This is a genomic window from Ruminococcus sp., from assembly GCF_017549005.1.
Lineage (GTDB): Bacteria > Bacillota > Clostridia > Oscillospirales > Ruminococcaceae > Ruminococcus.
In genome coordinates this window covers 1-47,377 of record NZ_JAFYYT010000014.1, presented here as the reverse complement: position 1 = coordinate 47,377, position 47,377 = coordinate 1, and the positions used below count along the sequence as shown (strand labels likewise).

45 protein-coding genes and 1 pseudogene are annotated in these 47,377 nt (G+C 44.3%); 25 read left to right on the top strand and 21 right to left on the bottom strand.

The genetic code is table 11. From position 1 onward, the window contains the following. A pseudogene (locus IKW96_RS05195) lies at positions 1-1,332 on the bottom strand (hypothetical protein); the annotation flags it as partial. Between the two features lie 555 nt (positions 1,333-1,887). On the opposite strand from IKW96_RS05195, the gene IKW96_RS05190 reads away from it, so the two are divergent. The 19 genes from IKW96_RS05190 to IKW96_RS05100 all read left to right on the top strand — a co-directional run bounded on the left by IKW96_RS05190 (position 1,888) and on the right by IKW96_RS05100 (position 23,666). Further along, positions 1,888-3,117, top strand: coding sequence for a UDPGP type 1 family protein (locus IKW96_RS05190; protein ID WP_296571230.1), 1,230 nt, complete (start codon positions 1,888-1,890; stop codon positions 3,115-3,117). A 67-nt stretch (positions 3,118-3,184) separates the two neighbouring features. Next, a complete protein-coding gene (locus IKW96_RS05185; RefSeq protein ID WP_296571227.1) occupies positions 3,185-4,918 on the top strand; it encodes an ABC transporter ATP-binding protein in 1,734 nt (577 codons plus the stop codon). Next, positions 4,911-6,650: an ABC transporter ATP-binding protein gene (locus IKW96_RS05180; RefSeq protein ID WP_296571220.1), complete on the top strand. Its 1,740-nt coding sequence runs from the start codon at positions 4,911-4,913 to the stop codon at positions 6,648-6,650. The genes IKW96_RS05185 and IKW96_RS05180 overlap by 8 nt, the downstream gene beginning before the upstream one ends. Before the next feature lie 24 nt (positions 6,651-6,674). Further along, positions 6,675-7,331, top strand: a complete 657-nt coding sequence (locus IKW96_RS05175) for a phage head-tail adapter protein (RefSeq protein ID WP_296571216.1) — start codon at positions 6,675-6,677, stop codon at positions 7,329-7,331. A 154-nt stretch (positions 7,332-7,485) separates the two neighbouring features. Beyond that, positions 7,486-9,423: an aconitate hydratase gene (locus tag IKW96_RS05170; protein WP_296571213.1), complete on the top strand. Its 1,938-nt coding sequence runs from the start codon at positions 7,486-7,488 to the stop codon at positions 9,421-9,423. A 218-nt stretch (positions 9,424-9,641) separates the two neighbouring features. Further along, entirely contained in the window at positions 9,642-9,830 is a 189-nt protein-coding gene (locus IKW96_RS05165) for a hypothetical protein (RefSeq protein WP_296571210.1), read from the top strand. Between the two features lie 28 nt (positions 9,831-9,858). Further along, positions 9,859-11,070: an NADP-dependent isocitrate dehydrogenase gene (locus IKW96_RS05160; RefSeq protein WP_296571206.1), complete on the top strand. Its 1,212-nt coding sequence runs from the start codon at positions 9,859-9,861 to the stop codon at positions 11,068-11,070. A 21-nt stretch (positions 11,071-11,091) separates the two neighbouring features. Beyond that, complete coding sequence (locus IKW96_RS05155) at positions 11,092-11,733, top strand: redox-sensing transcriptional repressor Rex (RefSeq protein WP_296571203.1); 642 nt, start codon at positions 11,092-11,094, stop codon at positions 11,731-11,733. A gap of 522 nt (positions 11,734-12,255) precedes the next feature. After that, a complete protein-coding gene (fumC, locus tag IKW96_RS05150) occupies positions 12,256-13,632 on the top strand; it encodes a class II fumarate hydratase (protein WP_296571201.1) in 1,377 nt (458 codons plus the stop codon). Between the two features lie 24 nt (positions 13,633-13,656). Then, positions 13,657-14,454 (top strand): CoB--CoM heterodisulfide reductase iron-sulfur subunit B family protein, encoded by a 798-nt coding sequence (locus tag IKW96_RS05145; protein ID WP_296571199.1) that lies wholly within the window; start codon positions 13,657-13,659, stop codon positions 14,452-14,454. Then, positions 14,447-14,830, top strand: coding sequence for a 4Fe-4S dicluster domain-containing protein (locus IKW96_RS05140; protein WP_296571197.1), 384 nt, complete (start codon positions 14,447-14,449; stop codon positions 14,828-14,830). Before IKW96_RS05145 ends, IKW96_RS05140 begins: the two co-directional genes overlap by 8 nt. 13 nt (positions 14,831-14,843) lie before the next feature. After that, positions 14,844-16,835: a CoB--CoM heterodisulfide reductase iron-sulfur subunit A family protein gene (locus IKW96_RS05135; protein WP_296571195.1), complete on the top strand. Its 1,992-nt coding sequence runs from the start codon at positions 14,844-14,846 to the stop codon at positions 16,833-16,835. Then, positions 16,826-17,272 carry a hydrogenase iron-sulfur subunit gene (locus IKW96_RS05130; RefSeq protein WP_294750294.1) on the top strand — a complete coding sequence of 149 codons (447 nt, stop codon included), beginning with the start codon at positions 16,826-16,828 and terminating at the stop codon, positions 17,270-17,272. The genes IKW96_RS05135 and IKW96_RS05130 overlap by 10 nt, the downstream gene beginning before the upstream one ends. Further along, complete coding sequence (locus IKW96_RS05125) at positions 17,257-18,228, top strand: 4Fe-4S dicluster domain-containing protein (protein WP_296571191.1); 972 nt, start codon at positions 17,257-17,259, stop codon at positions 18,226-18,228. The genes IKW96_RS05130 and IKW96_RS05125 overlap by 16 nt, the downstream gene beginning before the upstream one ends. Beyond that, positions 18,228-19,247 carry a 4Fe-4S dicluster domain-containing protein gene (locus tag IKW96_RS05120; RefSeq protein ID WP_296571188.1) on the top strand — a complete coding sequence of 340 codons (1,020 nt, stop codon included), beginning with the start codon at positions 18,228-18,230 and terminating at the stop codon, positions 19,245-19,247. Before IKW96_RS05125 ends, IKW96_RS05120 begins: the two co-directional genes overlap by 1 nt. Then, positions 19,247-20,074 (top strand): FAD/NAD(P)-binding protein, encoded by an 828-nt coding sequence (locus IKW96_RS05115; protein WP_296571184.1) that lies wholly within the window; start codon positions 19,247-19,249, stop codon positions 20,072-20,074. Before IKW96_RS05120 ends, IKW96_RS05115 begins: the two co-directional genes overlap by 1 nt. Before the next feature lie 15 nt (positions 20,075-20,089). Next, positions 20,090-20,773 carry a 4Fe-4S dicluster domain-containing protein gene (locus IKW96_RS05110; RefSeq protein WP_296571181.1) on the top strand — a complete coding sequence of 228 codons (684 nt, stop codon included), beginning with the start codon at positions 20,090-20,092 and terminating at the stop codon, positions 20,771-20,773. Positions 20,774-20,785: 12 nt separating this feature from the next. Further along, positions 20,786-22,387 (top strand): FAD-dependent oxidoreductase, encoded by a 1,602-nt coding sequence (locus IKW96_RS05105; RefSeq protein WP_296571178.1) that lies wholly within the window; start codon positions 20,786-20,788, stop codon positions 22,385-22,387. A 67-nt stretch (positions 22,388-22,454) separates the two neighbouring features. After that, complete coding sequence (locus IKW96_RS05100) at positions 22,455-23,666, top strand: permease (RefSeq protein WP_296571175.1); 1,212 nt, start codon at positions 22,455-22,457, stop codon at positions 23,664-23,666. 79 nt (positions 23,667-23,745) lie between these two features. Here the strand turns inward: IKW96_RS05100 and pyrE are convergent, their stop codons facing one another. Together pyrE and IKW96_RS05090 are read right to left on the bottom strand one after the other, a co-directional pair. Further along, on the bottom strand, positions 23,746-24,399 hold the full coding sequence (gene pyrE, locus IKW96_RS05095; protein WP_296571172.1) for an orotate phosphoribosyltransferase: 654 nt from the start codon (positions 24,397-24,399) through the stop codon (positions 23,746-23,748). A gap of 48 nt (positions 24,400-24,447) precedes the next feature. Next, on the bottom strand, positions 24,448-24,798 hold the full coding sequence (locus IKW96_RS05090; RefSeq protein WP_296571169.1) for a zinc ribbon domain-containing protein: 351 nt from the start codon (positions 24,796-24,798) through the stop codon (positions 24,448-24,450). A 193-nt stretch (positions 24,799-24,991) separates the two neighbouring features. Here IKW96_RS05090 and IKW96_RS05085 point away from each other — a divergent pair, with 193 nt between their 5' ends. The 3 genes from IKW96_RS05085 to nrdG all read left to right on the top strand — a co-directional run bounded on the left by IKW96_RS05085 (position 24,992) and on the right by nrdG (position 28,916). After that, positions 24,992-25,840, top strand: coding sequence for a hypothetical protein (locus IKW96_RS05085; RefSeq protein WP_296571167.1), 849 nt, complete (start codon positions 24,992-24,994; stop codon positions 25,838-25,840). A 247-nt stretch (positions 25,841-26,087) separates the two neighbouring features. Then, positions 26,088-28,406: an anaerobic ribonucleoside triphosphate reductase gene (locus IKW96_RS05080; RefSeq protein WP_296571162.1), complete on the top strand. Its 2,319-nt coding sequence runs from the start codon at positions 26,088-26,090 to the stop codon at positions 28,404-28,406. Between the two features lie 9 nt (positions 28,407-28,415). Then, complete coding sequence (gene nrdG, locus IKW96_RS05075; protein WP_296571159.1) at positions 28,416-28,916, top strand: anaerobic ribonucleoside-triphosphate reductase activating protein; 501 nt, start codon at positions 28,416-28,418, stop codon at positions 28,914-28,916. Between the two features lie 81 nt (positions 28,917-28,997). Here nrdG and IKW96_RS05070 read toward each other — a convergent pair whose 3' ends face one another. Both IKW96_RS05070 and rpsO read right to left on the bottom strand, forming a co-directional pair. Continuing rightward, a complete protein-coding gene (locus tag IKW96_RS05070; RefSeq protein ID WP_296571154.1) occupies positions 28,998-31,121 on the bottom strand; it encodes a polyribonucleotide nucleotidyltransferase in 2,124 nt (707 codons plus the stop codon). A gap of 166 nt (positions 31,122-31,287) precedes the next feature. Then, on the bottom strand, positions 31,288-31,554 hold the full coding sequence (gene rpsO, locus IKW96_RS05065) for a 30S ribosomal protein S15 (protein ID WP_294750319.1): 267 nt from the start codon (positions 31,552-31,554) through the stop codon (positions 31,288-31,290). Positions 31,555-31,848: 294 nt separating this feature from the next. On the opposite strand from rpsO, the gene IKW96_RS05060 reads away from it, so the two are divergent. Together IKW96_RS05060 and IKW96_RS05055 are read left to right on the top strand one after the other, a co-directional pair. Beyond that, positions 31,849-32,271: a PH domain-containing protein gene (locus IKW96_RS05060; protein ID WP_296571150.1), complete on the top strand. Its 423-nt coding sequence runs from the start codon at positions 31,849-31,851 to the stop codon at positions 32,269-32,271. Positions 32,272-32,292: 21 nt separating this feature from the next. Further along, on the top strand, positions 32,293-33,357 hold the full coding sequence (locus IKW96_RS05055; protein ID WP_296571146.1) for an FkbM family methyltransferase: 1,065 nt from the start codon (positions 32,293-32,295) through the stop codon (positions 33,355-33,357). Between the two features lie 40 nt (positions 33,358-33,397). Here the strand turns inward: IKW96_RS05055 and IKW96_RS05050 are convergent, their stop codons facing one another. The 16 genes from IKW96_RS05050 to IKW96_RS04975 all read right to left on the bottom strand — a co-directional run bounded on the left by IKW96_RS05050 (position 33,398) and on the right by IKW96_RS04975 (position 46,312). Continuing rightward, the gene (locus IKW96_RS05050) at positions 33,398-34,033 is read right to left on the bottom strand and encodes an ABC-2 transporter permease (RefSeq protein WP_296571142.1); all 636 of its coding nucleotides are present in this window, start codon (positions 34,031-34,033) and stop codon (positions 33,398-33,400) included. Beyond that, a complete protein-coding gene (locus IKW96_RS05045) occupies positions 34,034-34,867 on the bottom strand; it encodes an ABC transporter ATP-binding protein (RefSeq protein ID WP_296571137.1) in 834 nt (277 codons plus the stop codon). 6 nt (positions 34,868-34,873) lie between these two features. After that, positions 34,874-35,248, bottom strand: a complete 375-nt coding sequence (locus tag IKW96_RS05040; protein WP_296571132.1) for a GntR family transcriptional regulator — start codon at positions 35,246-35,248, stop codon at positions 34,874-34,876. 120 nt (positions 35,249-35,368) lie between these two features. Further along, complete coding sequence (gene pyrB / locus IKW96_RS05035; protein ID WP_296571127.1) at positions 35,369-36,451, bottom strand: aspartate carbamoyltransferase; 1,083 nt, start codon at positions 36,449-36,451, stop codon at positions 35,369-35,371. A gap of 20 nt (positions 36,452-36,471) precedes the next feature. Next, complete coding sequence (locus tag IKW96_RS05030) at positions 36,472-37,140, bottom strand: HD domain-containing protein (RefSeq protein WP_296571124.1); 669 nt, start codon at positions 37,138-37,140, stop codon at positions 36,472-36,474. 15 nt (positions 37,141-37,155) lie between these two features. Beyond that, entirely contained in the window at positions 37,156-39,027 is a 1,872-nt protein-coding gene (asnB, locus tag IKW96_RS05025) for an asparagine synthase (glutamine-hydrolyzing) (protein ID WP_296571120.1), read from the bottom strand. A gap of 99 nt (positions 39,028-39,126) precedes the next feature. Then, complete coding sequence (locus IKW96_RS05020; RefSeq protein ID WP_296571116.1) at positions 39,127-40,116, bottom strand: tyrosine recombinase XerC; 990 nt, start codon at positions 40,114-40,116, stop codon at positions 39,127-39,129. Next, positions 40,113-40,628: an NUDIX domain-containing protein gene (locus tag IKW96_RS05015; protein WP_296571113.1), complete on the bottom strand. Its 516-nt coding sequence runs from the start codon at positions 40,626-40,628 to the stop codon at positions 40,113-40,115. The genes IKW96_RS05020 and IKW96_RS05015 overlap by 4 nt, the downstream gene beginning before the upstream one ends. A 203-nt stretch (positions 40,629-40,831) precedes the next feature. Beyond that, positions 40,832-41,197 (bottom strand): sporulation initiation factor Spo0A C-terminal domain-containing protein, encoded by a 366-nt coding sequence (locus IKW96_RS05010; RefSeq protein WP_296571111.1) that lies wholly within the window; start codon positions 41,195-41,197, stop codon positions 40,832-40,834. A gap of 174 nt (positions 41,198-41,371) precedes the next feature. After that, positions 41,372-43,006 (bottom strand): class I adenylate-forming enzyme family protein, encoded by a 1,635-nt coding sequence (locus IKW96_RS05005; protein ID WP_296571107.1) that lies wholly within the window; start codon positions 43,004-43,006, stop codon positions 41,372-41,374. Positions 43,007-43,214: 208 nt separating this feature from the next. Beyond that, on the bottom strand, positions 43,215-43,715 hold the full coding sequence (locus IKW96_RS05000) for a zinc ribbon domain-containing protein (RefSeq protein WP_296571102.1): 501 nt from the start codon (positions 43,713-43,715) through the stop codon (positions 43,215-43,217). A gap of 57 nt (positions 43,716-43,772) precedes the next feature. After that, on the bottom strand, positions 43,773-45,047 hold the full coding sequence (locus tag IKW96_RS04995) for a thymidine phosphorylase (RefSeq protein ID WP_296571099.1): 1,275 nt from the start codon (positions 45,045-45,047) through the stop codon (positions 43,773-43,775). Positions 45,048-45,123: 76 nt separating this feature from the next. Further along, on the bottom strand, positions 45,124-45,378 hold the full coding sequence (locus IKW96_RS04990; RefSeq protein ID WP_296571095.1) for a pro-sigmaK processing inhibitor BofA family protein: 255 nt from the start codon (positions 45,376-45,378) through the stop codon (positions 45,124-45,126). Positions 45,379-45,389: 11 nt separating this feature from the next. Further along, a complete protein-coding gene (locus IKW96_RS04985; protein ID WP_296571091.1) occupies positions 45,390-45,644 on the bottom strand; it encodes a hypothetical protein in 255 nt (84 codons plus the stop codon). Between the two features lie 62 nt (positions 45,645-45,706). Further along, a complete protein-coding gene (locus IKW96_RS04980; protein WP_296571087.1) occupies positions 45,707-46,036 on the bottom strand; it encodes a hypothetical protein in 330 nt (109 codons plus the stop codon). A gap of 24 nt (positions 46,037-46,060) precedes the next feature. Beyond that, positions 46,061-46,312: a hypothetical protein gene (locus IKW96_RS04975; RefSeq protein ID WP_296571082.1), complete on the bottom strand. Its 252-nt coding sequence runs from the start codon at positions 46,310-46,312 to the stop codon at positions 46,061-46,063. 116 nt (positions 46,313-46,428) lie between these two features. Between IKW96_RS04975 and IKW96_RS04970 the strand changes: the two genes are divergently transcribed. Further along, positions 46,429-46,911 (top strand): metallophosphoesterase, encoded by a 483-nt coding sequence (locus IKW96_RS04970; RefSeq protein WP_296571079.1) that lies wholly within the window; start codon positions 46,429-46,431, stop codon positions 46,909-46,911. The last annotated feature ends 466 nt before the right edge of the window (positions 46,912-47,377 follow it).

Genomic DNA, 47,377 nt, shown 5'->3' with positions numbered 1-47,377 from the left:
GTTATCTGTGAAGTACTTTTTATTAGCTTCATCATACCAATATTCGATTGAACCATCTACGGTGCAGGAAGGTGCAACTGCTTCATGATGAGTTAGAGGCAGCTTAGCAATAGAGATTTCCTTTGTGTCGGTGTATTCTACACCCTCAAAAGTTGCCTTAGCAGTGTAGATAGTCTTTCCGTCAGCAGTATAGGTTGGAGCTATGGTTTCAGAAGTTACTTCTGCTTCGATAGTCTGAACATCATCGTCCTTTTCGCAGGTGAAATTTGCACTTGCGATGTAGCTGTCATCGAACTCGCTCTCTTCCCATGTCCATTTCGGAGCTTTGTAGGTATGACCTGTTGCAGGAATTGTCACAGCCTCCTTTGGAGTCAAATTGAATTCTTTCCCCTCAATTAAATAGGCTTCACCGTTGCTTCCGCTGTAATATTCTGTATTTCCCTCAGCCATACAAGTAGGATCTTTAGCATTCACAGAAATTGCAAGTATTCCGTCCGAGTATTCACCAAATAAGCTGCCCCTGTTAGCAAATGTGATAACTTCCTTTCTTTCGTCTACAAAGCGATAGTTCTGCCCTTCTACCAAGTCATTCGGATTACACCCGTAAAATTCCTCAAAGGACTCAGGATCCTCCCTCAGCCACCAGAAGAAGTTATCAGGATCGTTATTGTATTGTTCCTGAATAGATTCATCGTCAAAATGCCAGTGACCGCTTTCGTATATATATGAACCTGATGGAATTGCTACAATAGAATCATCACGTAAATAAGCATCTGAAAATACACCCTCTGAAAAAGCAACAGGTTTTTTTACGTTAAAAATTAATTTTAATTTGGTATCCACATAAATCGGATTATAAAGTGGGTTTGATATCTCAGGGGCAGTAATTATTATATCAACAATTGGATCGTTATCATAATAACAAAAAATGAATTCCTCTGAAAGACTAATTGGAACTGTTGAATTAATTTCAAAATATGTCATCTGCGAACGTTCAACATAAGAAACAAAAGCCGAGTTTCCAATCGAAGAAATAGCACAATCCTCAGCAAAGACTACTCTCTTTACTTTACTTGCATTTCCCCAATCATTGCCACAAAATGCCCTGTCAGGAATTGAACCTGAACCAGTAATATAAAGCAGACCTTCGTTGTCAAGAGTCCATTTTACACCTCCGAAATTGCCGCTGTCAATTATTTCTGCCTCCGCATTAGCAACAATGCCCGTACTTCCTGTCAAAAAGCCTCCCACGTTTGCGGGCAAGCTACCCGCTACAAGAGTTAATGCCATAACAAAAGCAATCGTTTTCTTCCAGCCCTTATGTTTTTTCACAACTCATTCCTCCTTGATCATTTTTTCATAATTTATAAAGGGCACTCCGCAGGAACCATTTATCCCATAGAGTATGTTATATAGGCATTCACATAACACTCACCTCTCCCCCCTAAAAATAAAAAAATAATATATAATTATATAAACTCCATATGTAGTATTATAATATATTTTTCAAGCTAATTCATTGTTTTTTTGTAAACAAATTAAATTCTGTGTTGATAAAAATAGAGATTTTACCAAATGTAAACATCAGTTAGACATTGAAAACTCTTTTTTTAGATCAACATTTGAATTTCACTATCATGACATAACCCTCAGGTCCATATGTTCGCAAGGACATGCAGGTTCAAGTCCTGTTATCCGCACTTGTAAGTCTAACGCTTGAATAAAGGTCTATACCAATATTCAGGCGTTTTTCTTTTGGATTCAGATAATGATATGTTACTCGCTCATATGAAATATTCAGCGCTTTGTACATTGACTTATTTGCCTTATTATGTTATAATGTATAAACAAATAAACGGCAGCAATGCCGTTGATAAGGAGGAGTTTATGATAGATCGTGAAAAGGCATTGAGCATCGTTACCGAATATGGGCAGGAACACATTATGAAGTACTTTGACGAACTCAGCGAGGAAGAAAAGAACGAGCTGCTTGGACAGATAGAGATAACGGATTTTTCCGTCCTCTCAAATCTTGACGATAAGGCAAATAACAACAAGCGCGGCGTTTTTGAGCCTCTCGGCGCTGTCACTATAGACGATATCGCCGCAAACAGCAGTGAGTACAAAGAGATCGGTATCGAGGCCATAAGAGCAGGCAAGGCAGCCGCAGTGCTTCTTGCAGGCGGACAGGGAACAAGGCTCGGATTTGACAAGCCGAAGGGAATGTTCAGCATAGGCGTTGAACAGGAACTTTACATTTTCCAGTGTCTCATCAATAATCTTATGTACGTTGTTAAGCTTACCGGCGCATGGATCCCTCTCTATATCATGACAAGTGAGAAAAACAACAAGGATACTGTTGATTTCCTGAAAGAAAAGAACTATTTCGGATATGATCCGGAATATATCCGTTTCTTCATACAGGATATGGCTCCCTCGGTGGACTTTGACGGCAAGATACTAATGGAAAGCAGATCGAGGATATCCCTTTCGCCCAATGGCAACGGCGGCTGGTTCTCATCTCTCGTCAGGGCAGGACTTCTTGACGATATCAGAAACAGAGGTGTTGAATGGATAAATGTTTTCGCAGTTGACAACGTGCTCCAGCGTATCGCCGATCCAAGTTTCATCGGAGCTGTTATAAAGTCCGGGCTCCAGTCGGGCAGCAAGGTAGTAAGCAAGGCTGCTCCCGAAGAAAAAGTGGGCGTCCTCTGCCTTGAGGACGGAAAGCCTTCCATAGTTGAATACTACGAAATGACCAGGGAAATGATAACTCTCCTCAACGAAAAAGGCGAACTCGCCTACAAGTACGGAGTAATCCTCAATTATCTCTTCAATGTTGCAAAACTCGAAGAAATATGCGACAGAAAGCTTCCTGTGCATATCGTTGACAAGAAGATCCCCTACATGAATGAAAACGGCGATCTTGTTATTCCCACATCGCCCAACGGATACAAGTTCGAGACCCTTGTTCTTGATATGGTACATATGCAGGACAGCTGCCTTGCATATGAAGTAGTCCGTGAAAAGGAATTTGCTCCCGTAAAGAACGCAACAGGCGTGGATTCCGTAGAATCGGCAAGAGAACTTCTCAAAGCAAACGGCGTAAAAATATGATGTTAAGCGGCACTTCCCGAAAGGGCAGTGTCGCTAATATATTTAACAACAGGTGAGGTCACATTCAATGGCAAAACTTCTTAAATTTCTGAAAGGCTACAGAAGAGAACTGTTACTTGGTCCGTTTTTCAAGCTACTCGAAGCAATATTTGAGCTTATTGTTCCCATTGTAATGGCTAAGATAATCGACAAGGGCATTGCAAACAATGATACGGCCTATGTACTGAAAATGAGCGCTCTTATAGTGGTACTGGGTGTGTGCGGACTTTGCTTCGCGCTTTCCTGCCAGTTCCTTGCGGCAAAATGCGCCTACGGTTTCGGTACTGAGCTTAGAACGGCGCTTTACAGACATATCAACTCTCTTTCCTACAGCAGCATAGACAGGATAGGCACATCCTCTCTTGTGAACCGCCTTACAAACGACACGAATACTGTGCAGAACGGCGTGAATATGTTCATAAGGCTTGCTGTAAGAGCTCCGTTTCTTGTTATAGGAGCGGCAGTTATGGCAGTTTCAATAGATGTTAAGCTCTCGGCAGTTTTCTTTGTGGTAGCTCCGCTCATCTCACTGGTCATCTTCCTCATAATGCGGAAGACCATACCTATGTATAAAAAGACCCAGCAGAGCCTTGACCGCGCGTCCATGCTCACACGCGAAAGCCTCGAGGGCGCAAGGGTAATACGCGCTTTCTCACGTCAGAACGAGGAAATACAGGAATTCATGGAGGCAGTTGACGACATTTCAGCCCAGTCGATAGCAGTCGGCAAGATATCAGCTATACTCAATCCTATTGCGTTCATGGTGATGAACTTAGGCATCGTTGCAGTGATATGGTTCGGCGGCAAAAGAATAAACATCGGCAGACTTACTCAGGGCGAGCTTACAGCGTTCACCAACTACATGACGCAGATACTCCTTGCACTTGTTGTACTTGCCAACCTCATTGTCATATTCACAAAGGCTTTTGCCTCTGCAAACCGCATAAGCGAGGTTTTCGCACTTCTCCCCGAAGAGGACGGCAATATCTCGGATATAAATGAAGAAAGCAGCAATATCATAGAGTTCAGTGACGTTTCCTTTGCATACGAAGCCTCCGGAGATTCTTCCGTAAAAGATATCAGCTTCACAGTGGGCAGGGGAGAGATGCTTGGTATCATAGGCGGTACAGGCTGCGGAAAGACCACGCTGGCGAACCTTATTCCGTGCTTCTACAGAGCGACCGAGGGTACTGTCTCGGTTTTTGGCAGGGATGTAACAACGATATCACATGACGAGCTTCGCAGAAGGATAGGAATAGTTCCTCAAAAAGCCGTGCTTTTCACAGGAACTGTACGTGACAACATGAAATGGCGTAAGGCGGATGCCACCGACGAGGAGATAATTTCCGCATTGAAGACCGCACAGGCATGGGATTTCGTAAGCCAGTCTCCGGATGGTCTCGACACTGTCATATCCCAGGGAGGAAAGAACCTTTCCGGCGGTCAGAAGCAGCGAATCTCCATTGCAAGAGCACTTGTGGGCAAGCCAGATATCGTCATACTTGACGATTCCACCAGCGCACTTGATTACAAGACAGACCTTTCATTCAGAAAGGCTCTCCGTGAGGCGCTCCCGGACACTACCGTCATCATGGTGTCACAGAGGACGACCTCTCTCAAGGACGCTGACAAAATAATAGTAATGGACGACGGTGAAGCCGTAGGCATAGGAAAGCATGACGAGCTTATCGGAAGCTGTCAGGTCTACAGCGAGATCTACCGCTCGCAGATGTCTCAGAAGGAGGGAAAAGCCAATGCTTAAAGTTCTTAAAAGAGTAATAGCCTACGCCCGCCCCTATCTGAAATACTTTATTCTCACAATATTTTTTGCCCTTGCAGGCATATCTCTCTCCCTTGCAGTGCCCGTATTCATAGGTGAAGCCGTGGACTGCTGCGTGGGAAAGGGAAACGTTGACTTCACAAGACTCACGAGGATAATTGTTTTTCTTGCTTCAATTGTCATAGCCAGCACTCTTTTCCAGTGGCTCATGACCCTCTGTACAAACAAGCTTGCGTTCCTCACAGTCCGCGACCTGAGAGCCGACATATTCAACAAGCTTCAGAGAGTTCCCCTGAGATACATAGACGGACGCACAAAAGGCGAGCTCACCAGCCGCGTCATAAATGACATAGAGATCATCTCAGACGGACTTCTCCAGGGCTTTGCCCAGCTTTTCAGCGGAGTTATAACCATAATCGGAACACTTATATTCATGATGACGATAAACGTGAAAATAGCTGTGGTAGTCGTGCTCCTGACACCTCTTTCCTTTATAGCGGCTTCAAGGATAACAAAGGCTTCTCACGATTCATACATGAAACAGTCAAAGCTCCGCGGCGACATGGTGAGCCTTGCGGAGGAAATGGCAGGCAATCAGAAAATAGTCAAGGCTTTCGTCTACGGAGACAGGGCTGAGGAGAGATTCGGCAAAGTCAACCGAGAATACGGAAAGATAGGTGCAAAGGCTACGTTTTTCAGTTCCATGACCAATCCAACGACCCGTTTTGTAAATGGTGTCATTTACGCGGCTGTAGGTCTGCTGGGAGCTCTCGGCGTTATCAGGCGCTTTCCTTTTTTGGGTACTATGACAGTCGGAAAGCTTTCAAGCTTTCTCGCTTATTCAAATCAGTACACCAAACCCTTCAACGAAATATCGGGCGTCATTGCTGAGCTCCAGAACGCTGTTGCCTCTGCACAGCGAGTGTTCACTGTCCTTGACGAGGAGGAGATATCGGACGACTCCCATAAGGAGGCGCTTTCCGAATGCGACGGCAGTCTGAGATTCAAAAACGTGTTCTTCTCCTATAATCCTGAGGTAAAGCTAATCCAGGACTTCAACCTTGACGTCAGAACAGGTCAGCGCATAGCCATAGTAGGACCCACAGGCTGCGGAAAATCCACAATAATAAATCTTCTGCTGCGATTCTACGGCATAAACAGTGGAAGTATCGAATTATCAGGCAAAAATATCTATGACATCACCCGTGAGAGCCTGCGGAGCAAGTTTGGCATGGTATTGCAGGAAACATGGGTATTTACAGGAACTGTAGCCGAAAACATAGCTTACGGAGCTCCCGATGCAACAAGGGAGCAGATAATCGAAGCGGCAAAGGCGGTGTACGCCCACGGCTTTATAAAAAGGCTGCAAAATGGCTACGATACCGTCATAAGCGAGGACTGCGGACTTTCACAGGGACAGAAACAGCTCATATGTATCGCAAGGATAATGCTGATATCGCCACCAGTCCTCATACTTGACGAAGCCACCAGCTCTATCGACCTGAGAACCGAACAGCGCATACAGAAGGCCTTCATAAAACTTATGGAAGGCAGGACGAGCTTTATCATAGCACACAGACTCTCGACGATAAAGAATTCAGACGTAATACTCGTAATGAAACAGGGAAATATCATAGAACAGGGAAGTCACGAAGAGCTAATGGAAAAGGGCGGCTTCTACTCCGAGCTCTACAACAGCCAGTTTGCTTCGTGATTTCAAGGAAATAAAGGTGAAATCATGAACAAAGAATGGTCCGAACTTAACAAAGCTGTGCAGTCACAGCTGAAAAAAGCCGAAACATATAAAAAAGGTCTTGAATCTCTGTTCACGCTTAGAGGAATGCTCACAGAGGTACTGAACTCATTCAGAAATGAACTGAAACGTGAAGACTTCAATGCTATGCCCTGCATGAACGCCGACGGCTATCACTCAAAAAGCATAGCCTACTCGATATGGCATATCTTCCGCATAGAGGACATAGTCGCTCACACACTCATAAACGGCGATGAACAGGTATTCTTCGCAGGGAACTACAAGGAGCGCACAGGCTCTCCCATAATAACTACGGGAAATGAGCTTGTGAAAGGGGAGATAGCAGACTTTTCGGCAAAACTCGACATCGACGAACTTTACGCATATATCTCCGAGGTCAGGAGCAGCACCGAGGCTATACTGAGAGCTCTTCCTTTTGATATGCTGAAAAGCAGGGTGCAACCCGAACGAAGAGAGCAGCTCATTGCAATGAACGTGGTCAGCCGAGACGAAAGCGCAGCCTGGCTCGTGGATTACTGGTGCGGAAAGGATATCCGCGGACTTATACAAATGCCATTTTCACGCCACTGGATAATGCACACAGAAGCAAGCCTGCGTATCAGAGATAAACTATACAAATAAGCCTTAACTCCCGAAAGCATTTGCGGTTTCGGGAGTTTTCATTATAAAAGCATAAAATTTACATATAAAAAATACTTTGTTTAATTCTTGACAAACTGACAGAAATGTTGTAAAATTATAATGTATTTTTATATTTTGAAAGGAATGATCTTCAATGGGTTCAACTTTAACTGAAAAGATCCTTAAAGCACACCTTGTTGACGGCGAGTATGTCAAGGGTCAGGAGATCGGTATCCGTATCGACCAGACTCTCACTCAGGACGCAACAGGTACAATGGCATATCTTGAATTTGAGGCAATGGGCGTTCCCCGTGTAAAAACGGAGCGTTCCGTCGCTTACATAGATCATAACACTCTCCAGAGCGGCTTTGAGAACGCCGACGACCACAGATTCATCGGCAGTGTAGCCAAGAAGCACGGCATTTACTTCTCACGTCCCGGCAACGGTATCTGCCACCAGGTACATCTCGAGCGCTTCGGTATCCCGGGAAAGACACTCATCGGTTCTGACAGCCATACCCCCACAGGCGGCGGTATCGGTATGATTGCTATCGGCGCAGGCGGTCTCGACGTTGCAGTTGCAATGGGCGGCGGCGCTTATTACATCACCTGTCCTAAGGTAGTTAAGGTAGAGCTCACAGGAAAGCTACAGCCATGGGTAGCTGCAAAGGACGTTATCCTTGAAGTTCTCAGAAGACTCTCCGTAAAGGGCGGCGTAGGAAAGGTCATCGAATACTGCGGCGAGGGCGTAAAGACCCTTTCTGTTCCAGAAAGAGCAACTATCACAAACATGGGCGCAGAGCTTGGCGCTACTACATCTATTTTCCCGTCTGACGAGATCACAAAGCAGTTCCTCAAGGCACAGAAGCGTGAAGAAGTATGGACTCCTCTTGCTGCTGACCCCGACGCTGTATACGACGAAGAGCTCACTATCGACCTGAGCAAGCTCGTTCCGCTTGCTGCCTGTCCTCATTCTCCCGACAACGTAAAGAGCGTTGAGGAGATCGGCAGACTCAAGATTGACCAGGTATGTATCGGTTCATGCACAAACTCATCTCTCCTTGATATGCTCAAGGTAGCTCATATACTCAAAGGCAAGACTGTAAATCCCGACGTATCACTTGCTATTGCTCCCGGTTCAAAACAGGTTCTCAATATGCTTGCACAGAACGGCGCACTTTCAATACTCATCGACGCAGGTGCAAGAATACTCGAAAGCGCTTGCGGCCCCTGCATCGGTATGGGACAGTCTCCTAACTCAAAGGGAATCTCGCTCCGTACCTTCAACAGAAACTTTGAAGGCCGCTCCGGCACAAAGGACGGACAGATATACCTCGTATCGCCTGAAATGGCAGCAGTTTCCGCTCTTACAGGCTATCTCACCGACCCGAGAGAGCTGGGCGATATGCCTGAGTTCAAGCTCCCTGACGAGTTCGTTATCAACGACAATATGGTAGTACCGCCTGCACCCGTTGAGGAAATGGACAGCGTAGAGATACTCCGCGGACCAAATATCAAGCCCTATCCCGAGACAGCTCCGCTCCTCGAGACCATCGACGCTCCGGTTTCACTGAAGGTAGGCGACAATATCACTACAGACCACATCATGCCTGCAGGTGCCAAGATACTTCCTCTCCGTTCAAATATCCCGAAGATATCACAGCACTGCTTCGCTGTATGCGACGAAAGTTTCCCCGAGAGAGCAAAGGCCCTCGGCAAAAGTATAATCGTAGGCGGTTCAAACTACGGACAGGGCTCATCGCGTGAGCACGCAGCACTTGCACCTCTTTACCTCGGCGTAAAGGCTGTTCTTGTAAAGTCATTCGCACGTATCCACCGTGCAAACCTCATAAACGCAGGTATCCTTCCGCTCACATTCGTCAACGAAGCTGATTACGACAGTATCTCGCAGGGCGACCAGCTCGTACTTGCAGACGTAAGAAAAGCTGTTGAGGCAGGAAAAAGCGAACTTACAGTCATCAACAAGACAAACGGCAAGGAGATACCGGTTCTCTGTGAGCTTTCAGGACGTACAAAGGATATCATGCTCGCAGGCGGACTTCTTGACTTCACAAGAGAATCAATGAAATAATGACCGCATTTATTGCAAGGAACTATGGATATAAAAGAAATATTCAATGATATCGTAACAGACGTAAATGACAGCAATCGAAGGACAAAGGCAGACAGAAGGGAGAGGGGATTATCCCTCTCAATCCCCGTCAGCGCGCAGGGGAGTATCTCGGCGGCTGGCTTGTCGCTCTTCTTCCGCAGTTTATAGGCTTTATCGTAGGACTTGCTCTGACAAGAATGATAGGTCTTCACGGCGCGGCCTATTTAGTTATAGGCGGACTGTGCGCCCTTGCTGTGGGAACATATAAAAGCGTATCTTTCGACAAGATATCATTTGCGCCCGCTGTTGTCAGAAACGTCATACTCATGCTCCTTTTCTGCGGAGCACTGGCACTTATCGAATTACTCAGCCGCTCAGAGGCTTAATGAACTTTATTTACGGAGGTATGAACCAATGGCAAAAATCACCATGAAAACGCCGCTCGTTGAAATGGACGGCGACGAGATGACAAGGATCCTCTGGCAGTGGATAAAGGAAACTCTCCTTGAACCATATGTAGAGCTCAACACTGAATACTACGACCTCGGTCTCAAGCACAGAGAAGAGACCAAGGATCAGGTGACCATAGATTCAGCAGAAGCTACAAAGAAGTACGGCGTAGCTGTAAAGTGCGCTACGATCACTCCGAACGCTGCAAGAATGCCCGAGTACAACCTCACCCAGATGTGGAAGTCTCCAAACGGCACTATCCGTGCAGCCCTTGACGGAACCGTTTTCCGTACTCCTATCATAGTAAAGGGCATCGAGCCTTATATCCCCACATGGACAAAGCCGATAACCATTGCCCGTCATGCATACGGCGATGTTTACAAGAACACAGAAATGCGCGTAAGCAAGGGCAGCAAGGCTGAACTCGTTGTAACAGACGAAAACGGCAACGAAACACGCGAGCTTATCCACGATTTTACAAAATGTGACGGTATTATCCAGGGACTTCACAACCTTGACGCTTCTATTGCAGGCTTCGCAAGAGCTTGTCTCAACTACGGTCTCGACCTCAAACAGGACGTATGGTTTGCTTCAAAGGATACCATCTCAAAGAAGTACGACCACCGCTTCAAGGACATCTTCCAGGAGATATTCGATAAAGAATACAAGGAAAAGTACGAAGCCGCAGGCATAGAGTATTTCTACACTCTAATAGACGACGCAGTAGCAAGAGTTATCCGTTCAAACGGAGGCTACATATGGGCTTGCAAGAACTATGACGGTGATGTTATGTCAGACATGGTGTCAACCGCTTATGGAAGTCTCGCTATGATGACCTCTGTACTCGTGTCTCCCGACGGTATCTATGAGTATGAAGCAGCTCACGGAACAGTACAGCGCCACTACTACAAATACCTCAAGGGTGAGGAGACCTCAACAAACTCTGTTGCTACCATCTTCGCATGGAGCGGAGCCCTCCGCAAGAGGGGAGAGCTTGACGGCACACAGGAACTCTGCGACTTTGCCGACAAGCTTGAAAAGGCAACTATCCAGACTATTGAGGACGGTATCATGACAGGCGACCTCTACCTTATCTCCAAGCTCGATAATAAGCGCAAGGTAGATTCAAAAACATTCCTTGACGAAATAAAGATCAGACTCGACAAATTAATGTAATAAGAGAGAAGGCATATCGTAATGTCAAAGAGCTCAATATCCAATTCAGTAATAAGAAGGCTCCCGCGATATTATCGCTTTCTCGGCGAGCTTGAACACAATGGCTACATACGCATTTCGTCACGCGAACTTTCGGAAAAAATGGGGCTTACAGCTTCACAGATACGTCAGGATTTCAACTGCTTCGGTGAGTTCGGCCAGCAGGGCTACGGTTATAACGTAACCGACCTCCGCTTCGAGATAGGAAAGATACTCGGACTTGATACTCTTACTCCGATGATCCTTCTCGGTGCAGGAAATCTGGGAAAAGCTATAGCGACCCATATAGATTTCCACAACAAGGGATTCGACCTCATAGGTGCATTTGATGTAAATCCTGATATAATCGGCAAGGATCTCGGCGGACTGCAGGTCAGAAGCATTGAAGAGGTAGGAACATTCTGTGCAGAAAACAAGCCTGTCGCCGCTATACTCTGCGTTCCAATGTCATCTGCCGAAAAGCTTGTGGATACACTTATCGGGTGTGGCATCAAAGCTTTCTGGAACTTCACGCACTACGACCTCAAGGTCTTACACAAAGGCGTGGCTGTTGAGAACGTTCACCTCGGAGACAGCCTTACAACGCTATCCTACGGTCTGAACAATCTTGAAAACAATAAGTAACGATACAAAACGGAGTTTCTTGTGAAGCTCCGTTTTTTACTGCCGATAAATATACTTCAGTGTGAAAAAAATATCAAGCCCTCAGCATGATTATATATTATTTGGAATAGATGTATTCCTGTGCTCTCACAGCAATTATATGGCTTGCATAAAAATATTACCGTGATTTATTGCACATATCATAAAACTACTTGTTTGGTATGATTATATACTACTCGTGGCAAACATTCAGCGAAGCCTGTAACAGGAAGAATAATGCCAAAAATTATATTGATTTACCATTTATGCACTCATTTTCAAAAGCTGATATATAAAACAATATATCATATAAAAATATTATTAAGTTTTTAATTAAAAAAGAATTGTTAATTAGATATCAATATCTGAATAGCAATATTCTTAAACTGAATTTGAAATAATCGCAAGATACTGTTATACTTATAATGTATACGTTTGAAATAAGGGAGAAAGTGTCGATATGTACACTTGCTCCGACAAATCTGTCTGGGAGTGGATATTAAAATGGATTACCGTATCGAACATGATTCAATGGGAGAGGTAAGAGTGCCCAAAGACAAGTACTGGGGCGCACAAACCGAGAGAAGCCATGAAAATTTCCTTATAGGCGTTGGTATAGAAACAATGCCCCGCGAGATAACTCATGCTCTCGGTATTCTGAAAAAGGCTGCCGCTATGGCAAATCATGAGATCAAGCCGGAGAAAATGACCAAAGAAAAGTGCGATATCATCATGAAAGTCTGCGACGAGGTCATAAGCGGCTCTCTCAATGAGCATTTCCCGCTTGTTGTATGGCAGACGGGAAGCGGTACACAGTCGAATATGAATACCAACGAGGTCATCGCCAACCGTGGAAACGAAATCGCAGGAAAAGCTCTTCTCCACCCGAACGATGATATCAATATGAGCCAGTCCTCCAACGATACTTTTCCAACGGCAATGCATATATCAGCCGTTCTCGCTCTTGAGGACAGGGTCGTACCTGCCGTTAAGGATCTTATAAAAACCTTTATCCGTCTTGAATCTGAGAACGAGGGTATCGTAAAAAGCGGACGCACACATCTGCAGGACGCAACTCCAATAAAATTCTCACAGGAAATAAGCGGCTGGAGAGCTTCGCTCGAAAAAGACAAAAAGATGATTCTTGCAGCCTGTGAGGAGCTCAAGGAGCTCGCACTCGGCGGCACAGCTGTCGGCACAGGTCTGAACGCACCAAAGGGATTCGCTGAAAAAGCTGCCGAAAACGTAGGAAAGCTCACCGGTAAGGACTTCCGTTCATCGCCGAACAAATTCCACTCTCTCACTTCTAAGGACGAAATAGTTTTTGCTCACGGAGCATTAAAGGCGCTTGCTGCCGATATGATGAAGATCGCCAACGACGTAAGATGGCTTGCTTCGGGACCACGCGACGGTCTCGGGGAGATATTCATTCCCGAGAATGAACCCGGCTCTTCTATAATGCCCGGAAAAGTAAATCCAACACAGTGCGAACAGGTAACAATGGTGGCGGTACAGGTCATGGGCAATGACGTAACTGTAGGAATGGCTGCATCACAGGGAAATTTTGAGCTCAACGTATTCATGCCCGTATGCGCTTACAACTTCCTGCAGTCGGCAAGACTTCTCGCTGAGTCAATAACATCATTCAACAGGAACTGTGCAGTGGGAATAAGAGCAAACAAAGAGAAAATGCACAATAATCTTCATAATTCCCTCATGCTCGTAACCGCTCTCAACCCATATATCGGCTACGAAAATGCCGCAAAGACTGCCAAGAAAGCCTTTAAGGACAATATTTCCCTTAAAGAAGCCTGTGTGGAGCTCGGATTCCTCACAGCCGAAAAATTTGACGAAGTATTCCACCCGGAAGAAATGGTCTGATATAAAACGAAAGGAAAAGTGCGTATGGAAACTTTTACTTATTACCCGGGCTGTACGCTGAGAACTAAAGCAAAAACTCTCGACGTTTACGCCCGAGCTTCCGCAAAAGCTCTCGGTATCGGCCTTGAAGAGCCTGCCGACTGGCAGTGCTGCGGCGGAGCTTATACGACCGCAAAGGACGAGATTGCAACAAAGCTTTCGGCAGTAAGGACTTTAAACGCTGCCAAAACTGCGGGCAGACCGCTCATCACCGTCTGTTCCGCCTGTCATAACGTTATAAAGCAGACAAATTACGATATATCACACGATGATGAAATGGCTTCAAAGGTGAACAGCTACCTCGGACTTGACGAGCCCTACTGCGGCGAAGCCACGGTATACCATTACCTTGAAATGCTCAGAGATGTTATAGGTTTTGACGAGCTTGCAAAGAAAGTGGTAAATCCGCTCACAGGTAAAAAAATTGCTGCTTATTACGGCTGTCTGCTGCTGAGACCTTCAAAAGCCCTCGCAATGGACGATCCTGAAAACCCGACTATCATCGAAGACTTCATACGTGCTCTCGGCGGTACTCCTGTTATCTACGCTCAGAGGAACGAGTGCTGCGGCGGCTATATTGCCCTTGAGGACAAGGCTCAGGCTCAGAAAAGGAGTAATAGTGTAATGAAGTCGGCAGAGGATCAGGGAGCTGAAATGGTGATCACAGCCTGTCCGCTGTGTATGTACAATCTCAGAAAGAACGGCGGTTCCGCACTTCCTGTTTACTATTTCACGGAAATACTCGCAGAAGCTCTCGGAGTAAAGGGGGATGACAATGAATAAGAACCTCAAGGAACAGGTGCTCCGTTCAAGCGGCGTTAATGTACTGAAATGTATGCGCTGCGGAAAATGTTCGGGAACCTGCCCGTCCTACGACGAAATGGAATATCATCCCCACCAGTTCGTATATATGGTGGAGCGCGGAGATATCGAGACTCTCATGAACTCAAAGTCCATATACAAATGCCTGACCTGTTTTGCCTGTGTTGACAGGTGTCCGCGAAACGTAGAGCCTGCAAAGGTAGTTGAAGCAGTACGCCTTGCAGCAATCCGTCAGCAGGGAAATAACCATATAAACCCGAATCAGATACCCGGAATGCTTGACGACGATATGCCTCAGCAGGCAATAGTCACAGCATTCAGGAAATACATAAAGTAAGGGGGACAGTAAAATGCAGAGAATAGGTGTATTTGTCTGTCACTGCGGAACAAATATCGCTGCAACAGTCGATGTAAAAGCAGTTGCAGAAGCCCTCGGCAGGGAACCGGGAGTCATAGTCTCTCAGGATTACCAGTATATGTGTTCCGAATCAGGTCAGAACCTTGTAAAGAACGCTATCAAGGAGCATAAGCTTACAGGAGTTGTGGTATGTTCATGTTCCCCGAGAATGCACGAAAATACATTCAGAAATGCTGCAGCTTCCGCAGGCCTCAATCCATACCTTGTTGAGATAGCAAATATCCGCGAACAGTGTTCATGGATACACAAGGATATTGCAAGTGCTACGGAAAAGGCTATAATTCTCGGAAAAGCTGCTGTTGCCAAAGTCCACCTCAATGCTCCGCTCACAGCAGGGGAGAGCCCCGTTGTAAAGAGAGCTCTCGTTATAGGCGGCGGTATCGCAGGTATACAGACCGCTCTTGATATCGCAGAGGCTGGCTTCGATGTTGATATAGTAGAAAAGAAGCCCACGATCGGCGGTAAAATGGCTCAGATCGACAAGACCTTCCCGACGCTTGACTGCGCCGCTTGTATCCTCACTCCGAAAATGGTTGAAGCTTCGCAGAACGAGCACATAACAATCCATTCATATAGTGAGGTAGCCGATGTAAAAGGATTTGTTGGCAACTTCACGGTAACAATAAAGAAAAAGGCACGTTTCGTTGACGAGACAAAGTGTACAGGCTGCGGATTATGCACCGAAAAATGTCCCATGAAGAAAGTCCCCAACGAGTTCAATATGGGATTCGACAACAGATCAGCAATATATATCCCGTTTGCCCAGGCTGTTCCGAAGGTAGCTACTATCGACCCGAACAACTGCATGATGATGAAAACAGGCAAATGCGGAGTATGCTCAAAAGTCTGCTCAGCAGGCGCTATCGACTATAAGCAGGAGGACAGGTTAATAGAGCAGCAATACGGTGCTATCGTCGTAGCTACGGGATTTGAGCCCATAAAGCTCGACAAATACGACGAATTTGCATATAATCAGTGCCCCGACGTTGTAACATCGCTGGAGCTTGAAAGACTGATGAATGCTGCCGGACCAAACGGCGGAACTCTTCTCCGTCCTTCTGACAAGACCCACCCGCACAAGATAGTTTTCGTACAGTGCGTTGGCTCAAGATGTGACGACAGCAAGGGCAAGCCCTATTGCTCGAAGATATGCTGTATGTATACAGCCAAGCACGCTATGCTAATCCGCGAGAAGTACCCTGATACCGAGGTCTACGTATTCTATATAGATGTCCGTACTCCCGGCAAGAACTTCGACGAGTTCTACCGCCGTGCAGTTGAGCAGTACAATGTTCACTACATAAAGGGAATGGTCGGAAAAGTAACTCCTCGCTCGGACGGAAAGATTGATGTTCAGGCTTCCGATCTTCTTGCAAACGAACAGCTCCATATTGACGCAGATATGGTAGTTCTTGCAGCAGCTATCGAGCCCGACAAGACAGCCCGTCCTCTTGCGACCATGCTCACTACACAGATGGATACCAACGACTTCTTCACAGAGGCTCATCCGAAGCTCCGCCCTGTTGAGAGCGCAACCGCAGGAATCTTCCTCTCGGGAGCTTGTCAGGGACCAAAGGATATCCCCGAAACCGTCGCACAGGCAAGTGCGGCAGCTGCCAAGGCGATCGTTCTTCTCGTAAAGAACAGCATTACCTGCAATCCATGTGTTGCTCATTCGGACGAGCTTATGTGCAATGGCTGCTCATCATGTGAAAAGGTTTGTCCTTACGGCGCTATCACATACATAGACAAGGAGTTCAAAATGCCTGACAGGACCATTGCTGTACGCCGTGTCGCAAGCGTTAACCCTGCTGTATGTCAGGGCTGCGGCGCTTGTACGGTAGCCTGTCCTTCGGGAGCAATGGACCTTAACGGATTTTCCAACAGCCAGATCATAGCGGAGGTGGACGCAATATGCAAGTAAATGAAAACAAAGAGTTTCAGCCTCTAATCGTTGCATTCTGCTGTAACTGGTGCTCTTATGCCGGCGCCGACCTCGCAGGTACAAACAGGCTGAACTATCCCGATAATATAAAGATAATCAGAGTTCCCTGCTCATGCAGAGTAAACCCTATGTTCATACTCCGAGCTTTCCAGCGCGGCGCTGACGGAGTTATCCTCTGCGGCTGCCACCCTGGAGACTGTCACTATACCTCGGGTAACTACTTCACAAGAAGAAGAATGACCCTGCTTTTCAGTATGCTGGATTTCCTTGGTATAGAGCGCGACAGAACAAGGGTAGAATGGGTATCGGCAGCTGAGGGAGCTAAGTTCGCAGCGACCATGAACGAGTTTACGGAAGCTGTCAAAAAACTCGGTCCCAACCGCAGATTGGAGGATCTAAGATGCAGGAAGCAATGATAAATAAAGCAAAACAGCTTTTGGCTGACGGCGTCGTTGATCGCGTCATCGGCTGGAAGAGGGGAGAGTTCGCTTACGATATCACCCCTGCTGTATTCACAAGCGCAGAGGAACTCGATGAGAGCTTTGTATACGATGATTTTACAGCTGCAAATGTTTCTAAATATCTTGTAAAAGAGAGCAGAAAGGATGGTAAGGTTCTTGCCTTCCTCAAGCCCTGCGACACATACAGCTTCAATCAGCTCGTAAAAGAGCACAGAGTCGTTCGCGAAAACGTATATATCGTAGGTATCCCAGGCGGTCCGAAGCTCGACGCCGAGAAGATAAAAGCAAAGGGAATTACGGGAATACTCAGCGTCAAAAACGAAAATTACACTCTGAAAATAGAGACAGTCTACGGCGAGGAGTCCATGCCGTTCTACGAAGCTGTCCTTGACAAATGCGCTTCATGCAAAAGCAAAAAGCACGTTATATACGACGAGCTCATGGGAGAAGAGGGCGATGTCCTCGACTCAAACCGCTTCGACATGGTGGAAAAGCTGGAAAATATGACTGCTCAGGAGCGTTACGATTTCTGGAGAGAGCAGCTCTCAAAGTGCATACGCTGCAATGCCTGCCGCAACGTCTGTCCTGCCTGCACCTGTGAAAAGTGCGTATTCGACAATCCGGATTCAGGCATTGAGAACAAGGCTCCTGCCGACAGCTTTGAAGAGAATATGTTCCATATTATCCGTGCCTTCCACGTTGCGGGAAGGTGTACCGACTGCGGCGAATGTTCGAGAGTATGCCCTCAGAATATACCGCTACATCTGCTCAACCGCAAATTCATAAAGGATATAAACGCATTTTACGGCGAATACCAGGCAGGAGAGGACGCAGTATCACGCGCTCCCCTCAATGAATACAAACAGAACGACTGCGAAGCAAACATCGTTCACGAAAGGGGAGTTGAATAATGCTGAAAATATCGCTTGATAAGCTGGATAAGCTTTTTGAAGCCATTTCAGCTACAAAAACTCTCTATATCCCCACCGACCGAGAGGACGGAGCTGCCGAATACAGAAAATACGAAAGCGGCATGAAGCTCAGCAGCGCTCTCAACACAGTCAGAAGCGCAAAAGACTTCTTCTTTCCGCAGACCGAAAATCTTGTGGACTTCAAAATGGACGGTAAAAATATCGAAGTAATTGATGTCCGCGAGGAATCGGAGGATTTTGTCATATTCGGAGTCCGCGCCTGCGACGCAAGAAGCTTCACCATACTTGACAAGGTTTTCCTTGCAGAACCTGTGGACAGCTACTACAAGAACCGCCGCGACCACGGAACTGTTGTTGCTATGGCGTGTACACGCCCTGCCGAGACCTGCTTCTGCGGTACATTCGGCATAGATGCAGCTGCTCCCGAGGGTGACGCCGCCTGCTACAGCGACGGCGAGAGCCTGTTCATAGAAGCACACAATGAAAAAGGACAGCAGTTCATTGATTCCATTGCTTCTCTCCTTAAAGATGGCGATACTTCCAAACTTGAAGAAGTTCGTGCAAAAACAAGAGAGATACTTAAAAAGCTTCCTCTTGCGAAACTTACTACCGATAATTTCGGCGGAGACAAGCTCAATGAGTACTTTAACTCCGACAAGTGGGGCGAGCTTTCAGAGAGCTGTCTCGGCTGCGGCACCTGTACCTTTGTCTGCCCAACCTGTCAGTGCTATGACATAAAGGACTTCAATACAGGCCACGGCATAAAACGTTTCCGCTGCTGGGACTCATGTATGTACTCTGATTTCACCAAAATGGCACATGGAAACCCAAGACTTACTCAGCTTGAACGCTTCCGTCAGAGATTCATGCACAAGCTGGTGTATTTCCCTGCAAACAATAACGGCGAATTCGGCTGTGTAGGCTGCGGAAGATGTCTTGCAAAATGTCCCATATCCATGAATATCGTCAAGGTAATGAAAGCGCTGGAGGTAAAGTAATGAATAATGATACATTGATACCTTACATCGGAGTAGTTACCGATATAAGGCAGGATACTCCTGATGTCAAGACTTTCAGGGTAGTTTCGCCCGAGGGCGGCAAGGTTTTCGAGCATATGCCAGGACAGTGTGCAATGCTGTCCATACCGGGAGTGGGTGAGGCTATGTTTTCCATAACCTCCTCGCCTACAAACAGGGAGTTCATGGAATTCAGCATAAAAAAATGCGGCTGTCTCACAACATGGCTCCACGCTATGGACGTAGGTCAGCAGATAACTATACGCGGACCTTACGGCAACGCTTTCCCAGTTGAAACAGAACTCAAAGGCAAGGATCTCCTCTTCATCGCTGGAGGAATCGGACTTGCACCGCTTCGCTCGGTAATAAACTATGTCCGCGATAACCGCTCCAACTACGGCGACGTACAGGTGATCTACGGTTCGCGTTCAAAGGACGACCTCGTGGATTATCAGGAGATAATAGACGAATGGATGAACGACGACGGTATCGAAGTCAATCTAACTATTGATAATCCTCAGGAGGGCTGGGACGGTCATGTAGGATTTGTTCCCAACTATGTCAAGGAGCTCGATCCTTCCATAAACAAGACAGTCCTCATCTGTGGACCGCCGATAATGATAAAATTCACCCTTGCAGGACTTAAAGAGCTCGGCTTCAAGGAGACTCAGGTCTATACTACCATGGAACTTCGCATGAAATGCGGAGTAGGTAAGTGCGGACGCTGCAATATCGGTAATAAATACGTATGCAAAGACGGTCCTGTTTTCCGTTTCGATCAGCTTGGCGAACTGCCTGATGAATATTAAAAAGGAGAAACTTGCATGGAAAATATGTTGAATGTTTACCTGTTCGGCAAGAAATATCAGGTGCCGGCAGGTCTTACAATAATGACTGCTATGGAATATGCAGGCTATGAGCTTGTCAGAGGCTGCGGCTGCCGCAACGGTTTCTGCGGTGCCTGCGCTACGATATACAGAATAAAAGGAGAGATAGAGCTTCACGGCTGTCTTGCCTGTCAGACTGAGATACAGGAGGGTATGTACATAGCAACTCTTCCTTTCTTCCCACTTGAAAAAAGGGTATACAATATCGAAGATATAAAGCCCGATCAGCAGATAATGATGCAGCTTTATCCCGAGATATACAGCTGTATAGGCTGCAACGCCTGTACAAAGGCCTGTACCCAGGAGCTCAACGTTATGCAGTATATCGCATATGCACAGAGAGGCGAATACGCGAAATGTGCCGAGGAGAGCTTTGACTGCGTAATGTGCGGAGTATGTTCATCACGATGTCCAGCAGGCATTTCCCACCCACAGGTAGCTATGCTTGCAAGACGTCTCAACGGTAAATACATAGAACCCGAATGTGGTCATCTTTCCGACCGTGTAAACGAAGTTAACGAAGGTATCTTTGACAAGCAGATCGAAGAGCTCATGACAAAGGCTGTTAACAACATCGACGAGATAAAAGATATGTACAACCATCGCGAGATCGAGAAGTAAGGAGGGGAGAATATGTATAAGATAGAAAAACTCAATGAACTTGCAAAGATAGTTGCCGAAAAAAGAGCCGATAATGCCGCTCTTGAACCGAGAAGAATGACGGCAGAGGAAAAGGACGAGCTTCTTGCACATTTTCACCCCGACTATAAGCAGGAAGAATTTACTGTTCTCTCCGCAGGCGTTAATAAAGGAGACAAAGTCCCTACTCAGCTTGCAGAGCTTCTCCAGGGAAAGAGCCGTATCAGCGCTGACGACGTAGACCTTACTGCACCCGATTACGAGACAGACGTACTTATAATCGGAGGAGGCGGCGCAGGTGCTTCTGCTGCAATAGAGGCAGACGAGGTAGGCGTAAAGGCAATGATCGTAACAAAGCTCCGTATCGGCGACGCAAATACAATGATGGCTGAGGGCGGTATCCAGGCTGCCGACAAACCCAATGATTCTCCTGCCATACATTTCCTCGACGCTTTCGGCGGAGGACATTTCGCAGCAAAGCCCGAGCTTGTAAAAAAACTTGTAACAAAAGCTCCCGAGGCTATACAGTGGCTCAATAAGCTTGGCGTTGAGTTCGACAAGGAACCCGACGGAACTATGGTAACAACTCACGGCGGCGGAACTTCACGCAAGAGAATGCACGCAGCAAAGGACTACTCAGGCGCTGAGATAATGAGGACTCTCCGCGACGAAGTCATCAACAGAGGTATCCCGGTAGTTGATTTCACAGCTGCAATCGAAATAATCCTTGACGAAAACGGCAGGGCAGCAGGTGCTGTTCTCATGAACATGGAAACAAAGGAGCTCCTTGTTGCAAAGGCAAAAACAGTTATCATCGCAACAGGCGGTGCAGGTCGACTTCACTATCAGGGCTTCCCGACCTCAAACCATTACGGTGCAACTGCCGACGGACTCATTCTCGGCTACAGAGTAGGCGCAAAGCTTCTCTATGCTGACACCTTGCAGTATCACCCTACAGGCACAGGCTATCCCGAGCAGATATTCGGAGCTCTCGTTACCGAAAAGGTGCGTTCACTCGGCGCAAAGCTCGTAAATATCGACGGTGACGTCTTCATGCACCCACTTGAGACCCGTGATGTTACAGCAGCTTCCATAATACGCGAATGCACAGAGCGTAACAAGGGCATCGAGACCTCGCTCGGAAAGGCTGTATGGCTTGATACGCCTATGATAGAGTACAAGAACGGTGAAGGAACTATCGAAAAGCGTATCCCTGCCATGATGAGAATGTTTGGCAAATACGGCATTGATATCCGCAAGGAGCCTATCCTCGTATACCCCACACTCCACTATCAGAACGGCGGTCTTGAGATATCCGACGACTGCGCTACAGGCGTTGAGAACCTCTATGCTGCAGGCGAGGTAGCAGGCGGTATACACGGCAGAAACCGACTCATGGGCAACTCGCTCCTCGATGTTATCGTATTCGGCAGAAACGCAGGAATATATGCAGCTGCAAAGGCTAAGGAAACAGCTTCTCCTGAAAAGCTCACACTTGCTCATATCGAGAATTTCAACAAGGAACTCGAAGCGGCAGGTGCCGCAAGCGGAATAGCTTCACCTATGCTCCTTCCGCACTATGCAAGAAAGAAATAAATACAAGGGACGCCGTAAAAAGCGTCCCATAAAAATGTTATTATACAAGAAAGTCAAGTGATAAAAAATGGAATTATTTAATGGAATACTTTCAATTCATGGTGTTTCATTCCTTATGATCTCCGTAATTGCGATTGCAGCCCTCGGATACGTACTCGGAAGAATTACCATAAAGGGTATATCTCTCGGTACTGCAGGCGTATTCATTATCTCGCTTTTATACGGCTGTATCTTCTACAAGCAGCTTTCAAGCGAGATAAATACCGATTTCGTTGGATCCGCTCTGAAAATAGTGGATAACCTCGGTCTTATACTGTTCGTTACGGCAGTAGGTTTTATTGCAGGCCCCAATTTCTTCGGAAATTTCAAAAAAAATTTCAAATCCTACGTTCTTCTTGCTGTTATCATTATTTTCAGCGCAGGACTTGTCTGTGCAGGCTGCGTACTTATAGGCAGAAACTTCACAGACCTTACAAGTGAGGAATTCACCGCAATGCTTTCCGGCATACTCTCGGGAGCTCTTACAAGTACCCCCGGTTTCTCGGCAGCAAAGGACGCTGTGGGAACAGATCATCTCCAGAGCATAGTTTCAGTCGGATATGCTATCGCGTACATATTCGGAGTTATAGGTGTTGTACTTTTTGTTCAGATAATCCCGAAGCTCTCAAAAGCTAATATGGAAAAAGAGAGAGCCCTCCTTATTCCTGCATCAAAGAGCGACGGAAAAGAAAAAAAAGCGGCAAAGCTTATAGAAATGGACAGCTTCGGAATAATGCCGTTTGCTCTTGCAGCATTTTTCGGTATTATCATCGGTTCATTCAAATTCGGGAATTTTTCACTTTCAACAACAGGCGGCTGTCTACTTGTTTCGCTTATATTCGGTCACTTCGGACATTTCGGCAAGTTTTCCGTAACTCCCAAAGACTCCACCCTCAAGGTATTCCGCGAACTCGGACTCATGTTCTTCCTTATTGGTGCAGGTGTTTCTGGCGGAGCAAAGTTTGTACAGTATTTTGACGCCGTATACTTTATATATGGAATAATTCTCACAATTCTACCTATGGTAATCGGCTATCTTTTCGCAAAATATGTACTCAAACTCAGCCTTCTTAACAATCTCGGCTCTATTACAGGCGGTATGACTTCAACACCCGCTCTCGGAACGCTTATAAGCACAGCAGGCACTGAAAATGTTGCTTCTGCTTATGCAGCAACATACCCTGTAGCACTTATTTCCGTAGTTCTTGTTGAACAGTTCCTGATAATACTTTTCAAATAAACACAAAAGCGTAAAAATCAAAGCCCTAAAACAGTTGGATTCAACTGTTTTAGGGCTTTCTTCGTTTTATGTACCGAACTCAGTTAACACCGTACTGTGCTCTGTATTCAAGCATCTTATCAAGGTATTCCTTGCCGGGAACGATATCATTCTTTATAGCACTGATGATATCTTCCATTGTAACAATTGGATAAACAATAACACCGAAATCACGCTTGACTTCCTGAACAGCAGAAAGCTCACCTGTGCCTTTTTCCATACGGTCAACTGTGATGACCATACCTGTAACGTTAACGTCAGCAGCAGTCATAAGCTTAGGCATAGATTCACGTAGAGCCTTTCCGGATGTCATAACATCATCGATGATAACGACATTTTCGCCGTCCCTGAGTTCCTTTCCGACAAACATACCGCCCTCACCATGATCCTTTGCTTCCTTTCTGTCAAAACAGTATGCAGCGTCTATGCCGAACCTATTGCTGAGAGCCACAGCAGCAGACACAGCCAGCGGGATACCCTTATAAGCAGGTCCGAAAAGAGTATCTACGGGGATATCATTAGCTTTTATGCACTCAGCATAATACTCGCCGAGCTTCGCAAGCTGAGCGCCTGTCTTGTAGTTTCCGCAGTTTATAAAATACGGAGCCTTTCTGCCGCTTTTGAGTGTAAACTCACCAAAGGTAAGAACACCGCAGTCCACCATGAATTTAATAAAGCTTTCCTTGTAATTCATAAATAATGACCTCCATTATGTAAATTTCCTGCAGTGCAGGCATTGATATCATATCGCTTCAAATATATGACCGCAGAAAGGGCATCTCGGATAGTCCACGTCGATCTCCGAGCCGCATTCACTGCATATCTTCTTAGGAAGAATGTCTATGCTCTCGTCGATATCCTTATTGAACTCCCCGACAAAGCCTGTAGGGTGGGTAACAGGAAAAACTCCTATGAGCATACCGCATTCAGCGCAGTAATATCCCAGTGTCTTATCCGTCGGTACCTCGCATATCATAGTATCATTCTCAAAGAACGTGGACACGGGATAAACGAGAGTCGAATGCCTTGACGGGATACCCCGCTGTTCGATCTTGAAAACGCCTTTTATCATAGGTTTGCCGCAGTGGAACACATTTCATCCCTCCTAAAGCGATTATAGTAATATTATAGACCTTTTTTCCATGAAATTCAAGTCCATATCGAAATAAAAAAATAGCAGAAATCTATTGCAAATATAGTCAAAATGGGGTATAATATTCATGTATGACACATTTCGGTATGCCGTTCACCGTAATTCGGCAGCTCTTCATGAGTCGGGAGAAAATATGGCAAAAAAGAAAAGCATTACAAGGATTTCAGATAAAAAAAGAGGCAGACCTAAGTTAAGATTCAGTATATGGGGACTTATCTTTATATTCATGCTCTCATTTCTGGGCTGCTTCATAATATATATGGTAGCTGCAAACATGAACCAGAACTTCTGGGATGAAGAATTTGACAAGGTCGTTGTCGAAGAGAGCTCCGATAAAGCTCCGGACGAAAGTATCGCAGCCGAAAGCAGCGAAAATCAGGATGAAAAGCCGCAGAATAAGCTTGCCAATCCGATACAGCAGTCTCAGGCAAAAGACAAATCCTATCTTGATTCCTGCTGCCTTGTAACAGATTCCTCACTTCTCGGTATCGACAAATATACAGATCTCAAAGATGTTATCGGAAACGATACCCTTAACGCAGCAAGCTGCAATACAGTTACAATAGATACTTCCTACGGAAACAAGACCGCTTATGAGATACTCCAGGCAAAAAAGCCGGAAAATATCTATATAATGCTCGGAAGCGACATCGGCACGTCGGAAGTCGACGATATGGTATCGAATTATACTGAGTTTGTAAAAAATGTCAGGGGATATCTCACATCTGCCGACATCTATATATTACAGCTCCCGCCTGTTCTCGAAAGCAATGAGAAGGTTAACAACAGCCTAATAAACGAATACAATACAAAGCTTCTTACAATTGCGAATATGACAGGCGTATATTGCCTTGACACTAATACCGCTCTGAAGAGCGTTGACGGTACGATATCGGAAGAATATATCAACTCCGAAACAGGTGCTCTTACAGAAAAAGCATTCAAAAAGATCACCGAATACATACTTTGTCACACAGTATAATTTCCAGTTCCAACACTATATATAGTGTTGGAGCTTTTACATTTAGTAGACGTCTTTTAAACGCCCGAATATCGCCAAAAGCACGTTTTATAAATAATTTATGCATATTTATCACAATTATTCTTATGATTTAAGCTCTTCTATTGTACATATGCTACATTGACATATCAAATATAATTATATATAATATTAGAAGAGCATTAGAAAGACAGACACTATATATTGTGTTTGGAGGTATGGTATAGAAATGATAATACACATTATTAAAAGAGACGGACGAAAAGTTCCTTTTAATATAGAAAAGATCGCAAATGCTATATTTAAAGCTGCACAAGCAAGAGGCGGCACGGATTTCAACACGGCTATGGATTCTGCCGTTGAGGTATGCCGACTCTACGAGGAACAAAACCCCGGAAAAACTCCAACTGTTGAAGAGATACAGGATCTTGTAGAAAAAGTTCTCATTGAAAAAGGTCACGCTAAAACAGCAAAGGCTTATATTCTCTATCGTTACGAGCGCACACGCTCACGTGAGATGAAAACCAATCTGATGTGCGTCCTGAATGAGCTTACCTTCAGTCCTGCAAAAGACAGTGACATAAAGCGTGAAAACGCCAACATCGACGGCGATACCGCTATGGGCACAATGCTCAAGTACGGCTCGGTATCTGCCAAGGAATACTATGAAATGTACGTCCTTGAGCCTGCACACGCAAAAGCTCACCGTGAGGGCGATATACATATACACGACCTTGATTTCTACACACTGACGACTACCTGTACACAGATCGACCTGAAAAAGCTGTTTACAAACGGCTTTTCAACAGGACACGGCTTCCTGAGAGAGCCAAACGATATCGCAAGCTATTCGGCTCTTGCCTGTATCGCTATCCAGTCCAATCAGAACGATCAGCACGGTGGTCAGAGTATCCCTACATTTGACTATGCTATGGCTGACGGTGTTAAAAAGACCTATGCCGCAAGATACAGACAGAATATCGCAAGAGCATTGTCACTTTTAGGCGGCGTTGAAAACGAATTCGAGGCTGTTGACGAGATAAAGAAAGAACTTACCGAAAAATACGGGCTCCAGCCTGTTCTTGCAAACGATAACGGCTACAAGGAAAAGGAACTGGAACTGCTGCTCAAGTACACCGATAAGGAAACTGCTGAGAAAATTCAGGCTTTCGCCACAAGAAACGCTGAAAAAGAAACAGACAGAGCTACTTATCAGGCTATGGAAGCGCTTATCCACAACCTTAACACCATGAACAGCCGTGCAGGCGCACAAACTCCGTTCAGTTCGATAAATTACGGTACAGATATAACTCCCGAGGGAAGAATGGTAATAAAGAACGTTCTTCTTGCACAGGAAGCAGGCCTCGGCAACGGCGAGACGCCTATATTCCCGATACACATCTTCAAGATCAAAGAGGGTATAAACTATAACCCCACCGATCCCAACTATGACCTTTTCAAGCTTGCCTGCAGAGTATCTGCAAAGAGACTTTTCCCGAATTTCTCGTTTATCGACGCACCTTACAACCTCCAGTACTACAAGGAGGGCAATCCCGATACCGAGATAGCTTACATGGGATGTCGTACACGTGTTATCGGAAACAATTTTGATCCTTCGAGGGAAATTGTCACAGGAAGAGGAAACCTCAGCTTTACATCTATAAATCTTCCGAGACTTGCAATAAAGGCTGACCACAACGTAGGACTTTTCTTCGATATGCTCGAGGAAAAAATGGAACTCGTTATAGATCAGCTCATGCACCGCTTCAAGATCCAATCTCAGAAAAGGGTAAGGAACTATCCTTTCCTTATGGGACAGGGAATATGGATTGATTCCGACAAACTCGGTCCCGACGATACAGTAGGAGAGGTACTCAAACACGGTACACTTTCCGTTGGTTTTATCGGACTTGCCGAAACTCTTAAAGCTCTTATCGGAGCACATCACGGTGAAAGCGAAGAAGCACGTGAGCTCGGATTGGAGATAGTATCCTCCATGAGGAAGAGACTTGACGAAGAGTCAAAGCGTACAGGTCTCAACTTCTCACTCCTCGCAACCCCTGCTGAGGGACTTTCTGGACGTTTTGTACGTATGGACGCTAAGAAATACGGCATTATCGAAGGCGTTACCGACAGAGACTACTATACAAACTCTTTCCACGTGCCTGTATATTATCCTATCAGTGCTTTCGAGAAGATAAAAATAGAAGCTCCCTACCATGAGCTTACCAATGCAGGTCACATCAGCTATATCGAGCTTGACGGCGATCCGCTTGAAAATCTCAGCGCTTTTGAAAAGATAGTTCGCTGCATGAAGGAATCAGGCATCGGCTACGGAGCTATAAATCATCCTGTAGACCGCGATCCATGCTGCGGATATACCGGTATCATCGGTGAGACCTGTCCATGCTGCGGCAGAAAGGAACATTCAGACAATGTTGCCTTTGACAGGATTAGACGTATCACAGGATACCTTGTAGGAACTCTTGACCGCTTCAACAACGGCAAACGCGCGGAAGAACACGACCGTGTAAAGCATGATGTATAAGGTGATATAATGGAACTCAGAATTGCCGGAACCGTCAATGATTCTATCGTTGACGGCCCGGGAATAAGATTTACAGTATTTGTACAGGGATGTCCTCATAATTGCAGAGGATGTCACAATCCGCAAACTCATGATTTCAGCGGCGGAACTATTGTCAGTACCGACGAGCTGCTTGAAAAGATAAAAGGGAACCCTCTTCTGGACGGCGTGACATTCAGCGGGGGAGAGCCTTTCTGTCAGGCGGGAGCACTTGCTTCTCTTGGAAAAGAGATAAAAAAGCTTGGTCTTAATATCGTAACGTATACGGGCTATACGTTTGAAAAGCTTTTCGATTCCCGTGACCAGAATAACTGGAACGAGCTGCTTGGTGTAACTGATATTCTTATTGACGGACCGTTCATCCTTGAACAGAAGGATTGGGAAATAAAGTTTCGCGGAAGCTCAAATCAGCGCTATATCGACTGTCAAAAAAGCCTTGAAGAAGGCAGAGCAGTCGAAGCTGATCCATAAATAAGTGTAAAAAGCAGACTTCTTGAGTCTGCTTTTTACTGTAATAACACGACAGGGCAGCCGAAAGGCTGCCCTGAATTTTTAATTGTTTGAACCTGACTTTTTAGCCTCGATCTCAGCAAGAGCGTCCTTGCGAGAAAGATTGATCCTGCCCTGGCGGTCGATCTCTGTAACCTTTACAACGATCTCGTCACCGATAGAAACAACATCCTCAACCTTTTCAACTCTCTGCTTGTCCAGCTTGGAGATATGAACAAGTCCATCCTTACCGGGAGCTATCTCAACAAATGCGCCGAAGTCCATTATTCTTACGACCTTGCCCTTGTAGATAGCGCCGACCTCAGGATCGTTAGCGATAGTATTGATTATCTGGAGAGCCTTGTTTGCGTTATCTCCGTCAACACCGCTGATAAATACATTTCCGTCGTCACTGATATCGATCTTAACATCACAGTCAGCAGATATCTTCTGGATGACCTTACCGCCCTGACCGATAACCTCGCGTATCTTGTCAACAGGTATCTTTGTCTGGAGCATCTTGGGAGCATACTTATTGACTGTAGGTCTGCTCTCAGGAATAGCCTTGAGCATTATCTCATCAAGGATGTAGATACGAGCCTTTCTTGTTTTCTCAAATGCCTGCTTGATGATAGCAGGAGTAAGTCCGTCAACCTTGATATCTACCTGTATAGCTGTGATACCCTTGTGAGTACCGCCGACCTTGAAGTCCATATCGCCGAAGAAGTCCTCAAGACCCTGGATATCTACCATAGTCATGAAGTCATCACTGTCGGGAAGTGTGATAAGTCCGCATGAAATACCTGCAACAGGTGCCTTTATCGGAACGCCTGCGTCCATAAGCGCAAGTGTCGAACCGCAGATAGAGCCCTGTGACGTAGAACCGTTTGAAGAAAGCACCTCGGAAACAAGTCTGAGAGCATACGGGAAGTCCTCAACAGAGGGGATAACAGGAGCAAGAGCTCTTTCTGCAAGAGCACCGTGACCGATCTCACGACGTCCGGGACCTCTGCTTGGCTTTGTTTCGCCGACAGAATAGCTCGGGAAGTTGTACTGGTGCATATATCTCTTGGAATCCTCTTCGTCAAGACCGTCTATCTTCTGACAGTCGCTTACAGGACCAAGTGTGCATACTGTGAGTACCTGTGTCTGACCTCTTGTAAAGAGACCTGAACCGTGAACACGGGGGAGAACGCCAACTTCAGCAGCAAGAGGACGGATCTCGTCGATTCCACGGCCGTCAACACGCTTTCCTTCATACAGCCATGCGCGAACGATCTTCTTCTGGAGCTTATAGATACACTCGTCGATCATAGGTATCTGCTCTGGATACTTCTCATCGAAGTTAGCATGGATATCATCTATGATGGGAGCAAGTCTCTCATCACGAACGTTCTTGTCGTTTGTATCGAGAGCTACCTTTACGCGGTCGGAAGCAAATGCTTCGATAGCGTCAAACATATCGTGGTCAACTTCCATTGACTCAAATTCAAACTTGGGCTTACCGATCTGAGCGCGGATATCATTGATGAATGCTACCATCTTCTTGATCTCTTCGTGACCTGTAAGGATAGCGTCAAGCATTGTATCCTCGGGAACTTCGTTAGCTCCAGCTTCTATCATAACGATCTTTTCAGCAGTACCTGCAACTGTAAGGTTAAGGTCAGTCTTGGCTCTCTGCTCAAGAGTAGGATTGAGAACGATCTCGCCGTCAACAAGACCTACATTGATACCTGCGATAGGTCCGTTCCACGGGATATCAGAAATAGAGATAGCGATTGAAGTAGCTATCATACCTGCGATTTCAGGTGAATTATCAGGCTCTACAGCAAGAACTGTCATTACAACAGAAACATCATTTCTCATGTCCTTCGGGAAGAGAGGACGGATAGGTCTGTCGACACAGCGTGAAGTAAGGATAGCCTTTTCGGAAGGCTTGCCCTCACGCTTTGTGAACGAGCCGGGGATCCTGCCTACTGAGTAAAGTCTTTCCTCATAATCAACCGAAAGAGGGAAGAAGTCAACGCCCTCTCTTGGCTTTGCACTTGCTGTTACGTTTGCCATTACAACTGTCTCGCCGTATCTTACCCAGCATGAACCGTTGGAAAGTCCGCAGGTCTTGCCGGTTTCAACGATGAGCGGTCTGCCTGCATACGTTGTTTCAAAAGTTCTGTAGTTTTCAAACATCTGATTTGCCTCCAATTTTATGATAATATTTCAGAGGAGAGCCTTTAGAAGTTAGAGGTAAAAGCCTGAAAAAACGTTCCGGCTCTTGCCTCTGACTTCTAATCCCTGCACTCTGATAGACGTAAAGGCAGAAGGGTACAGAACCCCACTGCCTTTATAAACAAGATTACTTACGGAGACCGAGCTTTTCTACGATAGCACGGTATCTGTTGATATCCTTCTTCTTGAGATATGCAAGAAGGTTACGTCTGTGACCAACCATCTTAAGAAGACCTCTTCTTGAGTGGTGATCGTTCTTGTGGCTCTTGAGGTGTTCTGTAAGGTCGTTGATTCTTCTTGTAAGAATAGCGATCTGAACCTCAGGTGAACCTGTATCGTTTTCGTGTGTTCTGTTAGCCTCGATAACGGCTGTCTTTTCATCCTTCAATAACATTTGAAGCACCTCTTGATAAAATATTCCGTCAACTCAGTGGGGGGTGAAAATCGAGGTCATGCCCCGGACCAAGTACACGGTGATAATATTATACCATATAATAATAAATTTGTAAAGCCTTTTTTTCATTTTTTGCGAATTTTTCTTGCGCTTATGTGAATGGAAGTTGTCGCAGCACCGTTATCAAAGTCTGTATATATCGTTTTATTAAAGAATATAGTTGACTATTCCGTTGTAATGTGTTAAAATATATGTAGCGAGTTCTGACGGATTAACGGATTGGAGGATCAAACCATGAAAAAAAATGCTTTTGAATATGTATGGACAGACAAAAAACGTTCAATTTTCGGACTGCCTCTTACTTTTACACGTTATTATCTTACGGAAACGAAATTCATAACACGTACAGGTTTTCTCAGTATCGACGAGGATGAGATAGATCTTTACAAGATCACAGATAAAAAAGTCAAATATCCGTTTTTTCAGCGTCTTTTCAACTGCGGAACGATAATCATATACAGCCGCGACGCAGATACTCCGTCAAAGGAAGTACACTGCGTAAAGAATGTAAGAAAGGTCTCTGAGCTCATAGACAAATACCTGAATATAATGCGCGACAGATACGGCATAAGAGGAAGGGATATGATGGGATTCCATTCAGGTCACGATCACTTCGACGATTACGACGATATGCACGACAGTGACGGAGATTTTTGATTTCAGAGGTGATTGGAAGAAATGCTATCGTTTATTACAGAAAAAGAATCCAGCTGGGACAGGCTTAAAGCCGAAGAACGTCCGATATTTATCTACGGAATGGGAGACGGCGCACTGAAAATAATGTCCGTTTTCCGTGAGAAGCATATAACTGTAGCAGGTATATTTGCCAGTGACGACTTTGTCCGCGGACATTCCTTCGAGGGATACAGAGTACATAAGCTTTCAGAGATTGAAGAAGCTGTAGACGATTTCGTAGTTGTGCTTGCATTTGCCGCAGGATACCAGGAGATAGTCGATAAAGTCGTGGAGATCGCCTCAAAGCACACTCTCTATGTACCCGATGTTCCTGTAGTTGGCAGGGGATTGTTCACTTATGAGTACTGCATGGAAAATGCGGATAAGATACAACAGGTCTATGACAGCCTTGCCGATGATTATTCACGCAAGGTATATGCAAATATTATAAACTTCAAGATAAGCGGCAAGATAGAGTACCTTTCCGCAGTAACTACAACAAAGGCTGATATCTACAAAAAAATAATAAAGCCCACAATGAACGAGGTATACGTAGATCTCGGAGCATATAACGGCGATACTATCAAGGAACTGCTTGAATTCACACACGGAAGCTATGTTTCCATTTACGCGCTTGAGCCTGATAAGAAGAATTTCAAGAAGCTTGCAAAATTCATCGACAGAATGTCCCATGTTTATGCCTTTAATTCGGCAGCATGGTGTGTAGACGGAGAGCTCCCGTTTGCCGCAAAGGCAGGACGCCAGTCAGCTATCACAGCTGAGTCGGATAATATGATAGGCGCACTTTCAGTCGACAGCGTTCTCTCAAAGAAGCCTGCTACCATTATAAAAATGGACGTTGAAGGCTTTGAGCGCGAGGCTATATGGGGGGCAGCCCTTACCATAGCACATTACGCGCCTAAGCTCATGGTGTCGCTCTATCACAGAAACGAAGATATATTCGAGCTTCCGCTTCTTATAAAGAAGCTCAACCCGTCTTATAAGCTGTATATAAGACATCAGTTGTACATTCCCGCATGGGAAACAAATCTTTACGCTACAACATGACAAAAGCGATAGACAGTAAGTCTATCGCTTTTCTTTATATTCACACTTCTTTTGTTTCATATATTTTTATGGATATCACCCACGATATGAGCAGCATTGCAGCTAATACTATAAAAGCAACTCCGCTGAATACAGCCGTATTACTGAATAACTTAACCATTTTATCGCTTAACTTACCAGAATCGGAAAGCAACACAGCAGGCAGTGTTCCACAAATAATACCAACTATTATCATATAAATAATCCTACCTTTTGCGGTACCATATTTAAGATTTATTGGAATTGAAATACAGGGAACAGATAATCCAATCATCATTGAACATATCATCATGAATATTACTTCATTTATACTACCATGATTTCTGTAATTCATTATTCCCATTACAGTACCGATTATAATTGTTGAAATCATTGATAAAATAAGGACCATAGCATACTTTGAAGAAACAATTTTCTTTTTGTCCACAGGCAAGCACTGTACATATCTGTCCCAATGGCAGAGCTCGTCATGAGTCATCTGACCAAGTGGAAGCATAGCTAAAAGAGCTGGAACTAACATAAGAAACATATTTTGATGGTTAAAAATACCAAAAAGTGCAAAAGCTGGTAATACTAGAACAGAGAGTTTATTATTCTTGAATGTAGTAATTATTTCCTTAAAAATCAAGCCTTTCATTTATTTTTCCTCCTTAGCCATAAATACAAAAAGATCTTCTATTGTGACAGGTACGGAACTGAAACCCGAGGGGATCTTCTCAGCCTCAGCAATAGCTTCAACTCCGAATTTACCGACCTTTTTTCCTCTTATTGCCGACTGGTCGAGCTCTGAAAGCTGCTGTTCGGTCACATTGATAAACCTGAACTTCTCAAGAAGTATGTCTTTTTCCTCACAGAGCATAAGCTTTCCGTTGTGGATAAATGCAATATAATCGCATATCTTCTCAAGATCGCTTACGATATGCGACGAAATAAGTATCGAATGATCGTCATCTCGTGTAAAATCGTTAAGAATGTCTATTATCTCATCTCTAACGAGCGGATCAAGACCGCTTGTAGGCTCGTCAAGTATAAGAAGCTTTGCTTTGTGGGACAAAGCCACAGCGATCCCAAGCTTCATTTTCATGCCCTTTGAAAAATCCCCAAACTTCTTGTCTCTTGGGAGCGAAAACCTGTCCATATAGCTGTAAAACTGCTTTTCGTCCCAGTTTTTAAAGAATTTCTTCATTATTTTATTTACGTCATTGACGTTTGCTATTGCCGGAAGTCCGACTTCGTCAAGCACGACGCCTATATCGTTTTTAAGGTCGGCATTCATTTTTTTGCCCATTATTTTTATGTCTCCGCCGTCAGGTTTCACCATACCAAGGATAGAACGTATAGTCGTACTTTTGCCTGCTCCGTTTTCTCCTATAACACCCATGATACAGCCGCTCGGAAGGGTAAGGGAAAGATTGTCCAGCTTAAAGCCCTTATAGTTTTTTGTAAGATTTGTTATTTCAATAGCGTTCATAAAAAATCACTCCAATTCATCAATTATATCGAACATATCAATTATATCCTCTTTTGAAAGCTTACATAAAGCAGCCAGCTTTCGTATTTCATTCATATGCTCCTCAATAAGCTTGAGATTATGTTCTTTCAGCATTTCAGTATTCTGTGCCGCAACAAAACACCCCTTGGCAGGAAGAGTGTAAATATACCCTTCACGTTCAAGCTCGTCGTAGGCTCTTTTGGTAGTCACAACGCTTATGCGAAGATCCTTTGCAAGAGTCCTTATAGACGGCAGGGGTTCATTGGCCGCTAAGCTTCCGCATATAATCATATCCTTGATCTGATTGTAGATCTGATCGTATATCGGCGCACCGCTGCGATTATCAATAAAGATATTCATCTGTGCTCTCCTTTCTCACTGTATATATACAGTATACACAGATTTAACAGATTTGTCAATACCTTTTCCGAAAAAAATAAAAAAATTTCCGTACAGAATAAACTGTACGGAAAACCGGTATTATATAAGTTTTCTTTCATCACAATACTCGCATTCAAGAAGAGTTTCATCTCCGCTTGAACGGAAGCTTTTTGGAAGATATGTTTCGTGATTTGTAATACATTTCGGATTTGAACACTTAACGCCGCTGAATACCTTGCCTTTAAGCGTTTCCGACGATTTTTTCTCCTTCAATATAGTCATAATAAGAGCCATTCTCACGAACATACCGTATTTAGCCTGCTTGAAATACATCGCGCGCTCATCGTCGTCCACGTCCACAGTTATCTCGTCAACACGGGGCAGGGGATGCATAACTATCATATCCTTCCTTGCACCCAGCATTTTTTTACGGTCAAGTACGTATGTATTCTTCTGAGCGAGATACTCATCCTCACTTGCAAAGCGCTCCTGCTGTATTCTTGTCATATAAAGCACGTCAAGACTTCCGATAGCCTCTTCGATAGTATTGACTTCCTTGTAGCAACTGCCGTTTGCCTTGATGATATCCTTAATATACGCAGGCATACCAAGCTCATTTGTGGAAATAAATACAAATTTATTGTCAGGGAACATACTGAGGGCTTTACAGAGCGAATGAACTGTCCTTCCGTTGAGAAGGTCGCCGCACATTCCTATGGTAAGTCCCGAAAGAGTTTTCTTTTCTATTTTAAGTGTAAGGAGATCGGTGAGAGTCTGTGTAGGGTGAAGATGACCGCCGTCGCCTGCATTTATAACAGAGCAGTCCGAGGTCAGCGAAGCAGCCTTTGCAGCACCTGCGATGGGGTGTCTTATTACAAGAACATCCGCATAGTTACTTACGATCTTTGTTGTATCCTTTATGGTCTCGCCCTTAGCTACAGATGAATTTGCAGGATTGTCAAATCCGATGATCTGACCGCCAAGACGTATCATTGCTGTCTGAAATGACATCTGAGTTCTTGTTGAGGGCTCATAGAAAAGGGTAGCCATTATCTTTCCGTCGCACGCATGAGAGAACTGTTCGGGCGACTTGTATATCTCTTCTCCCAGCTCCACAACTTTCTTCCACCATGAAACAGGATAATCATTCAAGTCTATAAGGTGCTGATATTCTGAAAACATATTATTGACCTCCGTTGTTTTTACAGTATTTTGCTGCCGTTGATTATCATTTCAAATTGTACGCCGAGATACTCGGAAGCCCTTCTGCAAAGCAGCATACGCTTCATGAATATTTCAAAATACTCAAGTACAGAAGATATTTCCGTATCTATCTGAAGCTCAAGAATAATAGATGATTTATCGTCATTGAATCTTACATTTGACTTTTCCACAGCATAGTTTACTCTGTCGTGTATATCAAATGTGAGAAGATCGGTATTACGCACACGGCTCCTGCGGACGTCGGTCTTGTCGCCGATTATCATAGCAGCCGAAATAGCGTCAAGCGGCTGTCCCGTGCCCTCGTCGTGATTGCCGATAGCGGAAATGATAGAGCATATCTCGTCTGCAGGCATACTAAGACAATCAAGAAGTCTGAAAGCCATAACAGCTCCGCTCTGAGCGTGATCTACTCTGTTTATGACATTGCCTATATCATGCATTATAGAAGCTATTCTTGCCAGCTCCACTGTTCTGTCGTCATATCCGAGTCCCTCGAGTATCATTGCCGAAGTGTGTGCAACTCTCTCAACATGAGGGAATGAATGCTCCGTATATCCGAGAGCTTCAAGCGCCTGATCCGCACGTCTGATATATTCCATTATATCAGGATTCTGTTTTATATACTTATAAGTAACTATACTTGCCATAAAATCTCCTGTCGATCAATATTTTCCGTTATTTTCAAAATAGACCTTATACCATACAAGGAATATGAATACGGTCCATATTTTTCTGCTGTTGTCAGCTTTTCCGTCACGATGATCGTATAAAAGCTTGAGCAGGGGAGCGGTATTGAAGAACTGCTTCGAGCAATCGCTTTCAAAATAGCTCTTTACAAGGCTGTAGTACTTTTCTTCCCTGAGCCATACCCTGATAGGAACAGGGAAACCGAGTTTCTTTTTTGCAGCTGTTTTGGCTGTCTGCTTCGGAGTATCCTTTTTAGCGGCAAGTCTCATTGCATATTTGGTGATATATTTAGTCTCGGCTGTGCTCTTATCGTGAGTAACTCTGTACTTTGTAGGTATTCTCTCCGCCAGAGCCATTACCTCCTTGTCAAGGAAGGGGACTCTTAACTCAAGAGAATTAGCCATACTCATTTTATCTGCTTTAAGAAGAATGTCTCCTGCCATCCACATATGAAGATCGAGGTACTGCATTTTCGTAACATCGTCTTTGTTCTTCACATTGTCGTAAAACGGCTTTGTAAGAGCAGTAGGGTCCGGAGCGTCAGTTTCTATCTTAAGAAGCGACTTTCTCTCCTCGGGAGTAAACATATAAGCGTTTCCGATGAATCGTTCCTCAACATCTCTGCCCTTACGCACAAAGAAATTCACTCCGCGCTTTGCCGGCAGCTTTGCAGCTATTTTTCCGATACCGCGCTTTATGCTCCTCGGGAGCCTGTCATAGACTGTACCATTCGGGTCGCTGTAAACATTATATCCGCCGAATATCTCGTCTGCGCCCTCACCCGAAAGAACGACCTTAAGCTTTTCCGAAGCTATATTGCACACAAAATACAGTGCAACTGCCGACGGGTCGGCAAGGGGTTCGTCCATATGGTACTGTATCATGGAAAGGCTGTTCCAGTATTCCTCGGGGGAGATCACCTTGCTGGTGTTCTCCTTGCCGATATACTTTGAAAAATTCTTTGCCCAGCCTATCTCGTTGTATTTTTCGTCACTTCCGAATCCAACTGTAAAAGTCTTGTCAACGTCTGCAATTGCAGCAACATAGCTTGAATCCACGCCGCTGGAAAGGAAAGAGCCGACTTCAACATCAGCTATCTTATGAGCTTCCACCGAATCATGGAAGGTATCGGATATCTTGTTGACCCATTCATCAAGTCCCGGCTTGTCATCGGCATTGAAATGAACGTCCCAGTAGCGTTTAGCCTCAAAATGACCGTCCCTGAATCTGAAATAATGTGCAGGCGGGAGCTTGTAAACATTTTTAAAAAACGTTTCAGAGGCAGGGGAGTACTGAAAAGTCAGATAGTTCTCCAAAGCCGCAGTATTGAGTTCCTTAGTGAATTTCGGATGCTCGAGGAAGCTTTTTATCTCCGAGCCGAACATAAGAGTACCGTTCATATTGGCATAATACATTGGCTTTATGCCAAAGAAATCACGGGCGCCGAAGAGTTCCTTTTTGTTTTTATCCCATATAACAAAAGAAAACATTCCTCTGAGCATATTCAGAAGCTTTTCGCCAAACTCCTCATAGCCGTGTATAAGGACCTCCGTATCTGTATTTGTCCTGAATTTATGGCCTTTTTCAATAAGCGTCTCACGAATAGTCTTATAATTGTAGATCTCACCGTTAAAAACGATGACAAGCGAATCGTCCTCGTTGAATATAGGCTGATCTCCGCTTGAACTTACGTCAATGATACTGAGTCGTCTGTGTCCGAGAGCTATATCTTCGTCAATATACTTTCCATATGCGTCCGGACCTCTGTGCTTTATTCTGTCCATCATTTTTCCGAGGACTTCGTCTGAATTGCTGATATTATTCGTAAAACCTACGATTCCGCACATATAATGTGACCTCCGATTTACCTAAGCTATTGATCTCCCAAAATATTATACTACAAAAAGCAGCAATTTGCAACACTAAAGTTATAAAATATAAAAGTATTATTCCGAACCCTTGTCGTCAGATTTGATTTTTGAAAGCGGATTGCTCTCAATAGCATTTCTGACGTTCTCGTCGTTAAGATGAGTATATATCTCTGTAGTGGCAATACTTGCGTGTCCGAGGAGCTCTTTCAGAGTGAGCACGTCTGCATCTCCGTACTGATACATAAGCGTAGCCGCCGTATGACGCAGCTTATGCGTAGTGATACCTTTACCGTCAAGTCCGGCCTTTGTAAGCGTATCCTCAACTATCTGCTGAACACGCCGCTTGGAAATACGTCTGTTCTGATTACTTATGAATAGTGCAGGCTCACTTGTAGCTTTCGGATTGTTTTTTCTTATCACAAGATACTTCTGAAGCGCGTCCACACAGGCAGAATTAAGGTAAACCATTCTTTCCTTACTTCTTTTTCCGAGAACTTTAAGACGATTTTCATAAAAATCAAGGTCAGAGATATTTATTCCTACAAGCTCACTGAGTCGCATACCGCAGTTAAGAAAAAGCGTTATAATGCAGTAATCGCGTTTGGAATCGGCATTATCGGCAGTTTTGAGGAGCCTCAGGCTCTCATTCAGAGACAGGAATTTCGGCAGGGAAGCCTTTGGAACGGGAACATCAAGGTCCTTTGTAGGGTTTTCATCAATAATATGAGCAACTTTTTCAAGATATTTGAAAAAGCTTCTCAGAGATGAAATCTTTCTGTACCTTGCGCGGTCTTTATTTCTGCGCTCGTCAGAAGCGTAAAAAATAAAATTATAAATATCAGAAATGCTTATATTTCTTAATTCAGAAACAGACATATCACGGATATCTATCTCTTCAAGTGGTTTTCCGGTGCTATGAAAGTTTTCATACACAAACTTAAGAAAAAGCCTTATATCGGTGTAATACTCCTCAATAGTACGCTCTGCAAGAAGCTTTACTATCTTCATGTGAACAAGATAATCATTCAGGAATTCAGGGTTCGACTCATTATTATAGTTATTCATATTAACTTTTCCTTTATTAGACATTCTAGAACCTTTGATTCGCGTTCAATAAGTATAAGGTCATAGATATCATGAGAATGCGTGCGATTGACTAAAATAGCGTGTTCAGGATATACATATTGCAGTTCAAAGCCTTCATCAAGTTCATAATCGTCCAGTTTCTGTGAAATAGCCGAATCCTCAGTCTGACAGAGATAATAAAAATTTTCCTGTTCAAATATCTCATTTTCAGCAACACGGCTTTTCTGAATACGCAGTACCGATCCGTATTCCTCAACAGTACTGTCGATTACAGTAAGGCCTGTTTCTTCAAGAACTTCACGCTTGAGTGCGGTGATAATGTCTTCATTTGATTCAATCCCGCCGCCCGGAAACTTATAATAATCATATTTGTGACTGTAGACCATTGCGACCTTATTATCCTTAATAATAATACCGCGAACCGACGGACGCCGGAATCTTTTTAAATTTATATCATAGTCCTTCAGGTCCATTCTGAAAAGCTCTCTCATAATATGTACAACTCTCCAATGCTTTTATTTCACCAAATCAAAGTTTCACCAAACTTTGATTTGGTGAAACTTTGTGTTAAATTTCATTAGTATCATTATATCACTTCTCTGCAATATTTTCAATATAATCCCCATTATTTAAATAACAAAGAAAAAGCAGTATGTTTAAAACATACTGCTCCATGAATTAGTTTATACCAAGCTCAGTTTTTGATAAGGTCAGCATAGTTAACACGTATCCATTCAGATATCGTAGAAATAAAAACCGAGTTCGTCGGGATGTCCGTCACGCCCTGAAGAACATTTACGAATATCTTTTCTGCAAGCTCTGTATTATGTCTGTACCAGCCAGACTTTATTGCGTGTCTGACCGCCCTTTCCACAGAACATTCTGTAGTATGGTAGTTTTCAGCCATTTTTGCATAAAGCATTTTTGTAAGCGCGTTGATAGGTTCTTTTGTAGTTACGCAAATATAAATACAGTCACGCAGATAATGATACCCTTTGGTATTTGGAGATATCCCAAAATTAAGTAAGAGTTTTACTATAATCGTTGCTAATTCATTCATTGATCAATCACCTCTCAATATGCTTACAGACAAATTATAACACATTATCGAAATAATTCATATAGCGTATTTCATCGAAATATGACGAGTTTTGTCGAATTGTAGCGAAAACAACAATAAATAATAGTAAATGGTTATAAAATAAAGGAACAGCGGTGCTGTTCCTTTACGAAGTTAATTCTTTATTTGTTTTGCAACAAGGCTTTCTCCGCAGTAAATAGCCCTGAGCTTTGGCTTTTCAATCTTGCCTGTAGGATTTCTCGGTACATCAGCAAAGATTATCTTATGAGGTCTCTTGTATCTTGGAAGCTTCTGACAGAAAGCGGTTATATCTTCTTCTGTACAGGTATGATCCTCCTTGATTGAGATGATTGCTGCTGCAATTTCACCAAGGCGGTTATCAGGAAGTCCGATAACCGCTACGTCCTTTATAGCAGGATGGCTTCTGAGGAAGTCCTCGATCTGCACAGGATAAAGATTTTCACCGCCGCTGATGATAACATCCTTTTTACGGTCAACAAGGTATATAAAGCCGTCCTCGTCTTCCTGCGCCATATCACCCGTAAACAGCCAGCCGTCTTTCAATGTTTCGGCAGTAGCTTTTTCGTCGCGATAGTAACACTTCATAACGCCCGGACCTTTTACAGCAAGCTCGCCGACCTGACCACGCTCGACTGTATTGCCGTTTTCGTCAACTATCTTGACTTCCCAGCCAAATCCTGCTTTACCGATGGCGCCTACCTTATGGATATTCTCAACTCCGAGATGAACGCAGCCGGGACCAATAGATTCACTAAGGCCGTAGTTAGTATCATACTGATGTTTAGGGAATACCTTCTTCCAGCGAGCAATAAGCGACGGAGGAACAGGCTGAGCGCCTATATGCATAAGTCTCCACTGATCAAGGTCATATTTTGAAAGGTCAATCTCTCCCCTGTCTATAGCGTCAAGAATATCCTGTGCCCACGGTACAAGAAGCCATACGATAGTACAGCCCTCAGCAGAAACAGTTTCGATTATAGACTTAGGCTTAACGCCTTTAAGAAGAACTGCCTTGCTTCCCGAATAAAGGCTGCCGAACCAGTGCATTTTAGCACCGGTATGATAAAGAGGCGGGATACAAAGGAAAATATCGTCACGGGTCTGACCATGATGATTCTGCTCCACCTTTGCCGAGTGCATAAGGCTTGTATGATCGTGAAGGATAGCCTTCGGAAAGCCTGTAGTACCCGATGAGAAGTATATTGCCGCATTATCATTATCATTAACAGTAACATCAGGCTCTGCGCTTGCACAGTTGGCAACGAGACTATCATAGTGCTCCGCAAAAGTGGGACATCCCTCGCCGACATAGAAAAGAAGCCTGTTTTTGCTTATTTCATCTGCTATTTCTTCGATTCTTCCTATAAACTCAGGACCGAACACAAGAATATCAACTTCAGCAAGGTCGAGACAATACTTTATCTCATCTGATGTATAGCGGTAATTGAGAGGTACTGCAAGAGCTCCCGTTTTGAGTATGCCAAAGTATATAGGCAGCCATTCGAGACAATTCATCAGAAGTATTCCGACCTTATCGCCCTTATGTACTCCGCGCTCGATAAGCATATTTGCAAAGCGGTTAGCTTTTTCATCAAAGACCTTCCAGGTTATCTCACGTCTGTAATGACACTCCGGATTTGGCTCTATAAGCTCATATTCCTTCCATGTTCTGCGGCGTACTTCTGTTATTTCTGGATTGATTTCAACAAGCGCCACGTCGCTGCCATATAATTCTGCATTTCTTTTAAGTAATTCTGTAATAGGCATTATACGTTTCCTTTCTGCCAAAGCAGCTCTGTACTTTACCATTTAAAAGCCAAAAAGCTGCAAAGCAATAAACTATTTTTATTTTATCACAAAAAAGCGAAAAAGTAAATACTTTCTTTATGTTTTATTAGCCAAATTACGTCATTACTTTTTTAACATATTGCATAAACAAAGGCGCATATAAAACATATGCGCCTTTAAGATTTTATTACTTTTCCTCAACATCAGCCGAATCAACAGTAGCCTCAACCACTGTTTCCGCAGCTTCTGCAACTGACTCTGCAGTTTTCTCAACTACCTCGGCAACTTCGTCAGCTTCTGATGCAGTCTCTTCCACCTGCACCTTCTGTCCGCACTTGTCGCAGAAAGACTGCTCCTTGCTTATCTGAGCACCGCAGTTTGTACAGAACATCTTGTCCTCAAGCGACATAAGAACCGCTTTTAATTCTGCAAGCTTCTTATTCTTTTCCTTAATGTCTGAAATTGTATTTTCAAACTCACTTTCAGGATCATCGCATATCTTTTCGTACATTGCCTTGCCGAGCACTATGTAGTCAGCGTTTATACTGGATTCAATGCCGGAAATCTCACTTTTGATCTTTGTTTTCTCCACTAATTTCTTTGAATTGGCGGAAACAGTCTTAGCACCGCGCTCAACGGAGCCTCCGACTTTACTGGCAAAACCTTTAACTGAATCAACGAAACCCATAATGAGTTACCTCCTTTATATTTTATATACATATTTTAACACATTGAAAGTCGTTCGTCAAGTATAGCTTGGCTTTTCGGTTATTTTAAATTTTACTGCATTGAGCGCTCTTACCGCAGCGTCGGAAAAATCACTGCAAACTGTTGAATAAAGAGTCATGATTATATCGTCTGCATTAAGATGATCTCCGATCTCGCAGTTCATTACGATACCTGCACTCATATCTATCTTGTCGTTCTTGTTAAGTCTGCCTGCGCCGAGCAGAACAGATGTCATACCAAGTTCTTCACAGTTGAAGCCGAGAATTTCCATTTCCTTTGTGGCTCTGATCTCATATTTCAGCTGAGGCTGCGGCAACAGTGACGTATCATCACATATTTTTTCGTTACCGCCGTGGAGTTTTATCGTTTTACGAAGAATATCAAGAGCTTTTCCCGAGGAAACAGCTTCCTCAGCCATTGCTCTGCACTCCCCGTCGGTCCCCTTCCCTGCCAGCCTGAGCATATCAGCAGCAAGCTCTATACAAATATCGTACAGCCTGCCCTTTGTCTTGCCCTGCAATACCTCAACAGCTTCCTTGACCTCAAGAGCATTGCCGATATTTCTTCCCAAAGGAGAATCCATATCCGTAACATCAGCTTTGCATTTCTTTCCTGCTGACTTGCCTACCTTTTCCATGAGCCTTGCAAGCTTTTCCGCTTCGTTCCTATCCTTCATGAAAGCACCCGAACCGTATTTAACGTCGAGAACAAGACAATCCGTATTTGTAGCCAGCTTTTTGCTCATTATGCTTGCACATATCAGCGGTATGCTGTCAACTGTTCCCGTAGCATTGCGCAAAGCGTACATCTTCTTATCCGCCGGGCAGAGCTCGCCTGTCTGTGATATTATGGAAAAACCTGTTTCTCTTAATATACTTTCAAACTCGTCAAGAGAAAGATCAGTCCTGAAACCATCAATGCTTTCAAGCTTATCAATAGTTCCGCCCGTATGACCGAGTCCTCGTCCCGACATTTTTGCAACGCATACACCGCAGGCTGCAACGATAGGTCCGATGATAAGAGAGGTCTTATCGCCCACGCCTCCTGTACTATGCTTGTCCGCTGTAAAGGGAATATTGAGTTTCAGAGTATCGCCGCTGTCGCGCATAGCAGCAGTAAGGGCAAATGTTTCCTTTTCGGTCAGACCGTTCAGACAAACTGCCATCAGCCATGCAGACATCTGATAATCGGGGATATCTCCCTTGGTAAAGCCGTTTACGAGCCATATGATCTCCTCTTCGGACAGCTCCTGAGACTTTTTTGTTTTATTGATAATGTCAATGATGTTCATGATCCACCTCCTATGTGTATATTTTACCATAATAGCAATAATAATTCAATAGTTTTTGTGAAATTGTCCGTTGTTTTTACAAAAAATTCATGATTACAAGAAATAAAACGAATGGAGCTCCGAGAATTACGCTTCCCGATATATTGAAAAGATTCAAAGGAATGTTCATTCCTATGATTGAACCATATTTGTTTACAATAAAAAGGGCTGCGCTGCCAGTAAAAGCTCCAACAAAAAAGGAAAACAGCTTTTTATCGCGCCTGCAATAGTAAATTATCATTATTACAGTCACAATCCCGCATATTATTTTAAAAATATATCCCGAATCCATTTCTCAACCTCTCACATCAGTATATATCCAAGAGCAATAATAAGCTTCATATCAGCGCCCTCCTTTATGAGCATATACATCAGAGCGCCTATGAGAAGCTTGTCATTGTCTATCTTTCCGTCAAAGAACTCGTCGATCAAATCGTCGAAGAGCTTGCTTTTTGAAGAATGCTCATTGTTGCAGTCCTCATGTACAGGCTCTTTCTTATCTGATGAGGGCGGAACATCGGCAGCAGCTTTTCTGTGAATGCCGTGATATAGGTTCATATGCTCTTTTTTCGGATATTTTGACCCATACATTACCATTGCGGCTGCCTATCCCCCTTTCATCAGATAAGATCCTGCAGCATTCCGCTGTCCTTTATCATGTTCCAGACTGCAAGAAGCTTCAGAAGCTTCAGGGCCTTATCGACTCTCTTCTGCTTTTCCACACCGAGATGAGGTCTAAGAGCGAGAAGCAGGTCGGTATTCTTATCCTGTCTTGAAGCCTCTCCGATAAGACTTGTCAGCTTCATAACAGAAGAAATGTCGATATCGGGCAGATTTGCCCCATTACTGTTTGTTTCGGAGCTGTTATCCTCTGATACCAGCATTTGTGCAAGCTCCGAAAGCTGTTTCACGCTCTCCTCATCTGACAGCAGATCGCCTATTTTGTTCATTATATCGTCCATAGGCTGCCTGATTTATTTTTTCGTGCCGGAAAGCTTCTCATATATGGCTTTTGCCTGCGGACTGCTCATCATTTTTTCAACAATCTGCGGATTGTTAACAGCCTGTTGAAACTTTGCAGCGTCGCTCGGAGACATAGCAGAGATAGCACTGTCGAATTTACCTTCTTCAAGTTCCTTTTTCAGCTTTTCGGAGGGAACTCCTATCTTTTTGCTGACAACATTGAGAAGAGACGCTATTTTTCTGGGATCAATATTATTATTCATATTTAGCTCCTTAAATATAATATATTCAATAATAATATATTGCTTTTTCCAAAGAAATATGTTATAATACTTTTGTAGTTAAAATTCGTATTTCATTTAATTTGGAGGGATCAAACTTGCGTATCGTTGTACTATCTGATACACACGGCAATTCTTATGCTCTCGAAAGTGTCATTTTAAGAAATACAGACGCAGACTGGATATTCCACCTCGGCGACGGTGAGCGCGAGCTTGATAATTTTATTCTCTCACATCAGAAACTCGCTCCAAAGATAATCCATGTGGCAGGAAACTGCGATTTTGACAGTCTCAGTCAGGAGGTATTTGTTCTGCCTGTTATGGAGCATAAGATACTTGCGACCCACGGACATCTTTACGGCGTGAGCAGCTCCCTCGACAAGCTCAGAGAGCTTGCTCTGACAAACGACTGTGATATCGTACTTTTCGGGCACACTCACATGAAGTACGAAAGCTATGAGAACGGAATATATTTCTTAAACCCCGGGAGCGCTTCTATACCTCGTGACGGCAGCAAGCCCTCATTCGGACATATCGACATCTCCCCTGCCGGCGTTGTACTTAATATAGTCGATGTATGATCTCCCCTGCTATATTCTATGCATAAGCACTGCATTTGTTACATAAAATGAAAATATCCCCTTGAACATTTTAAGTTCAAGGGGAGTATTTTATGTTTGCATCTTATTCCTTTTTTCGTCACTGGATGAAATGTTCCTTAGTTTCCATTCATCTTTTTCAAGAACAAACGTAAACTCTCTTTCATCAGAAAGTGAACTAATCTTTTCGTCTCCATAAACCCATTCAATTCGTCGTGTAACACTTATAATCTTGTCACTCTTTTTCGTAACAACAAGAGCTGTTGAATAAGTAAAACGTTTGCTGACATCACTTTTACGGTACAATTTGTATACGCCGTCACCTCAGAGCCATCTGCACGGACTCTCAGAGCCACGTTGCCGCGCCTTGAGAGCCACCTTCACGGATCAAGAGCCACACCTTGCCGCTGACTGCTCGGCAAAAAGCGAGCCTGCCTGACATCACCTC

Coding starts and splice junctions, on each gene's coding strand:
- IKW96_RS05190 (WP_296571230.1), top strand. CDS start 1,888: ATGATAGATCGTGAAAAGGCATTGAGCATCGTTACCGAATATGGGCAG.
- IKW96_RS05185 (WP_296571227.1), top strand. CDS start 3,185: ATGGCAAAACTTCTTAAATTTCTGAAAGGCTACAGAAGAGAACTGTTA.
- IKW96_RS05180 (WP_296571220.1), top strand. CDS start 4,911: ATGCTTAAAGTTCTTAAAAGAGTAATAGCCTACGCCCGCCCCTATCTG.
- IKW96_RS05175 (WP_296571216.1), top strand. CDS start 6,675: ATGAACAAAGAATGGTCCGAACTTAACAAAGCTGTGCAGTCACAGCTG.
- IKW96_RS05170 (WP_296571213.1), top strand. CDS start 7,486: ATGGGTTCAACTTTAACTGAAAAGATCCTTAAAGCACACCTTGTTGAC.
- IKW96_RS05165 (WP_296571210.1), top strand. CDS start 9,642: ATGATAGGTCTTCACGGCGCGGCCTATTTAGTTATAGGCGGACTGTGC.
- IKW96_RS05160 (WP_296571206.1), top strand. CDS start 9,859: ATGGCAAAAATCACCATGAAAACGCCGCTCGTTGAAATGGACGGCGAC.
- IKW96_RS05155 (WP_296571203.1), top strand. CDS start 11,092: ATGTCAAAGAGCTCAATATCCAATTCAGTAATAAGAAGGCTCCCGCGA.
- fumC (WP_296571201.1), top strand. CDS start 12,256: ATGGATTACCGTATCGAACATGATTCAATGGGAGAGGTAAGAGTGCCC.
- IKW96_RS05145 (WP_296571199.1), top strand. CDS start 13,657: ATGGAAACTTTTACTTATTACCCGGGCTGTACGCTGAGAACTAAAGCA.
- IKW96_RS05140 (WP_296571197.1), top strand. CDS start 14,447: ATGAATAAGAACCTCAAGGAACAGGTGCTCCGTTCAAGCGGCGTTAAT.
- IKW96_RS05135 (WP_296571195.1), top strand. CDS start 14,844: ATGCAGAGAATAGGTGTATTTGTCTGTCACTGCGGAACAAATATCGCT.
- IKW96_RS05130 (WP_294750294.1), top strand. CDS start 16,826: ATGCAAGTAAATGAAAACAAAGAGTTTCAGCCTCTAATCGTTGCATTC.
- IKW96_RS05125 (WP_296571191.1), top strand. CDS start 17,257: ATGCAGGAAGCAATGATAAATAAAGCAAAACAGCTTTTGGCTGACGGC.
- IKW96_RS05120 (WP_296571188.1), top strand. CDS start 18,228: ATGCTGAAAATATCGCTTGATAAGCTGGATAAGCTTTTTGAAGCCATT.
- IKW96_RS05115 (WP_296571184.1), top strand. CDS start 19,247: ATGAATAATGATACATTGATACCTTACATCGGAGTAGTTACCGATATA.
- IKW96_RS05110 (WP_296571181.1), top strand. CDS start 20,090: ATGGAAAATATGTTGAATGTTTACCTGTTCGGCAAGAAATATCAGGTG.
- IKW96_RS05105 (WP_296571178.1), top strand. CDS start 20,786: ATGTATAAGATAGAAAAACTCAATGAACTTGCAAAGATAGTTGCCGAA.
- IKW96_RS05100 (WP_296571175.1), top strand. CDS start 22,455: ATGGAATTATTTAATGGAATACTTTCAATTCATGGTGTTTCATTCCTT.
- pyrE (WP_296571172.1), bottom strand. CDS start 24,399: ATGAATTACAAGGAAAGCTTTATTAAATTCATGGTGGACTGCGGTGTT.
- IKW96_RS05085 (WP_296571167.1), top strand. CDS start 24,992: ATGGCAAAAAAGAAAAGCATTACAAGGATTTCAGATAAAAAAAGAGGC.
- IKW96_RS05080 (WP_296571162.1), top strand. CDS start 26,088: ATGATAATACACATTATTAAAAGAGACGGACGAAAAGTTCCTTTTAAT.
- nrdG (WP_296571159.1), top strand. CDS start 28,416: ATGGAACTCAGAATTGCCGGAACCGTCAATGATTCTATCGTTGACGGC.
- IKW96_RS05070 (WP_296571154.1), bottom strand. CDS start 31,121: ATGTTTGAAAACTACAGAACTTTTGAAACAACGTATGCAGGCAGACCG.
- rpsO (WP_294750319.1), bottom strand. CDS start 31,554: ATGTTATTGAAGGATGAAAAGACAGCCGTTATCGAGGCTAACAGAACA.
- IKW96_RS05060 (WP_296571150.1), top strand. CDS start 31,849: ATGAAAAAAAATGCTTTTGAATATGTATGGACAGACAAAAAACGTTCA.
- IKW96_RS05055 (WP_296571146.1), top strand. CDS start 32,293: ATGCTATCGTTTATTACAGAAAAAGAATCCAGCTGGGACAGGCTTAAA.
- IKW96_RS05050 (WP_296571142.1), bottom strand. CDS start 34,033: ATGAAAGGCTTGATTTTTAAGGAAATAATTACTACATTCAAGAATAAT.
- IKW96_RS05045 (WP_296571137.1), bottom strand. CDS start 34,867: ATGAACGCTATTGAAATAACAAATCTTACAAAAAACTATAAGGGCTTT.
- IKW96_RS05040 (WP_296571132.1), bottom strand. CDS start 35,248: ATGAATATCTTTATTGATAATCGCAGCGGTGCGCCGATATACGATCAG.
- pyrB (WP_296571127.1), bottom strand. CDS start 36,451: ATGTTTTCAGAATATCAGCACCTTATAGACTTGAATGATTATCCTGTT.
- IKW96_RS05030 (WP_296571124.1), bottom strand. CDS start 37,140: ATGGCAAGTATAGTTACTTATAAGTATATAAAACAGAATCCTGATATA.
- asnB (WP_296571120.1), bottom strand. CDS start 39,027: ATGTGCGGAATCGTAGGTTTTACGAATAATATCAGCAATTCAGACGAA.
- IKW96_RS05020 (WP_296571116.1), bottom strand. CDS start 40,116: ATGAATAACTATAATAATGAGTCGAACCCTGAATTCCTGAATGATTAT.
- IKW96_RS05015 (WP_296571113.1), bottom strand. CDS start 40,628: ATGAGAGAGCTTTTCAGAATGGACCTGAAGGACTATGATATAAATTTA.
- IKW96_RS05010 (WP_296571111.1), bottom strand. CDS start 41,197: ATGAATGAATTAGCAACGATTATAGTAAAACTCTTACTTAATTTTGGG.
- IKW96_RS05005 (WP_296571107.1), bottom strand. CDS start 43,006: ATGCCTATTACAGAATTACTTAAAAGAAATGCAGAATTATATGGCAGC.
- IKW96_RS05000 (WP_296571102.1), bottom strand. CDS start 43,715: ATGGGTTTCGTTGATTCAGTTAAAGGTTTTGCCAGTAAAGTCGGAGGC.
- IKW96_RS04995 (WP_296571099.1), bottom strand. CDS start 45,047: ATGAACATCATTGACATTATCAATAAAACAAAAAAGTCTCAGGAGCTG.
- IKW96_RS04990 (WP_296571095.1), bottom strand. CDS start 45,378: ATGGATTCGGGATATATTTTTAAAATAATATGCGGGATTGTGACTGTA.
- IKW96_RS04985 (WP_296571091.1), bottom strand. CDS start 45,644: ATGAACCTATATCACGGCATTCACAGAAAAGCTGCTGCCGATGTTCCG.
- IKW96_RS04980 (WP_296571087.1), bottom strand. CDS start 46,036: ATGAACAAAATAGGCGATCTGCTGTCAGATGAGGAGAGCGTGAAACAG.
- IKW96_RS04975 (WP_296571082.1), bottom strand. CDS start 46,312: ATGAATAATAATATTGATCCCAGAAAAATAGCGTCTCTTCTCAATGTT.